This window comes from Roseovarius roseus, assembly GCF_043355935.2.
Lineage (GTDB): Bacteria > Pseudomonadota > Alphaproteobacteria > Rhodobacterales > Rhodobacteraceae > Roseovarius > Roseovarius roseus.
The window spans coordinates 1-57,386 of sequence record NZ_JBHFPE020000012.1; the positions used below are offsets into that span (position 1 = coordinate 1).

Below are 57,386 nucleotides of genomic sequence, written 5' to 3' on the forward strand. Positions count from 1 at the left end.
GGCGCGCGACTGGATGGAGGCGCGGGCCGAGGACCTTCTGCCCGTGGAATATTTCCACGTGGTCTTCACCCTCCCGGCCGAGATTGCGCGGATCGCCCATTGGAACAAGAAGGCGATCTACGGGCTGCTGTTCAGAGCGTCGGCCGAAACGGTGATGACCATCGCGGCCGATCCCAGGCGCATGGGCGCGCGGGTGGGCATGACCAGCGTGCTGCATACCTGGGGATCTGCTCTGACGCATCATCCCCACATCCACATGATCGTGCCCGGCGGCGGCCTGTCGCCCGACGGGACAAGGTGGGTCGGCTGCCGCCCTGGATTCTTCCTCCATGTGCGGGTGCTGTCGCGGTTGTTCAGGCGCCTGTTTCTGGAAGGACTGATGGAGCTGCACCGGACCGGGCAACTGGCCTTCTTCGGTGATCTCGCAGGGTTGGCCAGCGTGGACACCTTCACGACCTGGCTCACCCCGTTCCGCAAATCCGAGTGGGTGGTCTATGCCAAGCCACCCTTCGGAGGCCCCGAGGCCGTGCTGGCCTATCTGAGCCGATACACCCACAAGGTCGCGATCTCGAACACCCGCCTGATCAGCGCCGATGCCGATACCGTCGCCTTCCGCTGGAAGGATTACCGCATCAAGTTCGGCGACCGGCAGAAGGTCATGCGCCTGGCCACGCCGGAGTTCATTCGCCGGTTCTTGATCCACGTTCTACCTGACGGCTTTCATCGTATTCGGCATTACGGGCTGCTGGCCAACACGACCCGCAAGGGCAACATCAGAAAGATCCGCGCCTTGCTCTGCGTCCAGCAGCCTGAACAGGTCGCCGCGCCAGAGCCAGTGCCCGAGTTCATCCCGCTCACCCTGCGCGAGCCATGTCCCTGCTGCGGCGGTTCCATGCGTATCATCGAGATCTTCAGGCGAGGACAGAAACCAATGTCGCGTGCCCCACCGTGGGAGCAGGCCGCATGACGTATCGCATGTCATCCATTACGGACCACCACCGGCTACAGACCGTAGGCCCGGTCCAAACAGCGCGCTTTCGTTTACTTGCAAAGCGGCACAAGGCGGTAGTATCTCCAGAACGCACGGCCTCGTCGGGATCATCAGCTGGGTTTGAGACCGTATCCGGCGCCTGCCTCGCCATCAGCCGCACCCCGGATGCAGCCGCCGCCGCGCCCGTCCGCGCACTTTCCCCATAGCCTGATCCAAGGCCCCCGCGGCTTCCACCTTGGGAGGTTTTCCAACGCGGGTCGTGGTCGCGCCAGTGCGCAACGTGCCGCCGCGACCCGCATCAAAAAACCTTCACCAGAGGCGCCGATTGTCCACTCTCAGTCGTGCTGCGGTGCGGCCCGTCGAACTGGTCATTCGATGCGCACGCACATTCAGGGCGTCGACGAATGACTGCAAGGCGGACAGAGCGGACCCCCACGTTAAAAGCCCGAATGTCGGCTTTCAGGAAACCGTTTAACAAACGGTGATTTTTGGAACATTGAGAATTTACCTTTTGGGGCCGCAACGACATTTTTAGCACGGCAATAAAATTGCATCTTCAATCCGGAATTATCGCTCCTAAATGCTTTAACTTGTGTTCAGGTTCGACATGGATTGTAACCTTGGCACCATCCAAATGATCTTTCAAAGACTCCTCCATCCGGTCACAGATTTCATGAGCTTGAAAGACAGTCGTTTCACCGGGCACGACGAGATGGAAATCAATAAATATTGCCGCGCCTGCGTGCCGTGTCCGAAGATCGTGCGCTTGCATTGCGCCATCCAGTTGTGACGCGATAACATTACGGATCGCGTCGAGTGTCTGCGCTGAGACGGCCTCATCCATCAGACCGCTCAGGGACTCTTTGACGATTTTCGAACCTGACCAGAGGATGTTGATGGCCACGAGCGCTGCCAGTGCCGGATCCAGTATCCACCATCCTGTTGCAACAGCCAGAATAACGCCAGCGGCAACCCCGACAGAGGTAAGAACATCCGTAATCAGGTGTTTTCCATCGGCCACCAAGGCCGGTGATTTCTGTGCTCGTCCACGTGTGATCAGCACCCAAGCCCACAGCCCGTTTATGACTGTTGCCGTCATGTTCACAAGAAGCCCTTCTACTGGGGCATCAAGCATGACTGGCTGCATGAAGCCGTGGTAGGCTTCGCGAAAAATAAGCAGTGCGGCAACGATGATCATTACACCTTCGAGGACAGCACTGAAGAATTCTGCTTTGTGATGGCCGTAGGGGTGATTGGCATCAGCGGGTTTCGCCGCGATATGGATCGCGACGAGCGCGGCGAACGCTGTTGCGACATTGACCGTGCTTTCGAGTGCATCTGATAAAAGTGCGACCGAACCAGTTATCCAGTAGGCAAGGGCTTTCAATCCCAAGACAGCAAAGCCGACGAAAATACTGCCAATTGCAAGCTTGATAGTGGTCATGTTGGCCGTTCCTCCAGTCCTGATCACGGCAGTTAGACTGCGCGATACAATGGTGCAAGCCGCTGACTTTGCGAGTGAAAGTCATGTTCAAATTAATCTATATTTCTATAGCTGGGATGCTCCCAAAACTCCCGTTTCTGGCTGGGGCGTAAAACGCCTCATTTTCGGCTGCCACAAATCCCGTTCAAAACCTAACCAGTTTTCGAAGGTTCTTGGCTCTCTCTTGCAAGCAGACATCCATGCATCACGCAGCATCGGTAAAAATGGGCTCTAAGCCGACTTGCGGCGTTGCAGCACTCGACGTTGGGTCATCAACGCCCCTGACAGGTTGGTCCGATGACCGCTGTCAGCCCCAAAGCGGCCTATGAATGGTCTCCAGTCGGACGTGCCAGCACATGCCCGTTAGGTTGGAAAGCGGACGCTACAATGGCCTCATCTACCCATGACGCTCACAGGCGACAACGAGTATCGAACGCAACGCATTAATCAAGCCAGCTTCCCTAAAATGGCGAGTCGAAGTCATCGACTTCCAGATCTACCGACGTAGCCATTTTCAGAATTACGTCAGCTAAGTTCATCAGAAAGGTCTGGTCAATTTGATGTAATTCCCCAGTTTCCCTGTCCAAGCCGTTCCTATGAACGCAGTCGTGACGCATTTTTATGCTTTTCTGGATCAAATCCAGATCGGCACCTTTTGGCAGAATGTCGATGCCGAGACCAACGCGAAAAAGGCTGTTTGCCTTCTTGATGTCGTGGAAAGAAACAGCTCGAAGATACTCAAGCAGTCTTACTTTCGCAAAGTCGTCAATGCCCATGGCGTCAGAGAGCTTGAACTGCTTATTTCCAATTTCTAAACTCTTGGAAGACAGCAGCTTTTCTTGAGCTTTTGAGCTGTTCGCAACGGTGAGAATCAACGTGTCAGCAAGAAAGACCTCAAGAGCGGTTATACTCTGAGCCAAGAGCATTCGAGCCAGCATCTGCGACTGGGCATCTGACACGATGCTAGAAGTCAGGGATCCAACATCTTCCATTGTTTGATTGAATGCGCGGAATACCGGGCGAGAGAACTGCTCTTGCTCCTCAAGCCACTCGTAGTAGTCGTGATCGTAATCGTCATAATCACTGGACGTGCCCCGCATAGGGTCGGCTGTGATATGAATTTCGGGATGGTCATCAAGCTCTATTTTACAGCTATCCCAATCTGTATTGACCCATCCGTCAAACTGGTGACCGTTGAAGCACTCTAAGCTAATCGGCAACTGTTTGCCGTCACCGTCATCAAATACTACCGGCAGCTCGGTGGTTCCATCCACGTCTTCTTTGCAGTCTGGACAAAAAAAAGAAACGTCGCTCGGTTCCCAAAGCGTTTCTTCCATTTCCATCATGAGCGCTTTGGCTCTGCCCATGTTTCTTGCCCAAAATCAACTTTCATTGCCAATCAAGTTTAGAGGCTATCCTCTACGCTGGCCATGCTCAAACGCTCTGGGTCCGCTTTCATTAAGCTTCACCGCTGCGTTTAGCATATAGTTCAACGTCCGGTTTGGGCCGTCCTCGTCTCGAAGGGCGACCACAATTCGCAACTTTGCAAAGTTCACTATCTGCGCATTGCTGACCTTGATGCATAGCGCAGCATCGACGCAATGATCTTTGGAGGGTGAACGGCCGCTTATTCCTCGCACGCACGAGCCTTTCGCAATCGCAGCGAATGGCCGGAAGCCGCACCTCGTGCTGAATTTACCCGGCTTATCGATGACGGCCTGACCAGACATTGTTCTCCTGCGCAGCAAAGACCCGGTGGCAGCGGGTTTCCGCTGGATGCCGTTTGTAGCAACTCATCCGCAAACATGCCAGCGGATGCTTCACGGCGCTGATCGGTGGCGTGCCTCATCCGGCGCGCCAGTATCTGCTCTCAATGCGCGACGCCATGGGGTTGTCAGACAAATCGACGAACACGACGCGAAGTCTTGGTGCGCAGGTTTTCGGGCACCTGAGAAGCCAAAACGTTTGAACGATTGAGCCCGCCCTATTCGTTGGATTTCGTCTACGCCGCGCTGTCGCTGCGATAAGGATCTGAAGTCGTGGTTGCTGACGCGTTCGGCGCTGCAAATGATGCGGCGCATTGGAGAACCATGTCAAAAGATGATTTCGCAGCCCTGAAGGAAGGATCGCAAGGCATCGCTTCGGAGATGTTCGAAGCCGCTGTGCCTGTCGAGCACAGCATCCTGCTCGCGGTGAAAGAGCCCTCGTTTTCGGAGTTCAGCCCGATCTCGGTAAGCGATCTAGCAAACCAGGCCGAGCTCGAAAAGACGGCCGTAGAGGTGCTCTACGAGACCGTTGAGACCGGAGAGGTTAAGGACGACGCCTCCTGGATCCAGTAATCCGAAACCCTCTGAATCACGTCACAAGGCAGTCACCTCTAGACCATCGGTGGCTGCTGCATTTGCGGGATCGTTTTAATTGATAGTGCCGCGCTAAAGTTGTCTTCCCATCCAGCTTGGATGTCACTATCCGTCACTTCACATATCATGGATGACATAGATGGCTGACAGTGTTTCAAAAATCGGGATCGGACTTGTGCTTGTCGGGGCGTTTGCGTTCGTCGTTTATCTGCAAAAAGCGGAAGCGGCCAAAGTTGAGCATAAGGCAGAGCAATCTCGCATTGAAAGAGCAGCGCGAGCTGAAAGGGCAGAAGAAGAGCTCCATGCATACGTCTCCAATCTTCATCCTGGCGATCTGATCAACCTCGGCAACAATTGCATCGCTCAGATCACAGAGCAGATGAATGACCGTGACACCTTTTCCTGGGACTTCATCGATCTCAATCCGCGAAAATTCGAAGATCTGGAGACGGCGAATCTTATGGGTCTGCGGATGACCGCGTTCGGCTTTGAGATCACCGGAAAATCTTTGGTGAAGCCGCAACTCGCGACGATAGAAGCGGCTAAAGAGTATTTGTCGAATCCGGTCCGGTTCGAATTTGTCACAGTGTCAAAATTTGACAGCTACGGCGGCTTGAATGAGAGACTGGACCTCACCGTGTGTTATCTGACCGAACCCGGCGAGATGAGCCTTCGCGAAGCCGGAAGCTTTATACTCCAAAAATAGGGCGGTTGATCGGGACAGATTGCATGCCGAAACCAGCTTCGGATCTCGGTCGTATAGCTTCGATTGAGACTGTTCTAACAATTCCTAGACATCATACTTGCTCGCCCGACCTCATCCGGGCAGTCTCCCGGAAGTTGTGTAAGATTTTAGGAAGACGAAATGCGGAAATTGGTGACAATAGTCGGCCTGGTGCTGGTGGCGGGGCCGGCTGCGGCAGATACCTTTCAGGTTTTCGACTAAGTGGGCCTATGTCACGCCCTTGCGCATTAAGTCAGCGATATCGTTGGTGCTTTAATAGATATGTCCGGTTTCGACCGCGGCGCTCTCGTTCCGGAGCAAGGCGCGAGGTGGAATGAAATCACACATAAGGCGTAGATAACAACACACATCGCGTCAAGCTTGACGCTCGGCTACTCCCCAGATCGATCATACAGACCAAACACGTCGCGCCCAGTATCTGATTTTAATAGATAAAAATGGTGCTGTGAGAGAGGATTGAACTCTCGACCTCACCCTTACCAAGGGTGTGCTCAAGATGCTCGCAAGTGCTCGCCAGTCCTATAAAAAGTCAGTAAAGCAAGGGTATCGGTACTTGCATCTACGCGTCTTTGCTCGTAGTTTCTATAAATTGTGCGTGCCGGGTGCGTGCCGGGATAGTTGCTCTTAGGGGAAGTGGTGGCAAGTAAAGGTTCGAGTTCAGGAGGTTTGAGGTCTTCGACGGGTGCGGTAAACTTGACCGAAGCAAAAATTGCGCGTGCAGTCTCGCGAGATGTGCGTTGGTTATTGGCGGACGTGACCGTTCGGGGTTTGGTTGTGCGGATCGAACCTAGCAGCTCAAAAACCTATTTTGCCCGATCGAGGATTGGCCGAGGCCGCGACGCCCGCTGGGCTGAAATTAGGATTGGCGAGCCTGGTCAAATAAGTCTTGCAGATGCAAGAGATCGTGCCCGTAAATTGTTGACTGATATGAGAGCGGGCGTTGATCCTAGGACGCCGCAGCCAGGAGGCACTTCCGTTGACGAAGTCATTAGGCGGTACGACGAGCGATTGAAACAACGCGAAGTCGTAAAGCGGCGAGATGTTATTCGAAGCTTAACCAGCAACTTGACGTATTTAAAAAAATTACCGGTCGGTCAGCTGACACGGGCCAACTTGGTTTCTGTCATCGACAACATTGAGGCGGATGGACGGCCAGGTGCTGCGGATGACTTTCGAAAGCATGTTGTTGCAATGCTTAATTGGTCCGTGGGTGCGGGTCTTTTGCAAGCTAGTCCAATGTCGGGATACAGACGCGAGCGGTCAACGAGGGCTCAGCGCCTCGAGCGCGCAAAGTCAGTGTTCAAGAATGACGCCGAAATTGCCAGTTTTTGGGCGGCGTCATCGCAAGTGTCAAACCCGATGTTTGCTGCCTTTCTGAGGTTCCTCTTGTTGACGGGGCAGCGAAGAACGGAGACTTCGTGCCTGAGATGGTCAGATCTGCATCTTGACGTAGACCAAGGGAAGTGGGCCATTCCGGCCAATGTACGGAAGATGGGTGATGCGCATGAGGTGCCGCTTGGCAAGTTAAGCGTCGAGATCCTCAACCAGTTGCCGAAGCATAGTAGTGACCTGGTTTTCCCAGGCAGGGGCGGCGTGCACATGAGTGGCTGGAGTAAGCGGCTTGCTCCAGTTCGATCAGCCTTAGATATGCGAGACTTTGCGTTTCATGCTTTGAGACGGACGTACCGTACCGGGATGGGGGAGTTGGGTGTGCCGTTTGAGATTGCCGAACTTATGATTGGGCATGCCCGGCCCGACCTCGTGAGACGTTATGATCGAGGCACATTGTGGCGCCAGAGAGTTAGGGCTCAAGAGCAGTGGGAAGGCTATATCGAAGGATTGATTAGATGAACGACGATGCGGATCCCAGGATACAGAAACTTAGGGGTGACCTTACTGTTGTTCATGACAGAATGACCTCTCATCTAGAACAGAGGGGAAAGCAGCTTCGGGAAATACCAGATTGGGCGTTGGAGAGTTATCTGGAGGAGGCCAAGCATGCCCCAGTGGTGCGGAGAGAGAACGAAGCTCTCCAGAGCAAGCTTGCGACATACAGCAAGGGGCCGTTGAAAAGAAAACAAAGCTCAATCGAACACGTCAAAAATATCGCTGCCATCATGGCTGACATTCGAGATAACTCACCAGAGAGAAGCGAAGCTACGATACGTAAAATTGCAAACAAACAATACGGCAAGTTGATGGTGGAGCAGCAGCTTCCAAATGCGAACGTTCCATTTTACAGAGACGATGCATATTTGCGTAGGATGTTACGAGGGCTTTCTAAAAAAGCGGATTAACTTACAAAATATATTAAATACCAGAGAAGACTGCAATTCTCTGCGATGACTAGGGGTACAATAGCGCCCATTATCTCCTGACACCTACGTGTGAGGAGAAGACCATGCCAATCAAACAAACGACGGTACGCAGGCCTGAACATCTGTTCGATGACGTTCTCTATTCCACTAGGGAGGCTGCGGCATTCTTGGGGCGATCGCATCGCACCTTGGAGGCTTGGCGCCGTACCGGCATTGGGCCGCGCGTGACGCGTATTCACCAGAAGGCACTACCATACTATCTCGGGCGCCACCTGCGCGAAATTCTTGAAGGGGGCGATCACCGTGCCGTCTAGGTGTGAAGGGCAGCCTATCGGCGGTGCTTTTGCATGAAGATCTTGCGGAGATGACGCTGTCTGCAAATGCGACCGGATCGGTAATTGGACGCCTTGCGCTAAAAAAACCGGTGCCTTTTGGTTCATACCCAGCGTGCTGCTATTGCGCTCCCGGTCAAGTTCGTCGTTCGTAAATGTGCTGGCTACTGCCAAGTGCAGCGCGCATTGCGATTTGTTGTGCTGAGAGAGGTTCCCCAAATGTCTAACCGTACAAGTTCGACCTCTGGGGTAACATCTCAGGCTGAACAAAGTGATCCGATCCGAGCTGAACTCACGATCCTGGCCGCGAACAGCTTCGTGGGCAAAAGCTTTGCGCTCGGAGCCGACGGTCAGATCGAAAAAGTGGCGGCGGGCAACCATTCCGAGTGGGGTGCTGGCCGCCTAAATATCTCCACAGCAGAAGAGTTCGTCCGACTTTTGGAGCAGCTTTCTCCTGAAATGGCCTTAGTACTTGGCACCGCACCAGACTTGCCGGAATACTTTTCGTTGACGCGGAACGGGACTAGACGGACGCGAGAGACATTCCACCTCGCAAATGGGCCGGGTTGGCTTCTATTGGATTACGACACCGATCAGATGCCCCCAGGGGTGAAGCAACGCATCGATGAACTGGGTGGGCCGGTCGCCGCCATGGAATGCGTTTGGCCTGAACTCAAAGATGCTTGTCGTGTCTGGAAACCATCAAGCTCGGGTGGTGTGCACAAAACCGGAGATGAAGCCCCAGCCGATATTAACGGCTTCCATCTCTACGTCCTCGTTTCTGATCAGTCGAAGAGCAAGGAAATTTTGGAGACCCTGCAGCTTCGAGCATGGGCTGACGGCCTCGGCTGGATTAAAGCGTCCGCCTCTGGCGCTCTGTTAACGCGCTCGATTTTTGACACGACGGTTTGGGGGCCAGAGCGTCTTGTTTTTGCTGGCCCGCCAGAACTCGGCGAAGGCGTCTCAAGAACAGCGCCACCAATTGTCAGCCAAGAGGGTGACATCCTGAGCCCGCCGCAGCGGCCAGTTGGAACGGCAGGGGAAGAAGCAATCCGTGTCGCGAAAGAGGCAATCAGACCGACGGCAATCAAGAAGGAACGTGCCTGGATAAAAGATCAAGTAAGACGGGTGATGACCCAAAAGAATGTCTCCGCACGCGCGGCTTTCACGACCGTCAAGGCGATGATCAAACAGCACCTACTTGAGGACGACGCGGCGCTTCAGATGAACGACGGAAACGTAGTCCGGGTTGGCGATCTACTTGATCAAGGCCGGAAGGTCGACAAGCTATCCATCCCGTCGCCGTTGGACGGCCTGTCTTATGGGACGGGTAAAGCGACGCTGTTGTGGGGCGAGGGAAGAAATCCCGTCATCGTCGATCACGCCCATGGTTTGCGGCGCGTATTCCGGTTTGCGCGCTTTGCCGATGTCAACGATCGCTTTGAATATGGTGGCGGGTTGCCTTCTGCCAGTCCACTTCCGGATGCCTCGGTAAAAGGTATGACGGCACTCTTGAGCAAAAGCGAGCTGAACAATGCGGGCCCAAATGCGATGGCAGTCGCGAACAGGCTGTTTTTCTCCGTACCGGCGCAGCGGTCCATCGATGACTTGGTGACTTGGGTTAAAGATCGTCTTCCGCCTGATATCCTCCCAGACGGGTTCTATCAGGCACTAGAGAGCCGTCTTCGCTTCAGGCATACAAAGCGGAAAGAGAGTGTCCTCAGACCTTACACGCTGGGTGCGAATTTTTTTAAACTGCACCGTGTTCACTACGTCGACAGCCTCGTTGGAGCCGTTGCAGGCCTGCCCACGGGCGTTGTGGTGGTGCGGGCACCACTAGGGTTCGGCAAGACCCAGCATGTCGGCGCGTCACTCGTTTGCGCCGCCAAAAAGCGGGGCCTCTCAGTCATGGCCATGTGCCACCGAGTTTCTTTGACAGCAGAGTTGGCAAATCGCTTCGACCTGGCCAACTATTCGCAAATGCGGAACGAAGACATTGCGAGCTGTGGGGGCATCGCAGTGTGCCTGCCGTCCACAACCCGCGCAGATATTGTCGAGATGATGCCAAAGCCTGATGTCGTCTTTATTGATGAGGTGAGGCAGGTCCTGTCTTCTCTCGCAAACCCTGAGTATTGCCGCACGAAGGATGCCAATGCTGCGGGGGTCTATGAGCGGTTGAAGCAACTGATCACGGATGCGCGCACGGTGATCGTGGCTGATGCGCATGTGGATAGCCGGACGTTACAATTTCTCCAGGAATGTCGCCCGGGTGAACGCTTCCAGATCATAATCGCAGAACGCCAGCAGGTAAATCGCTCCGTTGAGTTCCGCTACGGCTCGTCTCAGGGTGTCCGAACCAGCGTCATCGGGGACATTGCGATTGAACTCACAGGAGGCGGAAGGGTCTGGCTCGCCTGCGAGAGCAAGAAGTTCGCCCACGCGATGGAGAGATATTTTACTGACTTAGGCTATCGGGCCATCGCCATTACGGCGGAGACAAAGAACAGGGATGCGCAGGCGGCTTTTCTGTTGGATGCAGAGCAATCCAGCTTGTCTTACGATATTGTCATTGCGTCGCCGGTGATTTCGAGTGGCCTTTCGATCGAGCATCGTGGCGCACCTCACTTTACCTTGGTGGCGTTTTTGGGGTCGGGAAATGCGATCACGCCGGGAGATGCCGTGCAGCAACTTGCGCGCGTCCGTTATGTCGACCGTTTCCTTGTGGGTGTAATGCACAATAACCTGTCGCGTGGCGTCATAGCCGAGCAAGTCATCAAAGGGCGATCCGAGGCTCTAACGCTCCAAGGGGATCGGATTGATCTGACGCCATACGATCGCCTTGTCGCCGAGTTGCAAGCCGATCAAGCAAATAGCCGCGCTGATTTCGCGGCAGGTTTGTATTGGCTTCTCGAGCGTGAAGGCTGGTCTGTGCGGCGGGGATCATCAGGCGATCACGAAGTGGACATAGGAGCAGCATTGGATGTTGAACGGAAAGCGCGTGAAGACAGGTTAATTGCTGCGCCATCGCTTCCCAGCGTGGTGATTATCGAGAAATTGCGTTCATTGCGCCAAACGCAATCGCCGACCACTAGGGAAACGCAGGCTGAGATTGACGATCTTGAAGTTCAATTGGAGGCGGCGCGCATCCGCGAAGCTTTGGGTGTCCAGAAATTGCTGCCAGAGGACATTGAGCTTTGGGACGAGGGTCAACTGGTGCCCAAGGTGGAGCGGTTCGCTGATTTTTGGGGTATTGGAGACTTGCAGCCGAACTTAGGCGTACAGTCGTTTGCAGAGCTATCTTTGCGCACTGCGCGGCGGAAGCTCTACTCAGAGTTACTTGCGGGGTATAATATCGCGAAACCAGACTGGCTGACGCCTCCAGCTGCCGATGCCATTCTGGATCGCGTGATGATCAATCCCGGGCTTTATGCCGCTTGCGGGATCGTTGGGATGAAGTACACAACAGGCTTCCTCGATAAGTCTGGTGAGGTTGTGCCTCTAAAACGACCTGCCTACGCAGTTCGGGAAGTGAAGATGATCCTAGAGCGGGCGGGTCTGGGTGCTCTTGGGAGACAGGCGCGAGTGTCACAGATGGGGCCACTTCTAGTTAATACTAAAGGGGCGAACTGTGACAGATCGCGGGTCTGGCTCTACACTACTCAAGGGCTGGTACTGATGCGCGATCTCGCTCGTGTCTGGCACGAAACGCAGATAGCACGATTGGATCCGACACGAGAAATGCCGGTCTCGTTGCGCCAGTTGAAGCGGAGCCTGAAGGCAGTTTTGCAGTGGTTGAGCGTCGCGGTTGAGCGGCGGACGGCCTACTGAGCCAAAGAAATTTTTCGGATGGCCGTCTCAAGCCGTTCGCCATAGCCAGTTGAGTGTTCGTTTGCATGCTGTTCTTGGGCGCGCACCTCTGACAAGCTTCGCGTCAATTCGACCAGGTCCTCCGGAGCAAATTCAACGGATTTTGGGCGAGGGTACAAATAGGGCAGGGTGCTCTTCCACGCATTGATGGCTTGGGAAATGTCCCCATCCATTTCGGCCTTTTCAGCGAGCCTAACCAATGCCTCGATCGGGCATTTGCCCGACGCAATCATCTTTTCTGCAAGCTCTTCGCTGCGACGCATGCGCGAACCCGCGGGGCGACCTGCTCCAGCTCGTTTGCCTCCGTGACCGCTTTTGTGACCTGCCATCTTGAATAACCGCCATTCTCTTTCAATGGGGTATCATGATACCACATTAACCGGTATTTATCCAAGGCTTTTGGGAGACGGAAGTCGAACTGCTCAATCCCGACGGTGACAGGATCTTATCCAAGCTTTTGACAGTAAACCAATCACCGCGGGGGGAGCTCGGCAATGGACTGGATGCCAACCGTTCGGCGGCTAACCCAGCTTGACCTCACGCTCGGGCTGCTGAATGGTAACCGCGATCATAAACCCTTTAATTGTTACCAGCGCTGCCTCCGTTTAGCCTGGCTGACATTTTGCCGACAAGGCTCTCCAGATGACCCTAGTAACACAATCAGAGATCAACAAGGCTGCATGGGGCGCGTGTGATACGTTCCGCGGGGTGGTCGATCCGTCGATCTACAAGGATTACGTCCTGACCATGTTATTTCTGAAATACGTCAGCGACGTCTGGAAGGACCACAAGGCCCGCTACTTGGCCGAGCATCCCGACGCGCCCGATCTGGTCGAGGCGATGATGCAGCAGGAGGCGTTCGTGCTGCCCGAGGGTTCCAGCTTCGATGCTCTTCACAAGCGCCGCCACGAAGCTGGAAATGGCGAGCGGATCGATAAGGCCCTGCATGCTTTTGAGGAAGCCAATGGCGACAAATTGCGCGATGTTTTCCAGGACATCAGCTTCAACTCCAACAAGCTGGGCGCCGAAGAGCAGAAGAACGACATCCTCCGCCACTTGATGGAGGATTTCGCCAAACCGCAAATGGACCTGCGCCCGTCGCGGGTGGGCCGGTTGGACATCATCGGCGGGGCCTACGAGTACTTGATCAGTCGCTTTGCTGCGACGGCAGGTAAGAAAGCGGGCGAGTTCTATACCCCCGCCGAGGTCTCGACCCTGATGGCGCGACTGGTCGACCCGCAGGAAGGCGATGACATCTGCGATCCGGCCTGCGGCTCGGCCTCTTTGTTGATGAAATGCGGGCGGCAGATACGCGACAGGACCGGGACCAAACGCTATGCGCTGTTCGGACAGGAGGCGATCGGCTCGACCTGGGCGTTGGCTAAGATGAACCTGTTTCTGCATGGTGAGGAAAACCATCAGGTTGAATGGGGTGACACAATCCGCAACCCGAAACTGCGGACCTCGGACGACATGTTGCGCCATTTCGACGTGGTCGTGGCCAACCCGCCGTTCTCTCTGGATAAATGGGGCACCGAAGCCGCTGAGGCAGACAAGTTTGGGCGGTTCCGCCGCGGTATCCCACCCCGGACAAAGGGGGATTATGCCTTTATTCTGCACATGATCGAAACGCTCAAGCCCAAGACTGGCCGCATGGCGGTGGTGGTGCCGCACGGGGTTCTGTTTCGCGGCTCTTCCGAGGGGAGGATCCGCCAGAAGCTGATCGAGGAAAACTTGCTGGATGCGGTGATCGGCCTGCCGGAAAAGCTGTTCTTTGGCACCGGCATCCCGGCGGCGATCCTGTTGTTCCGAAAATCCAAGCCAGACAAGACTGTGCTGTTCGTGGATGCCTCGCGGGAGTTCGTGTCCGGCACCAACCAGAACGCCCTGGATACCAGCCATATCGACAAAATCGCCGCCACGGTCGCGGCACGGGAGACGGTGGAGAAATACGCATACCGGGCGACGGTGGAGGAGATCGCCGAAAATGACTTCAACCTGAACATCCCTCGATACGTGGACACGTTTGAAGAGGAAGATGAGATCGACTTGATGGCCGTTCGGGAAGAACGCACCCGGCTAAAGGGTGACTTGGCCGAGTTAGAAACCCGCATGGTGGGATATCTGCGGGAGCTTGGCTATGGTGCCTGAAGGGTGGGCTGAGAAGCCACTGGAAAGCCTTACCAAGCAGAAGGTTACCTATGGAGTGGTCAAACCCGGAGACGAGCGCACGGGTGGCGTCCTCTTTGTGCGCGGCGGTGACTTTCCAAACGGAAAAATCCGTATCTCGGAGCTTCGCACGATCAACGGCGACGTATCCAAGGCTTACAAACGCACTCTCTTGCGTGGTGGCGAGATACTAGTGAGCCTAGTGGGATATCCTGGAGCGACTGCGATAGTTCCGAACGAGTTGGCAGGGGCGAACATAGCACGACAGGCTGCATTAGTTAGACCAAGCGAACGAGTTGACCGTGATTACCTCTTTCAGTTCCTGCGTTCCGATATCGGCCAGAAACGGATGCTGTCCCAGACCATTGGTTCAGCGCAGCAGGTCATTAATCTGAAAGATCTAAATGCGCTCCATGTTGTCTGTCCGCCACTCCCCGAACAAAAAAAGATCGCGGATATCCTCTCGACCTGGGACCGTGCCATCGAGACGAGCGAGGCGCTGCTGGCCACCGCCCGCACTCAGAAACGCGGCCTGATGCAATCCCTCCTCACCGGCAAGCGCCGCTTTCCCGAGTTCGAGGGGCAGGCGTGGCAAGAGATGCTGTTCGAAGAGTTATTCATCCGCGTTCGCCGCAAGAACACGGTCGGCAACGAAAAAACACTGACGATTTCCGGCCAAGACGGGCTGGTCTCACAGCTGGATTATTTCAACAAGCGCGTCGCGGCGGCTGACCTATCTGGTTACACGCTCTTGGTCGGTGGCGACTTCGCCTACAACAAAAGTTATTCGAGTGGCTATCCAATGGGTGCCATCAAGATGCTGCCCGATGGGCAGTCCGGCGTCGTGTCGAGCCTCTACCTGTGCTTTGCACTGGCTGATCAATACTCGCATTGCCGAGAGTTCTTCCGGCATTTCTTTGAATTTGGTTGTTTCAACCGCGAAATCTACAAGATCGCCCAAGAGGGCGCGCGAAATCACGGCCTGCTGAATGTCAGTGTGCATGATTTCTTCCGCGCCAAGATCACTGTTCCGGGGCGCGAAGAGCAGGAGCGTATCGCTGAGGCAATCGACGTTGCGGAACGAGAAGAGGCACATGATCGCGCGGTATTGGAAAAACTCCGCGCCGAGAAAAAAGCTCTGATGCAGCAACTGCTGACCGGTAAGCGTCGGGTGGAGGTGCATAAAGGTCGGTCGGTTCAGAATGCCTGACAACGAAGAGGTCGCCCCGACAATCAGCTATGCCGATGCACTTGGCAGTGAGGGTTTTCGTCATGGATATATTAAGTGCCGCTTGGTTCACTTGTCAGACCGTTCGTTCGTGATGCCGGATGTATTGATGGCAAGCGGTATGAAAAAGATGTTCTTCTCACCTCAATTCTTCACAGCCAATCGTATTGCTTGGTTCGGGGGAGATGGCGCTGCCGACCACTGCACTTTCGTGATGGAGTTGCTCGGGCAGGTAGAAATCAAGATTGCCTTCTTTCAAAATGGTCTTGTCAAAAGATGCGACGACCGATCCTTCATTTATAAATGCGCCTTCCGAGTCACAAATGACAAACCGTTTCCAGAACCGCAGGGTATCTGGCGGCGGCGCAGCGACCGATTTGAACTTGCTTTGTATCACCATACTAATGCGACTGGCGAGGCAGGCATACATGCTTCTGGGGAAATTTGGAGTTCGTCCTGGAATATCCAAGGCACTCAAAAACTAAAGAATATCGCCTACGGATACTTCACTAGCCTTCCGAAGATAGAGAACATCCTGCACCTAATGGAGGTCGCGATGTCCGAGACGGGCGTCACTCATTTCTTGCCGACGAATGCGCCGATGGACGCCATGTTTGCGCACCCTCTGAAGGTCTACAGACAGCAGACGAGGGATCGTGATCGACGCCTGCGCTTTTGGGTGGACACTGAAACGATTTCGCCTAGCCACCTTTGGCTACACAGGCCAATGAGTGAACCCGCGTATTATGAGGTTGTCCTGCCCAAAGTTTTCCGAGTGGGTGTCGAGCCGGCTCAGACCCTTCCCTTCAAAGGAACTGCGCTGACAATCAAGCCAGAAGACTGCAAGAATTTTCCCTACGCGATTGTTGGTGATGCTGACACTCAAGAGGGCCTGACGGCACCATACCACGAGGAAGAGACGCTGCATCTGGCCAAAGTAGATTACATTCCCGAGGAACTGGAGATTTTGGGGCGCTGGTATCAAAAGCAGAACACATATCTGTTTCCAGACATGGAAGTCGAGTTGGCGGAATTGATAAAAGACAGGACATAGTATGGGTCCCAACGCCCCTGACACCCGCGAAGAAGCCGCTGCCAAACTACCCGCCCTGCATGTGATGATGGCGATGGGCTGGGACTATCTGGCCCCGGCGCAGGCGCTGGCCATGCGTGGCTCTGAACGTGCCGTGTTGTTGACGGATGTTCTGCGGGGCCGGCTGACCAAGCATCGCTTCGACTTCAAGGGGCAGCGCTACCCACTGTCGTCTGAGGCTATCGCCGCGGTGATCCGCGAGTTGGGCAGGACCGGATTGAGCGAAGGGCTGATCCCGGCCAACAAGGCGATCTATCAGCACCTGACCTTGGGCATCACCGTGACCGAATTTGTGGACGGGCAGAAGGCGTCTGTTACCGTTCCGCTGATCGACTGGGCCGAAACGGCCAAGAATGTCTTTCACGTCACCGAGGAACTCTCGGTCGAGCGGCCCGCCGGGTTGGGGCGCTATCGCCCCGACATCGTGGGCTATGTGAATGGCATCCCGCTGACTGTGATCGAGGCGAAGCGCCCAGTTTCCTCGACCAAGGACAAGGCGATGGTTGATGAAGGGATCAGCCAGCACCTTCGCAACCAGATGGGCGACGGCATTCAAAATCTCTATGCTTATTCCCAGCTGCTACTGTCGATCTCCGGGGCCGAGGGGCGCTATGGAACGACCGGCACACCGAAAAAATTCTATTCGATCTGGCGTGAGGAAGACCTGAGCGACGGCGCGATGACCGCCATCCGCAACACGCACCTCACAAAGGCGCAGAAGGCTGCCCTATTCGCCGACAGACCCGCTTCGGCACGTAAGGGTTATGAGGCAATGCACGCCGCTCCTATGCTGCTGACCGAACAGGATAGGCTGATCATCGGGCTGCTGCGCCCGGATCGCCTGCTAGATATGGCGCGGCGCTTCACATTCTTTGATAAAAAGATCGGCAAGATGGTCGCGCGCTATCAGCAGGTGCAGGGCACCAAGGCCATCGTTGAGCAGGTGCGAAAGACAAAGCCTGATGGCAGTCGCGAAGGCGGGGTGATCTGGCACACAACTGGTTCAGGCAAGTCCAACCTGATGGTCCTACTGACCAAGGCGCTGCTGCTGGAGCAGATGCTGACCGACTGTCGGGTGATTATCGTAACGGACCGGGTTGATCTGGAAAAGCAATTGGCCGGCACTTTCCTGACTGGCGGGGCCTTCGGCTCGGATGTGGCGACCAAGAAAGACGGCGAAAAGGCCAAGGTGCAGTCGGGCCGTGATCTGGCCAAACGGATCGGCCAAGGCAATGAGCGGATTATCTTTACCCTGCTGCAAAAGTTCACCTCGGCGACCAAGCTACCTGAATGCCACAATCCGTCCGACAAGCTGATCGTTCTGGTGGATGAGGGCCATCGCAGCCAAGGCGGCGAAAACCATGAACGGATGCGCATGGCGTTGCCCAACGCCGCGTTCATCGCGTTTACTGGCACGCCATTGCTTAAAGAAGATAAGACCCGCAACAGGTTCGGACCGATCCTGCACGCCTATACGATGCAGAGGGCCGTAGAAGACGGGGCTGTGACCCCGCTGATCTATGAAGAGCGCAGGCCTGTGGTTGACGTCAACGACAAGGCAATCGACGCCTGGTTCGATAAAATCACGGTGGGCCTCTCGAATAAGCAGAAATTCGACTTGAAACAGAAGTTCGCCACGCGCGGTCGAGTTTACGGCGCGGGCAATCGGATCGATCTGATCGCCTGGGACATTGCCACCCATTTCACAGAGAACTTCGGCAAGCTCGACCTAGGCTTGAAGGCACAACTGGCCACGGACAGTAAGCTGTCGGCGATCCGCTACAAGCAGGCGCTCGATGCGACGGGCATGGTGACGAGCGCGGTGGTGATCTCTGCTCCCGATACGCGCGAAGGCCACACGGAAGCTGATGAGACCAAACTACCTGAGGTGCAAGCTTGGTGGAAAGCTAATGTTGACGGTGATCCAGCAGCTTATGAGGCCGAGATTATTGAGGATTTCAGCACAGAGGGGCCTCCTGACATCTTGATTGTGGTTGATAAGCTGCTGACCGGGTTTGACGAGCCTCGAAACGCCGTCCTCTACATCGATAAGCATCTAAAAGGCCATAACCTGCTCCAGGCCATCGCCCGGGTGAACCGCCTGCATGAGGCCAAGAAGCACGGTTTTCTCATTGATTACCGGGGCATTTTGGCCGAGTTGGATACCTCGATCCAAGACTATCAGGACCTCGCCGCACAGACGCAGGCTGGGTATGACATCGACGATCTGAAAGGCACGATCACCAACGTTTCGACTGAATACAAACGCCTTCCTGCACTGCATGATGCAGTCTGGGCCATATTCAGCGGCGTGAAGAACAAAGCGGACTTCGAACAGTTCCGTCAGGTGCTAGTTCCGAGCTACTCGGAGAGCGATGATGGCGGCACCGTCGACAATCGGCAGAAGATCCGTGAAGACTTCTACGACGCCCTCACAGCGTTCGGCATGTGCCTGAAACTGGCTCTGTCGTCACGGGCATTCTTCGAGGATGGGGCTTTTGACGAAAAGACCATCCAAGCCTACAAGCGCGATCTGAAATTTTTCACTGAGCTGCGCGTGCAGGCCAAACGCGATGCGCATGAGACCGTGGACTTCTCCGAGTACGAGGATCAAATCCGCAAGCTCATCGACAAGCAGGTGATTAGTCAAGAGATCGTCGATCCTGAAGGCGTGATCCTCGTCGGCACGATGGGCGGTAACGACGACCCCGACGAGTGGTCAGAGGAGAAGACACGCACCGAGGCGGATGTCATCAAGACCCGTATACGCAAGACCATTGAGCAGAGCCTGAACGATGACCCGCACGCACAGCGCGTGTTCTCTGAGATGCTGAAAGAAGCCATAGCCAATGCTGCGGCGATGTTCGAACACCCAAATAAGCAGTATGTACTGTTTAAGGATCTAGAGGATCTTGTCGCAAAGCGTGAGACGCCCGGCGTCCCGGATCGGTTCACGGATCGCCCCCGGGCACAGGCATACTTTGGCGCCTTTCTCGATCAATTAGGTGCGAAAGCGGAAGAGCAGTCTGAGGACGCCCTGGTGGCCGAAGCGATTCATATCGACGACACCGTCAACAATGCAGTGCATACCCACTCCATTAACCCCGGCAACATTGAGGCCGAGATCAGCAAGGCCCTACTACCGCGCTATTTCAAGTTCTTTGGTGGGTTGGACGACGCTAAAGCGATGATCGACCGGGTGATTGGTATCGTGCGGGCAGGTAAGGCGAGAGGCGCCTGATGCCATACTCCCATCTCTTGACATATGGCGATCAGAAAATTCCCTATAGCGTTAAGGTTGACGGTCAGCGCACGTCTCGGATCGCAATCCACGTTGAGCCGGACGGAGAGGTACTTGTCGACGCGCCCCCGGAGTTTGATGAAGCCGCAATTCGTGCCGCGGTGCAAAAACGAGCCCGCTGGATAATCGGTCATGTAGCGGAAGCCAGAGCCAGATTTGCACATGTCCGAACCCGCGAATATGTGTCAGGGGAGCAAATCCTATACCTTGGGCGCCGCTATGTCCTGAAAGTCCTGCCAACCGACAGCCGACCTAAGCGGGTTCGATTGAAAGGCAATCGTTTGGAGGTCGAAACCAGATCATCCGACCCCAACATCGTGTGTGGCAAGGTGCGCGGTTGGTATAAGGTGAAAGCACGAGACTACTTTGTCCGCAAGATCGACGAGGCTTCTGCACGCTTACCATGGGTCAACAAAGCGCCAGCGCTCCGGCTTCTGGAGATGAACACGCAATGGGGCAGCTGCTCACCCGGTGGTCAGATCATTTTGAACCCGCACTTGATCAAGGCTCCGCGTGCCTGCATCGAGTACGTCATCCTGCACGAAATGGCCCACCTCAAGCATCACGACCATGGACCTGCGTTTTGGCGACTGCTAGAAGAAAGCCTGCCGCAGTGGCGCGTCGCGAAGAAAACACTGGACGATATGGCTGAGCTTTTGCTGGTGGAGTAAACTCCGCGTTCCAGCCTGCATTTTACGGTATATGATTCAGCCGCAGTCCCAATCCGTCGGGATCTATTGAGGATCGCTTCGGTGCAGTTTTTCTTATGTGGTTGCCGCCCGGCATGCAACAAGTATCTCTGACTGTTTAGAAGGGTGATCGAGTGCGGTCTTCTGTCCAGCTTCAATGTGCTGCGTTTTTAGAAGCCGCGGGCCGGTATTGTGATCAGCGGATTGGGTCCAAATCCCGGACACGAGCTTTGCGTCTCTATGAAACCTGATTGTTTTTCCAATCCAAATCTGTTCGATCATTTTGCCCATTCAAGTCATCGTCTTCTCCACTGCATCAAGATCGGGTGTTAAGATCGGCCAAGGGCGCCCTGAGCCAAGATCTGGGTGGCGAGGCTCCGACTCTGGAGCACCGTACTCGTCCCGGAGTTTGTCTATGAGGTCTAGACAGCGGGCGGCGGGATCATCCCTATCGCCGCTTTTGGTTATCGCCAGGAGCTTTCGGCGTAGGTCGGTCGCCTCGAGGGGCGCAATATTGTACGCATTCTCCCAGTTTTCGGCAGGAACGTGCTCAGAGACGACACTTTCGACGACCCGCCAATCTACGTATAAGCGTCCAGTTCCGTTTTCAAAATCGATCAGCATTAGTAAGCCATGAGTACCAGGGTCTTCGGCGAGTGCGCCAGCTAGCATGCCAAGCGGCTTCGTGATCGGCCCATCCTTCAAGAGGTCGTGGACATAGGCGCGGACCTCGGAAAACTCCGATATCAAGCCACCCAATTCGCGTTTCCAATGCCACCCGTCGTATGACCTGCCATTGAGCGCGCCGCTGACAGTCAGGTCAATAAGGTGGCGCGCGGCGGATAGAGTGCCGAACCTCAACGCGGTTTCGCGCCACGCATGGTTTTGATAGAGACGTGGATCGTCTTCGGCGAGAGCGAAAGTCACGTCTTCTGCTTTGTCGGAGGACGAATTACTGAGTTCGCGGATCATCTCTTCGAGCATTCGCGGATGGCGCTGAGCGTCCGGCATGCCGCGCACGATGGCGGGCAAATCGGTGACAGGGGTAGCGAACGGCAAAAGGCGCAACCAATCGCGTAGTTGATACGCGTCACTCTGTGTCAGGATCCAAGTCTCCTTCTCGGCCGCCTCGAACGTCTCAGCTATGCCATCGGCAACGAGCTTGATGTCGATGTCCTCGCCAGAGAGAAGCAGCGACAACAACAAGGCCGCGCGCGCCTGCCTCGGCGCGAGAGAAATGAGCTTCTGGATCATCGCGTCACGCTGGCCGTGAGGGAGCCGCGCACCAACTATGCCGAGCGTAACGGCTAGCTTCACGTGCGCATCCGACGAACCATCGACAATCAAGGTCTCGATTGCGTCGAAGATAGCCTCCGCCTCGTTCGATGTCGCGGCGGGATCGGTGGCGCGGGCCTCCCGACGCGCTTCCACGCGCGAGAAGTCGACGCCGATCAGGAACTTTTTGTCTTCTTTGGGTTCGTTTGCCTCAAACCACTGGGCAGCCAGCACACGCGCCGCGAGCTCGCCAAAATGCTCATCCGTTAGGTATTGACGCATCAGTGCAGCGGTCTCCGGCGCTTTGATTGCCAAGAACGCCCGTTGGTACTCATGCATGTGAGGATGCTGCGCTTCGTGCACAGCGTCGCGATTCTTCCAGCCGCTCGCGGAAGCTTTTTCGCGGAAAGCCCGATAGCGATGTAAATTGTCGTCAAGCATTCTCTTCAAGAGTGGAAGATGCGCGACGGACGGTGCGCGGCTCATCATCGTTGCAAGGGTAGCTACGCACCAGCGCTTCTCATCCCTAGCGGCGAGCATGCGCTCGGCCCATTTGTGAGCGAGCACACCGATTGCCGCTAAGCCTTCATCGCTAAAGGGTCGCGCCCGTTCTTCGTCACAGTTGGACTCGCGGGAAAACAGCTCGGCCAGGCGGACAATTTTCTCATTATCGGCATCTGCCGCCCGTGCCTGAACAGCGGCCACCAAACTTGCGCCCGGCGTGTGGCCGATACGGTCTCGCAGACCGTGATAGCGATCACCCGCAGCCTGATCGTATTTCCCGCAGGCGTCGCGCACGACTTTCCCAGCGGCTAGATAGGCGTCGATCAGCCTGCCAACAGCGATTGGTCCCAGCACTGAGGCCGCAGCGTCAGCGAGGTCGTCGTGGCGGTTCGTCTCTTCGAGGGCAATTCCAAGCAGCTTGTCGTCCTCAAGGGAGAACCCGGCGGCCGCAAGAATATTGTCCGCGTCGTAGAAGAGATCTCGGTGCTCGCGCACGCGCCGCAGCAACCCCTTAGCGAGAGCCTGCGGATAGCGCCTTCGCACTTCGTACAAAAGGTGGAGTTCGCCATCACGCTTCCGGTCGATCTCCATTTCAGCAACAATCTCAGCGACCTCGGCGTCGCGATCATCTCCCCCCGGCGCGTGAACGAGCGTACGCAGGCGCTGAAAGTGCGAAATGCCAGAAGCTTCGCGCCGCTCACGCGCACGCTGGAGTTCCCGCTGGACGGCATCGACTGCAATATCGTCGAGGTGACCCTTTTCGGCGAGGATGTCGTAGGTCGCGTCGCCGGCGTTAGCGAGCAAGTCGGCGACGTGGCGATCCGCTCGTCGAAATGAGAGCGCATCGACCACTGTCGCCTTCACGTACGGATCGCGGTCAGTTTTTGCGATTGCGGTCGCAAGATCGAGGCCGTCGATTCCGCCATGCGATGCAATTTCATGCAGTACATTTTTGCGGATTTCCGGTGGCAGGGCTGCGATGCGCGCCGGCGCGTCGTTCCCAAGCACGGAAGGGCGAAATTGCTTCGCCGCCCGGAGCGCGTGCAGGTGCACCTGATCGTCCGCGTGAGTGACAAGCGCCCAAACAAGATCGCTGAATTCCGGCCTGCCGGATGCGATCATAAAACGCACTGCACGATCGACCTTGCCTGGGGCGTGCCACTGCTCGGCAAGATTCCGCAATAAGGTGCCGACCGGGGCCCAGACATCGTCGGTTGCACGGAAGATCATCTCACCCGCGAGCATCGGATCCACTTCAAAGGCCGCGAGAATAGCGGCGCTGCATGCGGTTTTTTGGGCGGCTTCGCCGCGCGCAGTTCGTTCGACGGCGAATAGGACCGGTTCCTCCCACGGTCGCTTGTTGAAAACGTCGGCCTTCAATCTGTCGCGCACCGCCTGATCACTGACCGCCTGCAACATTAGCCGTTCGACATGACGCGAGGCATACCATTCTTGAAATTGCTGGTGTTGGAAAGAATAGCCAGGGGTCTCGCCCGCGCGCGTCAAAACATGGTTGCTGACAAGCACGTCGAGCACCAAGTCAGGCTGAGTGGTGATGGTGATTTGTCCGTCGTTCACTAGAGCCCGCGCGGTCTCAGCGATCGATCTGCGCGCGTTGCTGTCCATGATCGCTGTGTTGGCGGTTGTCGTGGCTAACACGGAGAGATCATCCAAATAGTCATGCTGGAAGCCGTGGACCACGGCATGAAGCGCTGCCGCACGGCGGGCTTCCTGCTCGTGTGCGGCAACGAAGCGCCGTAGCACCTCTTCCTTTGTTGTCGGAAAAGGCGCGTTCTCTGGTAGCGAGAGAAGTGCCGTGAGATAGAGAGGGATGGTGACAAGATCGCGGACACCCGCTGTCCGCCACGCCTGATCGACGAGCTGTGCGCCGGCCTCGCCCCGCATGCCGCGCGCGATCTCCATTTGCTGCTCGTCGTCAAGCGGCAGTAAGTCGACCCGCGTCCCGCCAAACGGAATGTCGAGGGCCTGCTTGCGAGTGGAAATGACAAGACCAAGTTCCGGCAATTCAGTCTTGAGAGCAGTGATTTGTACGCGCGCGCGTTCGCGTGCGGCAGCATCCAGTTCATTCCAGCCGTCAAGAAGCAGCACTACGCCAGGCTTTGTCGCGACGGTGCGGAAATCTTGCTCTGAAATCCCGTTGAAAGCGGGGCGTTTGAGGAGTGATGCAAGCAGCGCTTCGCCTTCGGTGGCCCAATCTCCCAGCGGCACGATGAGTGGCGTGCCGTTGCCGATTTCCAACAGACCGTCGGCGACCTGAAAGAGGGTTGTCGTCTTTCCCATTCCGGGTGCCGCGACAAGGATAAGATCATCCAGTGAGGTCACAGCGTTGGCAAGTGCGCGCGTGCTCAGCGCCTCGTCCACGTGCTTCACCTTTAACGTCATCGTGAGCGCAACATTTGTTCCCGGCCATTTGGGCGTTCGACGGAATACGGCCAAGTCGGCTGAGGCCGCTGTTCGCAGACGTAGTCCCAACTCATCCGGAGTTAGGGCTTGCATGCCGGGCCCGTACGTCACGTTGTGCATCACGCTGCGCCACGAATCCTCGTTCGTTTGTTTCTTCCACCTGTGCAATTCCTCGACGGTGAACTTCGAATCCTTGGTGTCGACGGCACGCCCGTGAACATCGCAGAGCCAGATGCCGTTCTCGGCGGCCCGACGCTCTTCGGAGGTCATTTGCGGGTCATAACGGGGCCCACCCGGTGCAGCTGCGCAGATGTGCGAGGCTTGGCCGATATTGATTTCACCGTTGCCTTCGGATGTGGAGGCGTGGGTCAAACGCCGACAAGCTGGGTTGGAGCAATGCCCACGGGCTTGCCGCTCAATTGCCCGCTTTGTCGCAGGCGTAAAGTCGTCTCTGTTTTTATTCTTGGTCATCGACAAGTTGCTCGGGTGAGGATGCTTGGACACGCTCGGACGGTTGCCCTTTGGGTGGGTTACTGTCGATCCCCAATTTGGGCGACGCTACGGAGGCATCGAGCCTGCGTTTCTTCTCTGCTTTCGTTGCCAAAGTTACCACCAAGAATTAGAGGTCGATGCATACAGTTTTTATCGCAAGCATCGTTTCTCCTGCATGTGGCTATATTTAACACTGCGAAAGCAGCAAATGACAGGTTTGATGGGCCGCACCGCAGCGGTGATGTGCTTCAGCCAACAGCAGCTTTGGACCGAGGCTGTGTGGAAACGCGTCCGTATTCTCTGGGTGCCGGAGCGATGTTCCCGGCGAGCCGGAATAGCGCGAGTTCGTTCTGTTTGTTGGCGATATTGGTGCTAATTACGGAAATATGTTCCTACCAATGCACAAAATTTGAGTTTCCACACAGCCTCGGCCGGAAGCTGTCATGCCGCTTGTCGAGGTCATGCTTTCACTGTTTATGAGAAAGAGCAAAGAACACGGGTTTGGTGCGTGCTGGGTGCGTGCCAGATCCGCCAGGCGGCGTCATCAATTTTCATAACATATTGATTTAATGGTGCTGTGAGAGAGGATTGAACTCTCGACCTCACCCTTACCAAGGGTGTGCTCTGCCACTGAGCTACCACAGCAATCGGGCGCTGATTAGACGCTAATCGCGAGCCTTGCAACCCTAATCTGGACCCGCCGCGGCACGTCATGTAAAGACGGCGCATGAACGGCAGCGATACCCCGAAGAAACCCCGTAGCGAGGCTGAGATCCGGGAGGATCGGCTCAAGCAGGCGCTCAAGGCCAACCTGGCCCGGCGCAAGGCGCAGGCGCGGGGACGCAAGGCCGGGGCGGCAGGCAGTGATACAGGCAATGACAACGGCCCCGCCATGGGCGGCGAGCAGGAAGGCTAGAGGCAATATGGACAGCATCATAGTGACGGGAAATGGCCCGCTGAGCGGCACGATTCCCATCGCCGGGGCCAAGAATGCGTGTCTCACGCTGATGCCCGCGACGCTGCTGAGCGACGAGCCGCTGACGCTGACCAATGCGCCGCGCCTCAGCGACATCCGCACCATGTCGCAGCTGCTCGGCTCGCTCGGGGCCGAGGTCTCGACGCTGCAGGGCGGACAGGTGATTGCCATGTCCTCCCATGCGCTGACCAGCCAGCGGGCGGAATATGACATCGTGCGCAAGATGCGCGCGTCGATTCTGGTGCTGGGGCCGCTTCTGGCACGGTTCGGCCATGCCGAGGTGTCGCTGCCTGGCGGCTGCGCGATTGGTGCGCGGCCCGTCGATCTGCATCTGAAGGCGCTCGAGGCGATGGGCGCTGAGCTGGAACTGAGCGAGGGCTATGTTCTGGCTAAGGCCCCCGGCGGGCTGAAGGGCGGCACCTATGAATTCCCCATCGTCTCGGTCGGGGCGACGGAAAACGCGCTGATGGCGGCGACGCTGGCAAAGGGGACCACGGTGCTCAAGAACGCCGCGCGCGAGCCCGAGATCGTGGACCTCGCCACCTGCCTACGCCGAATGGGCGCGCAGATCGAGGGCGACGGCACCGATACCATAACCATTCAGGGGGTCGAGCGTCTGCACGGCGCGACACACCCGGTCGTCACCGACCGGATCGAGCTGGGGACGTACATGCTGGCCCCCGCGATCTGCGGCGGCGAGGTGACCTGCCTTGGCGGGCGCCGCGACTTGCTGGAAGCTTTCTGCGACAAGCTGGAGGCTGCCGGCATGACCGTGACGGAAACCGACAAGGGCCTGACCGTGGCGCGCGGCAATGGCGATATCCGCGCCGTCGATGTGGCGACCGAGCCGTTCCCTGGCTTCCCGACCGATCTGCAGGCACAGTTCATGGCGCTGATGTGTATCGCCAAGGGCAAATCGGTGCTGGAGGAAAACATCTTCGAGAACCGCTTCATGCACGCGCCCGAGCTGATCCGCATGGGCGCGAAGATCGACGTGCATGGCGGCACGGCGACGGTCGAGGGTGTGGACCGGCTGAAGGGCGCGCCCGTGATGGCGACCGACCTGCGCGCGTCGGTGTCGCTCATCCTGGCTGGTCTCGCCGCCGAGGGCGAGACGATCGTGAACCGGGTCTATCACCTTGACCGCGGTTATGAGCATGTCGAGGACAAGCTGCGCGCCGTGGGCGCAAAAATCGAGCGGGTATCGGGCCAATGAGCGAAGACGCCAAATTCGAAGACGCACGCGAGGCGGCGCTGAACCTTGGGGCGCTGGACCTCGATGACCTGCAGGTCATCTCGGGGCTGGTGCAGGATGCGGTTTTTCCCATCACCGAGATGAAATGGCAAAAGGGCACGCGCCGCTTTGCCCTGCTGATCAACCGGTTTCGCTGGGAGGATAAGGGCGCGGCGCGCCACGCACCCGAGCGGGTGCAATCGGTGCTGGTCATCGACAATGTGCTGGGCGTCGCCAGCCAGGGGATCGACCGGAGCGATCCTGACGTGATCCTGTCGTTGCTGACTGTCACCTTCGAGCCGGGGGAGGATGCGGCGGGCCATGTCCTTCTGACGCTGGCGGGCGATGGCGCGATCCGGCTCGAGGTCGAAGCGCTGGACGTCACCTTGAAGGATGTGACGCGGCCCTATGTTGCCCCCTCGGGCAAGAGGCCGCACCACCCCGACTAAGCCCGCCAGGACAGCCTTCGCACAGGATCAGACATGCCCCGTTTCCTCGATCAGACCAGCCCCGATTTCGAGGCAGAGTTCACCGCGCTTCTGAATGCCAAGCGTGAGGACAGCCCTGATGTGGACGACACCGTGGCCGCCATCATCGCCGATGTGCGCGGGCGCGGTGACGCGGCGGTGATTGAGCTGACCGAGCGGTTCGACCGCATCGCGCTGACGCCCGAAACGATGCGCCTGAGCGCCGATGAGGTGGCCAAAGCGGCGGGGCAGGTGGACCGCGACGTGCGCCAGGCGCTGGAGCTGGCCGCGGACCGCATCCGCGCCTACCACCAGCGCCAGATGCCCGCGGATGACAGCTGGACCGACGAAGCGGGCGCGACGCTGGGCTGGCGCTGGACGCCGGTGGATGCGGCGGGTCTCTATGTGCCGGGCGGCATCGCGACCTATCCCAGCTCGGTCCTGATGAATGCGATCCCGGCCAAGGTGGCGGGCGTTTCCCGCCTTGCCATGGTCGTGCCCACCCCCGGCGGCGCCCTCAACCCTGCCGTCCTGGCCGCTGCGCAGATTGCGGGCGTCGACGAGATCTACCGCATTGGCGGCGCGCAAGCCGTTGCCGCGCTGGCCTATGGCACCGAGACAATCGCCCCGGTGGACAAGATCACCGGACCCGGCAACGCCTATGTCGCCGCTGCCAAGCGGCGCGTGTTCGGCAAGGTGGGGATCGACATGATCGCCGGGCCGTCCGAGATCCTTGTCATTGCTGACGGCAACAATGATCCCGACTGGATCGCGCTCGATATGCTCAGCCAGGCCGAGCATGATGAAAGCGCGCAGTCGATCCTGATCACGACCGATGCCGCGTTCGGGCACGAGGTGGCTGCTGCCATCGACGCCCGCCTGCAAACGCTGGAGCGGCGCGCGATTGCTGGGGTCAGCTGGCGCGATTTCGGCGCGATCATCACGGTGCCCGACCTCGATGTCGCGGCTCGGCTATCCAACCGCATCGCACCTGAGCATCTGGAGCTGTGCGTGGCGGATGTGGATGGCTTGAGCGCGCAGATCACCCATGCGGGCGCCATCTTTCTTGGTCAGTGGACCCCCGAGGCCATCGGAGATTACGTCGGCGGGCCCAACCACGTGCTGCCCACCGCCCGCTCGGCGCGGTTTTCCTCCGGCCTTGGCGTGCTTGATTTCCTCAAGCGCACGACGCTGGCGCGCATGACCCCCGGCGCGCTGCGCGCCGTCGGCCCGGCGGCGGAAACGCTGGCGCGGTCTGAAAGCCTCGAGGCGCACGGCCTGTCGGTGCGCGCGCGCCTCGACAAGCTGAACGAGTAGGGCGCCGGCCCTCCTATTGCCCCTTGCCCGCCTGCGCGCTACTGCTGGGGCAACAGTCACGTGCGAAAGACCGCCCATGAGCCGCATCAGCCATATCGAACTCGATGACGCCAACCTGCCCGCGCCCACGCCCGAGATCGAGCAGGAGCGCAAGGTCGCCATGTTCGACCTGATGGAGGACAACACGTTTCGCCTGCCCGAGCGTGAGGGGCGCGAGGTGCCTGGTGGTCCCTACCGCGTCGGGCTGTCGATCCGCGACAAGCGCCTTGTCTTTACCATCACGACCGAGGCCGACGCCCCGGCGGCCGAGTTTCACCTGTCGCTCAGCCCGTTCCGGCAGGTGGTCAAGGATTACTACGCCATCTGCGAAAGCTATTTCGACGCCGTGAAGAACATGCCCCCCAGCCAGATCGAGACGATCGACATGGCCCGGCGCGGCATCCACAACGAGGGCGCGCGCATCCTCGAAGAGCGGCTGGAGGGCAAGGCCGATATCGACGCCGACACGGCCCGCCGCCTCTTTACCCTGATCTGCGTTCTGCATTTCGGCGGATAGCGCATGGTGGAAGAGCTTCCTCAGTCGGTGCTTTTCTGCTGCGATTACAACGCGGTGCGCTCGCCCATGGCTGAAGGCATCATGAAGAAGCTCTACGGCACCGGCACCTATGTGCAATCGGCCGGCGTCAAGAGCGAGCAGGACATCGACGGTTTTTCCATTGCGGTCTGCGACGAGATCGGGGTGGAGCTGTCGCGCCACCGCGCCCGCAGTTTCGACGAGATGGCCGAATGGGGCGATGACCTCGGCTCGTTCGATCTGGTCATCGCGCTCAGCCCGGCCAGCCAGCGCCGGGCGCTGGATCTGACACGGGTCCATCATCTCGATGTGCTCTATTGGCCTATCATGGACCCGACCGGCCTGGGTGAGACGCGCGAGGCCAAGCTGGCCGCCTACCGGCAAACGCGGGATCAGATCCTGCGGCATATGACTGAACGCTGGGGTGACCCCAGGGGAGAAGAGACATGATCGAGACCATCAAGCACTATTTCGACTCGTTCAATATCGGCGATATCGAGGGCATGTTGTCGTGCATCTCGGATGATGTGGCGCATCACGTGAACGAGGGTGGCACGCGCCGGGGCAAGGACATGTTCCGCGACTTTTGCGAGCATATGGAAGAGTGCTACCGCGAAGAGCTGACGGATATGACCCTGTTCCAGACCGACGATGGCAAACGCGCGGCGGCTGAATATGTGGTCAACGGCACGTATCTGAAAACCGATGATGGCCTGCCTGAGGCCGATGGACAGACCTACCGGCTGCCCGCCGGCTCGTTTTTTACGCTGGAGAACGGGCTGATCACGCGCATCACGACCTATTACAACCTCTCTGACTGGCGCAACCAGATCTCGTGAGCGGCGGCGCCGGATTCCATGCCGGGATCGAGGTGCGACCCCTGACCGGCGCCGCGCTGGAAGCGGCGCTGGATGATGTGGCGCGTCTGCGGATTTCAGTTTTTCGCGCTTATCCCTATCTTTATGACGGCGACGCCGCGTATGAGCGGCGCTACCTGCAGACCTATCGCGACAGCCCCGGCGCCATTCTGGTCGGCGCATTTGATGGCCCGCGCCTGATCGGCGCCGCGACTGGCACGCCGATGGAGGATCACGCCGAAGATTTTGCCGCCGCGCTGGCAGGGCAGGGGGCCTCCGGCCAGGATCCGAACCTTGGCCGGATATTCTACTGTGCCGAGTCGGTCCTGCTGCCTGCCTATCGCGGGCATGGCATAGGCCACGCCTTCTTTGATGCGCGGGAGGCGCATGCGCGCGCGCTCGGCCGGGATCTGTCCGTTTTTTGCAGCGTGCTGCGCCCCGACAGGCACCCGAAGCGGCCCGAGGGGTATCGCCCGCTGGACGCATTCTGGCGCGGGCGCGGCTATGCGCCACTGCCCGGTGCCATCGCGCGATTTGCGTGGAAGGAAGTGGGCGCTGACGCCGAGACGGATCACGATCTTCAGCTTTGGATGCGCCGCCTCTGACGGCGATGCAAAAATGCCCCGGCCCCTGGAAAAGTCGCCACTCGCCATCGAAATAGCGCCGTCCAGTCTGGCCAGTGCCGCAATCGTCCCGCTATCTGAGGGCGCCCCAGAGGGCCTCACGACAGGAATTCAAGATGCGTCTTACCGCCGCGACCGGCCTATCCCTTGCCCTTCTGTTCGGCCTTGCCGCCCCGGCCGCGTCTGAAGGGCGCGTGAAGCTGGGCTATGGGCGCCTTGTCACAAACGACTACATCGGCGACGGGCATGACCGCTGGCGCTCGGGATCGGTTGCGTCCAGCCGCGTTTGGGGGCCCGAGTGGGACGGCGCCGTGCCGGACGGGTTTGGCCAACTGTTGGAACTGCGGCTCAACGCACAGATCATCGCGCCCGAGGACCTGAACACGCCTGCGCCCGGCGATCGGCCCTATGCGGGATCACTCTCGCTTGGCCTACATACGCATTACACTGCGCTTGGCAGCGAAGTGACGCTGGGCGGCGATCTGGTGTTTGTCGGGCCGCAGACGGGGCTCGACGGGTTTCAGGACTTCATCCATGACACATTGGGAGGGCAGGGCTTGGGTGGCACCGTGCGCCGCACCCAGATTGGCGACGATATCCGCCCGACCGCCGTGATGGAGGTGGGCCGCAACATGGATTTCGGCGCGGTGTCGCTGCGCCCCTTCGCCGAGGCGCGCGCCGGGGATGAGACGCTGATCCGCGTCGGCGCGGACCTGACCATCGGCTCGGCACTGGATGGCGGACTTTTGGTACGTGATCCTGTCTCGGGGCAGCGCTACCGCACGGTGCAGAACGGCCTGCCGGGCTATGCTTTCGTCTTGGGCGCCGATACGGCCCATGTCGAGGACAGTGTCTATCTGCCCTCCAACCGCGGCTACCGCCTGAGCGATGCGCGCAGCCGTGTGCGCGCCGGCGTGCATTACAGCGCCCCCGCAGGCCATCGCGTGTTCTATGGCCTGACCTGGCTCGACCGCGAATTCAAGGGCCAGGACGAAGGCCAGATTGTGGGATCTCTGCGACTACACGTGGAATTCTGACAGCTTTTCCTTGACGCGGCTTCCCAGTTTGGTCCTCGTTTGTTAATTTCCCGTTAATAATAAAAAGACTGAGGCAGGATATACGGGTATGGGAACGGGCTTTCGGGGCACGTTCGTCATTTCCTGGTCGCAAACGACAGTCGACGGGTTTCAGCCCGAGGCGGTCGAGCAGATTGCAGTCGGCGCGACATGGCGTTGGCACGGGTCACCCGTGCGCGTCGATGGGCCGCCTGAACTGTTGCGGCTGGAAAATGCGGACGGACATGGGATCAATCGGAAAAGCGCGGCACGCATGGTGCGCCGCATCGTCGGTGCGGCCGTCAGCGGCACGCGCGATCTGAGCGCGGTCGAGGTGGATGACACGCTGCCTGACAGCAGCTTTGTCGTGACCAACGGCGCGCAAAGCTACACGGTCAGCGTGATCGAGCTGGGCATCGGGGTGCCGCCGCTCTTGATGTTCATCGACGCTTTGCCGCCGCAGGACACTGACATGTGGGTCGTGCATCACACGCTGGAGGGCGCGCAAACGGCCTCGACGGGGCCGGCGACGGGGGGCGTTATATGCTTTACCCCCGGCACGCGCATCGACACGCCCGACGGCCCGCGACTTGTCGAGGAACTGCGCGAGGGTGACCGCGTGCAGACCAAGGACAATGGCGCGCAAGCGATCGAATGGATCGGCAGTCGCCACATGACCGGCGCGCGCCTCTTTGCGATGCCGCGGCTGAGGCCCATCCGCATTCGCGCTGGCGCTCTGGGCGGCACTCGTCCTGACGAGGATCTGCTGGTCTCGCCCGAGCACCGCATGCTGATCGAGGGCGACACCGCGCGCGCCCTCTTCAACACGCCCGAAGTGCTGATCTCGGCCAAGGACCTGGTCAATTCCGGCTCGATCAGTGTCGATCTGGCGCTACGCGAGGTGACCTATATTCACCTCCTGCTGCCCAGCCACCAGATCCTCTGGGCCAACGGGGTTGAGACCGAGAGTTTCCACCCGGCCAGTGCCGCGCTCTCGACACTGGGCGAGGCAGACCGGCTGCGCCTGCTGGCGCGCTATCCGTCGCTGGAGTGCGAGCCGCACACCTATGGCGGCTTCGCGCGCCGCAGCCTGAGCACGCCCGAGGCCGCGATCCTTGCGCATGAGGCGGCTTAAACGAAAAATTGAAGTAATTTTCCGGCCTCCGGCGGGGATATTTTCAGCAAGACGAATGGGAGGGGCGTCTTGCGGGGCGCCCCTTCGCATTGTGTGAGGTCCGGGTTTTTTTTGGTACAAATACCCGTGTCGCACCGCAGATAGGGGCGCGTCAGCGGATCGGGTCCAGAAGGGCGTCTTTCAGCGTGCAATCGCGGACCACATCCTGGCCGCAGGGCACTGGATCGAGGCTGAGCGAGAGGCAGAGGCGGGCCTCCTGAATGCGGCCCTCCTTGCAGGTGATAGTCAGCATGTCGGGCTCAAGCGCCGGATTTTCCTTGAGGAAAGCCTCCTCGACGACGCGCGCGGGCAAGGTGACGGGACGGGTCAGTTTCTCGAAGAGGTCGGGCCGGGTGATGCGGCCCCATGCTTCGCGGGTGAGGGCGAAGTAGGCGGGGGCGCTGAGGCCTGTGCAGCGGCCGTGTTTCTTCCATTGGTACCAGGCGAGGCCGCCATTGCCCATGATGTCGCTCATCGCCTCGGTCATCTGGCGCGATGGCGGGCGCTGGGCCGTCGGGCAGAAGGATGGCCAGCCGCGATGGTATTGCGGCCAGAGGCCATGCAGCGTCCAGCCCGCGCCCGCCGAGCTGTCGCATTCGGGTGCGCCGCGCGCGTCGCCGGTCAGCGCGCACCAGGTTGGTGTCCAGCTGAGCGAGAGCACGTAATAGTCGAAGGTGCCCGCTTTTTCGCCATCGGCATGGGCCACCGTGCTGGCAACGGAGCAGCCGAGCAGCAGGATCAGGAGGGCACGCATATTTCGGTCTTTCCAAATGGCAGCAGGGCGACTATACGGGGCCCCAAGTTTCCCGACAATGGCGACCCGCTTCGGACCGACCCGGAGCCTCCTGGAGACAGGAGACGAGGAAGGCATGTGTACGGGACGGATACGCTGTAGGAGATTAGACATGGCGAAACCACTGATGGCCAAGGCCACCGCCGTCTGGCTGGTGGACAATACCACGCTCAGCTTCAAGCAGATCGCGGATTTCACCCAGATGCACGAGCTGGAAGTGCAGGGCATCGCCGATGGCGATGTGGCCGCCGGCGTCAAGGGCTTTGACCCCGTTGCCAACAACCAGCTGACGCAGGACGAGATTGACGCGGCCGAGAAGGACCCGCTGCACAAGCTGACGCTGAAATACAACGCCTCTGCCGAGGGCGAGGAAAAGCGTCGCGGCCCGCGTTACACCCCGCTCAGCAAGCGTCAGGACCGTCCCGCCTCGATCCTGTGGCTGGTCAAGTTCCACCCCGAGCTGGCCGACAGCCAGATATCAAAGCTGGTGGGCACGACCAAGCCGACCATTCAGGCGATCCGTGAGCGCACCCATTGGAACATCGCGAACATCCAGCCGATCGATCCCGTCGCGCTGGGCCTCTGCAAGCAGTCCGAGCTGGACGCCGCCGTGCAGAAGGCCGCCGCAAAGAAGGCCCGCGAGGGCGAGGCAATGAGCGACGATGATCGCCGCAAGCTCCTCAGCACCGAGCAGAGCCTTGGCAATGAGGACGAGCAGAAGATGCCGACCGCGATCGAGGGGCTTGAGACCTTTACGCTGGGCGAGGCTGATCCTGAGGTTACCGAAAAGCAGTATGATGCCGACAGCCTTTTCAACCTGCCCGAAGGGACCGAGGACGAAGAGGATGACAAGGATGACAAGGATGAGGGCGGGCGCCGTTAGGTTGCGGCACCACTCAAAAGCTATTTCGATCCCGGCCGCGATACCGCGCGCCGGGATTTTTTTCGCCCGAGTGTCAAAAATCTCTTGTGCGATTTCGAAACTGGTTTAAATGCGATTTCAAGACGCCAACGCACGCGCCTCTGGCCGGTCAGTCCACATACTGACTGACCCGCGTTTATGTAGCGACGGTAACGTCTCTGACTGCTGACCCAACCCGGACCGTTCCGGGGGATCCTTTTGGAGATGACCATGACCGCTATGATCCCCGGCGCCCTGCGCGCCGCACCTTCCGCCATTCCCGCTGCTGATTTTGCCGACCCCGTCGCCGCGTTCATCGCGACGCGTCAGTTCGACCGCCCCACGCTGGTTGTCAGCCGCGACCGTGTGACCGCCCAGTACGACGCGCTGGTCGCCGGCCTTGGCGATGCGCGCATTCACTACGCGGTCAAGGCCAACCCGGCGCCCGAGATCATTCGCGCGCTGGTGCAGAAGGGCGCGCGTTTCGACGCCGCCAGCCGGGGCGAGATCGAGCTGTGCCTGGAGCAGGGTGCGTCGGGTAGCGACATCTCCTTCGGCAACACGATCAAGAAGCCTGCCGACATCGCCTTTGCCCATGCGCATGGCGTGACCCTCTTTGCCGCCGATAGCGAGGCCGAGATCGACAAGCTGGCGGCGCATGCGCCCGGCGCCCGCGTCTATCTGCGCGTCATTGTCGAGAATTCCGAGGCCGACTGGCCGCTCAGCCGCAAGTTCGGTTGCGCGCGTTCGGCTCTGTTGCCGCTGATGGGCTATGCCCGGGACGCGGGTGTCGATGTGGCGGGCCTGTCCTTTCATGTGGGCAGCCAGACGCGCCGCCCGGAGTTCTGGAACCCCGTGCTGGACCAGATCGCCGAGCTGTGGATGGCGGGCCGCGAGGCTGGCCATGACCTGCGCGTTCTGAACCTTGGCGGCGGCTTCCCGGCGACCTATGAAGACGAAGTCATGGGCGCGCAGAGCTATGCCGCTGCCGTCATGGCCGCCGTGACCGAGCGGTTCGGCGCCGTGCCTTACATCATGGCCGAGCCGGGCCGCGGCCTCGTCGCCGAGGCGGGGCATATCGTGGCCGAGGTGCTGCTGGTCTCGCGCAAGTCCGCCGATGATCTGCACCGCTGGGTTTACCTTGATATCGGCATGTTCTCGGGGCTGGCCGAGACGATGGGCGAGGCGATCCGCTATCGCATTCAGACGCCGCATGACGGTGGCGAGGCGGGCGCGTGCATCCTGGCCGGTCCGTCCTGCGACAGCGCCGATATCCTCTATGAGCAGCGTCCTGTGAACCTGCCTCTGGCACTGGCTTGCGGCGACCGGATCGTGATCCGCAACTGCGGCGCCTATACCAGCAGCTATAGCTCGGTCGGTTTCAACGGCTTTCCGCCGCTGGACGTCGTCGTGATCTGACACCAATCGCCGCTGCCGGGTTGCCCCCGGTGGCGGCACTGGCTTACGCTTTGGCAGCTTATCACTGCCGGAGCCTGTCCCATGCGCCCTCTCAATATCGCCTGCCTGCAACTGCGTCCCATGCCCAGCATGGAGGCCGCGCTGGACGAGGCTCTGCCCCTGGCCCGCGAGGCGGTGGAGGGCGGCGCGCAGATGCTTTTCCTGCCTGAATATTGCGGCGGTCTTCGTTCGGACGGTGCCGCGGTCGCGCCGCCTTCGGCGCCCGAAGATGCGCATGCCTTTCTGGCAGCGATGCAGGATTTCGCCCGCGAGAGCGGCGTCTGGGTGCATCTGGGATCGGTGGCCGTGGACGGGCCGGACGGGCGGATCATCAATCGCGGTTTCATGCTGACCCCCGAGGGTTCAATCGCGGGGCGCTATGACAAGATTCATCTCTTCGACATTCAACTGTCGGAAGGCGAGGTTTACCGCGAAAGCGACCGGGTCGATCCCGGCGATCGCGCGGTGATCCATGACACGCCCCTGGTGCGTGTGGGCCATACGATCTGCTACGATCTGCGCTTTGCGCATCTCTATCGCGGCCTCGCGCAGGGCGGGGCCGAGATACTTGCCTGCCCCGCCGCCTTCACCGCCAAGACAGGCGCGGCGCATTGGCATGTGCTGAACCGCGCGCGGGCCATCGAGACGACGCGCTTTGTCGTCTCGGCGGCGATGACCGGGCCGGTGCCGGGCGGGGGCGCGACCTATGGGCACTCGCTGATCGTGGATCCTTGGGGCGAGGTTCTGGCCGATGGCGGCGAGGGGCCGGGCGTGGTGCCCGCGCGCATTGATTTGGATATGATCGCCCAGACCGAGGGGCGCATCCCGAGCCTGATGAACGACGCGGATTTCGCGCGGGCCTAAGAAAATTCAACGAATTTTCTTGCGCCTTCGGCGAGAGTATTTTTGCCAAGATGAAGGGGAGGCGTGACAGGAGCCGGTCGATGGCGCGAAGGCCCAATATGAAAGCGATGCCGTCGCTCAGTCACAATAGGCTTTGATGTACGCTTCCAGCAACCTCTGCAATTCCGGATCGACAGGTTTCGAGATGATCAAGTCTGCGGAGATGTGTGTTTCCTGATCATAGCTATCGCCATTGCAGTGGTGGATGATGTGGGTTTGGCGAACGACCGAAGGCTTGCCTAACAGTTTATCCAGCGGACTGCGACGGGCCGGCCAAAGCCCAAGATGGGTTTCGCCTCTTACGGCAGAAATCCTCACGGCTCCAACTGTTGCGAGATCTATTTGCAAAAGTTTCTTGGAAGCTCTCGTTTTTTGCTGGGCTTCTGTATTCTGTGACGAACAGTTTTTCGTGTAGTTGCGGGCAATTCTTAGCTCGCAGCCGTTTAGCGAAGATCGAGTGGTGGCGCGGGTGGAATCCTGGTCAAACTTGGCTGTGATCTTTTCGATAAGGTCTGTCTGCGCACCCGAGTCATCTGCGCTGGCGTGCTGAGCACAAAGCAGCACACAAAAAACGCAAAGAGACCTCCATCCCGAGCCGTTCCAGACGCGCTTTGCCATACCGTTCTTGATCAAACGTTTACCCCTTCGGATAGCCGATGGTCTTCAGTGCGTCCGAGATCTCGTCAAGAATGGCGGGGTCGTCAATGGTTGCGGGGGGCTTGAACGTTTCGCCATCGGCGAGGCTGGCCATGGTGCGGCGCAGGATCTTGCCCGAGCGGGTCTTGGGCAGGCGGTCGACGATCACGGCCAGCTTGAAGGCGGCGACGGGGCCGATCTTGTCCCGCACCAGGGCGACGCATTCGCGGGTGATCTCCTCGGCCGGGCGATCAACGCCCTTGGTCAGGCAGATGAAACCGATGGGCACCTGGCCCTTGAGATCGTCCTTGGCGCCGAGGACCGCACATTCGGCGACGTCCGGGTGGCTGGCCAGCACTTCTTCCATCAGGCCGGTACTGAGGCGGTGGCCCGCGACGTTGATGACGTCATCGGTGCGGGCCATGATGTAGAGGTATCCATCCTCGTCGATCATGCCGGCATCGCCAGTCTCGTAATAGCCCGGAAAGGTGGTGAGATAGGATTTGCGGAATCTCTCCTCGGCATTCCAGAGGCCGGGCAGGGTGCCAGGGGGCAGCGGCAGCTTGATCGCGATGGCGCCCAACTCGCCCACCGCTTTGGGGGCGCCGTCTTCGCCGAGGATCTGGATATCGTAGCCCGGCATCGCCACGGTGGGCGAGCCGATCTTGACCGGCAACGCCTCGATGCCAACCGGGTTGGCGGCGATCGAGCAGCCGGTTTCAGTCTGCCACCAATGGTCGTAGACGGGTTTGCCCAACTTCTCCTGCGCCCAGAGGATCGTGTCGGGGTCCGCGCGCTCGCCCGCGAGGTAGAGCGCCTGCAGGTTCGACAGATCGTATTTCTTCAACAACTCGCCCTTCGGGTCCTCGCGCTTGACCGCGCGGATGGCCGTGGGGGCGGTGAAGAAGGTTCGCACGTTATGTTCCTGGATCACCCGCCAGAAGGTGCCGGCATCGGGGTTGCCCACTGGCTTGCCCTCGAAGACGATGGTGGTGTTGCCGTGGATCAGCGGCGCGTAGCAGATGTAACTGTGGCCCACGACCCAGCCGACATCAGATGCGGCCCAGAACACATCGCCCGGATCGACATTGTAGATATTTTTCATCGTCCAGTTCAGCGCCACCAGATGGCCCGCCGTGGCACGGATCACGCCCTTGGGCGCGCCCGTGGTGCCGGAGGTGTAGAGGATATAGGCCGGGTGATTTCCCTCGACCGGCACGCATTCGGCAGGCTCGACGCCGTATTGAAAAGCATACCAGCTGACGTCGCGGCCCTCGATCAGCTTGGCAACTTCCTGTTCGCGCTGAAAGATGACGCAGAAATCGGGCTTATGGGTAGCCTGATCGATCGCGCCGTCGAGGAGGGGTTTGTAATGCACGGTGCGGTTCGGCTCGATCCCGCAGGAGGCGGCGATGATGGCCTTGGGTGTGCAATCGTCGATACGCACCGCCAGTTCGTTGGCGGAGAAGCCGCCGAAGACCACCGAATGGATCGCACCGATGCGCGCGCAGGCCAGCATCGCCTCGATCGCCTCGGGAACCATGGGCATGTAGATGATGACGCGGTCGCCCTTTTCGATGCCCTTGGCGCGCAAGGCTCCTGCCAGGCTTGAGACGCGGGACTGCAACTCGTCGTAGGTGATACGATGCTTGGTGCCGGTGACGGGGCTGTCATGGATGATGGCCGCCTGCGCGCCGCGCCCGGCCTCGACATGGCGGTCGACGGCATTGTAGCAGGTGTTTACCTTGGCATCGGCATACCACTCATACATGTCGTTGCCACGATCAAAGAGCGCCTTGGTCGGGGCCTCGTCCCAGTCGATAGCCTCGGCCTGCTTCAGCCAATATGCCTCGGGGTCGGATTTCCAACTCTGATAGATTTCAGCGTAGCCCATCTGTGCTCTCCCATGCAGCTTTTGACATGTTTAAGGCGCGGGCAGGGGGAGGGGCAAGGCATCAGCAGGTCAAGGGGTGCGCAATAATGCAAAAAAACGGCGGCGTCGGGCCAATCGTTCCTTACGTTTGGGGCGGCTGGCATGATTTTTTCAGTCACCGGCCAAATATGGCCGATCATAGGCGCACCTTGGCCGATGCTGGCAGGTGGGCCGGCTTGGGTGCTCAAATTCAGCTTGAGAATCCGCGTGGCTGTGAGATCCTTCGGATCAGGCCCGGCATGGTGCCAGGCCGCGAAAGCGAGGTCTGCCAGAATGGCAAACGCACCCAAACCCCAGCCCAAGGAAGCCGGCGCAAAACCCGGTGGCAAGAAGAAGTAAGGTCCGCGGGACCATGCAAGACTGCGCCGCCCCGGTCACACGGGACGGCGACTACCTCTTAGCCGTAATGCGCGACCGGCGTGCCGGCGATGGCGGCCATGTTCAGAAGCCCCCGCGCTGTGATCGACGGCGAGACGATATGCGCCCGGTTGCCCATGCCCATCAGGATCGGGCCGACCTCCAGTCCGCCGCCCTTCATCTTGAGAATGTTGCGCACGCCCGAGGCCGCGTCGGCATTGGAGAAGATCAGCACATTGGCCGCGCCCTCCATCCGGTTGTCGGGCAAAAGGCGCGCGCGCAGTTCCTCGTCGAGGGCGGTGTCGATGTTCATCTCGCCTTCGTAGCAGAAATCGCGCGGCTTGGCGTCCAGGAGGGCGATGGCGCTGCGCAGCCGCTTGCCGGAATCCTCGCCCTGATTGCCGAATTGCGATTGCGAGCAAAAGGCGATCTTGGGCTCGATGCCAAAGCGGCGCACATGGCGCGCGGCGCCGATGGCCGTCTCGGCCAGATCCTCGGGCGTGGGGAAGACGCGCACATGGGTATCCGCGATGAAGAGGGGGCCATCCTCGAGGATCATCATGCTGAGCGCGCCATGCGGGTGATGCTCCTTGTCGCTCAGGACTTGCGTCACGTAGTTCAGGTGCCAGCGATATTCGCCGAATGTGCCGCAGATCAGGCTGTCGGCCTCATCGCGATGCACCATGACCGCGCCAATGGCGGTGGTGTTGGTCCGCATCACCGCCTTGGCCAGATCGGGGCTGACACCGCGCCGCTTCATGATTTCATGATAGCTGGTCCAATAGTCACGATAGCGCGGATCGTCCTCGGGGTTCACCAGCCGGAAATCGCGGCCGGGCCGGATGTTCAGGCCCATCCGCTCGCACCGCGCCTCGATCACGCCGGGCCGGCCGATCAGGATCGGCAATTCGCTGGTTTCCTCGAGGATCGCCTGGGATGCACGCAGCACGCGCTCGTCCTCGCCCTCGGCAAAGACAATGCGGCGCGCATCCTTTTTGGACGCCTCGAAGACCGGACGCATCAGCAGCGCGGATTTGAACACCGAGGCATCGAGCTTGGCCTTGTAGGCGGCCAGATCCTCCATCGGGCGGGTGGCCACGCCGCTTTCCATCGCGGCGCGCGCGACGGCGGTCGACACGATGCCCGAAAGGCGCGGATCGAAAGGCTTGGGGATGAGATATTCCGCGCCGAAGGTCATCGGCTCACCCTGGTAGGCCGCCGCTGCCTCGGCAGAGGTGGTGGCGCGGGCCAGTTCGGCGATACCGTCGACGCAGGCGATCTGCATCGCGTCGTTGATCTGCGTCGCGCCCACGTCCAACGCACCGCGAAAGATGAACGGAAAGCACAGCACGTTATTGACCTGATTTGGAAAATCGCTGCGTCCGGTAGCGATGATGGCGTCCGGCGCGGCCTCGCGGGCCATCTCGGGCATGATCTCGGGCGTCGGGTTTGCGAGCGCGAAGATGATCGGACGCTTGGCCATCCGCTTGATCTGCTCAGGCTTCAGAACGCCGGGGCCAGAGAGGCCGAGAAAGAGGTCGGCCCCTTCGATCACGTCGTCCAGTGTGCGCAGATCGGTCTTTTGCGCGAACTCGGACTTTTGCGGGTTCATATCCTCGGTTCGGCCCTCGTAGACGAGGCCGTTGATGTCGCAGAGCCAGATATTCTCGCGCTTCACGCCCAGCTTGACCAGCATGTTGAGGCAGGCGATGCCCGCCGCGCCGCCGCCTGTCGAGACGATCTTGATATCCTCCCAGCGCTTGTTGGCGACGTAGAGCGCATTGGTCGCCGCCGCGCCCACGACGATGGCGGTGCCGTGCTGGTCGTCGTGAAACACGGGAATGTCCATGCGCTCGCGGCAGATCCGCTCGACGATGAAGCAATCGGGCGCCTTGATATCCTCAAGATTGATCGCGCCGAAGGTCGGGGCCAGCGCGCAGACGATTTCGGCCAGCTTCTCGGGATCGGATTCGTTCACTTCCAGATCGAAGCAGTCGATATCGGCGAATTTCTTGAAGAGGACCGCCTTGCCTTCCATCACCGGCTTGGACGCCAGCGCGCCGATATTGCCCAGCCCCAGAACGGCGGTGCCATTAGTGACGACCGCCACGAGGTTGCCGCGGCTGGTATAGCGGCTGGCATTTGCCGGGTCTTCCTTGATCTCGAGGCAGGCCTCGGCGACGCCGGGTGAATAGGCGCGGGCCAGGTCGCGGCCGTTGGCCAGGGGCTTTGTCGCGCGGATCTCGAGTTTGCCGGGTTTTGGGAACTCGTGGTAATGAAGGGCCGCCTGTCTTAGCGTGTCGTTGGGATCGCTCATCCTGCTGCTCCTCGTTGAGTGGGTAGTTTAGCGTTAAACTACTTTTTATTCCGGCTGCAATCTGGTGCAAGAGTGCATCTTTGCCGCCTGCCGCGCAACTCGCAACATCGGGGTTCCCTGCCGCTGGGTCCGCAATCAAGTGGATTGCCCTCGCGAGCGGCATCTGAAACATAGACCGCACCCAACCGCCGGAGGATTCCATGCAGCAGCATCTGACAGTCGTCAAACACCCGCTCGTCCAGCACAAGCTGACCCTGATGCGCGAGAAGGCCACGTCGACCGCCGTCTTCCGCCAGCTTTTGCGCGAAATCTCGCAGCTTCTGGCCTATGAGGTGACTCATGAGTTGCCGATGACCACGCGCGAGATCGAAACGCCGATGCAGGAGATGGACGCGCCGGTTCTGGCCGGGCGCAAGCTGGCGCTGATCTCGATCCTGCGGGCCGGGAACGGCCTTCTGGACGGAATGCTGGAATTGATCCCGTCGGCGCGTGTCGGTTTCGTCGGACTCTACCGCGACGAGGAAACGCTGAAGCCGGTGCAATACTATTTCAAGGTGCCGGACCAGCTGGGCAAGCGGCTGGTGATCGTGGTCGATCCGATGCTGGCCACGGGCAACTCCTCGGCCGCGGCTGTCGATCTGCTGAAACAGGCAGGGGCGACGGATATCCGCTTTCTGTGCCTTCTGGCCGCGCCCGAGGGCGTCGCCCGGATGAAGGAGGCGCATCCCGATGTGCCCATCGTCACCGCCTCGCTGGACGAGCGGCTGGACGAAAAGGGCTATATCCTGCCCGGCCTCGGCGATGCCGGAGACCGGATGTTCGGTACGAAATAAGGCGCGGCCCCCACTGCTTGCCTGTTTACTCGGCGCATGAATTGCGGCAACAATATGGCACATCTTGTGGGGGCACTATGAAGATTACACGCGTGATAGCGATTGCGGTCATGACGGCGACCTGCGGTCTGAGTATCGCGCAGGCCAAAAGTCTGCGCGATGCGAGCGAACCTGCCGAGTTTCCGCCCAGTTCCTATACGGGCCGCCAGTATGTCGATAGCGAGGGCTGCGTTTTCGTGCGCGCCGGGATCGACGGGAACGTGACATGGGTACCGCGCGTGACGCGCAGCCGCCAGGTCATGTGCAACCAGCAACCGTCTCTGGCAGCAGCCCCCGCGCCCGAACCTGCGGCCACGCCCGCCCCGGTGCGCCAGGCACCTCAGCCCGCACCGAAGAAGGTTCTGCGTTCGGCGCAGGTGCCCGCTGCCACCAGCATGCAAAAGCCCGCCGCGCAGCCCGCCCGGGTCGCCCCCGCCGCCGCGCAACCTGTGCCCGCCAAGCCTGCACCCGCGCCTGCGCCCAAGCCCGTGCGCCGCACGGTTCGCGCCTCCGAGGGGTGCGCCGGGGCCAGCGCCGTTTCCGCGCGCTATATGCGCACCGCTTCGGGCTATGCTGTGCGCTGCGGCCCGCAAACCGAAGATCATGTGACCCGCGTGCCGGGCACCAAGGCCGTCCGCACCGCGCCGCGTGCGATTGCCGCGCCCAGCTACACGGCGCCGTCCTATGTACCGGCGCCGCGCCCGACGGCCGTGCCCGCTTATGAGGCCGCGCCCGCTACGTCCAAGCGCGCCGGGACGAAGCGCGTCGTGCGCGTTGACCCGGTCACGACGCGCGTCGCGCCCCGCCATGTGGTCCGCCAGCAGGTGCGCTCCGCTCAGGGCATCACGACGCCGAAGGGATACAAGCCTGTCTGGACCGATGGCCGCCTCAATCCGCACCGTGCGCATCAGACCTTTGCCGGCAAGGCGCAGATGGAAATGATGTGGACCAAGACCCTGCCGCGCCGCCTGATCCTGACCGAGACGGGGTATGACGTCTCGCGCGAGTATCCCGGCCTGATCTATCCCTATACCAGCTACGAACAGCAACGCGCGGCGATGAGCGCGCCTGCCAAGCCCGCTGTCACGGTCTCGAGCAAGTCGCGCCAGCCAGAGGCGAAGGTGCAGGCCGCCAAGGCGCGCGCCACCGCAGCTGCCGGCGCGAACAGCTATGTTCAGGCAGGTGTCTATACCACCCGCGCGCAGGCACAGCGGGCGGCGCAGCGGCTGGCAGGGGCTGGCCTGCCTGCGCGGCTGGGCAGCATGACGCGCGGCGGCACGCAGTACAGCCTGCTGCTGAGCGGGCCCTACGCCAGCGCGGAAGCCGCGCAAGGCGCACTGGCCCGTGCGCGGGGCGCAGGCTTTGGGAACGCACGGCTACGCTGAGCGCAGCGATCAAATGAGGCAGTGATGCGCCGGGTCCGAAAGGGTCCGGCGTTTTGCTTGGGGCATTGGAAGGGGGCGGGATCAGCCGCCGCAGATGCCCTGAAGGCGCAGCCAGTCGCTGTCGCTGAGAACGGGCGGCGGGGCCTCGGTGGCGAAGGGGTCGGCCTCGATTAGCGCCAGCGTGCTTTCACCCGAGATGTCGCGCGCATAGGCATAGGGCGCGGCGCGCACCGACCATGCCTGGAATCCTTCCAGCAGCGCGGCATCCGAGATCGGCTGCGAGGGCGCATCGGCCAGAAGATATTCGGCATAGCTGCGCAGCGCAGCCTCGCCCGGATCTCCGGTGGTCAACAGGCGGAAGGCCGCGCCGATCCCGGCATGGTCCAAGAGGCGGCCCAGCGGATCATGCGCACGGGCGCGCAGTCGCTCGGCCACGATATAGCCCGCAACGACATCGGGTTCTTCGTAATCCTCGACCAGCGAGCGGTGGATCAGGATCGTGCCGCCTGGCAGCGTCGCCGTGCTGTCGACACCGCCGCGCACCACGCGTAGCGCACCGGCGCCGCGGGTGGACGGCAGCCGCTGGGCCAGCTTGGCCAGCGATTGCACGCCGCCGGGTGCCCTGCAGGGCGGGCCCGTCACGGTCTGCATCTCGCGCTCGAGTGCGGCGCCGATCTGGGCGCGCTTCACCGGCGGCACGACGCGCAGCGCATGATCGCGCACCGCGCCCGGCAGCCAAAAGAGCGCAAGGCCGCCGATCACCACCGCCGAGGCCAGCAGGACGCCATGACGCAGCCGTCCCGGATGGGGCCTCTGGCGGGCGATCCCTGCGCGCAGTTTCTCGATCGCGTCGATCATCTGGGATTCCGAGGCACCCAGTTCGAGCGTTTCGCCAGTGTCGCCATCGGGGTGATAGATCGCGGGCAGCTCACCGGGATTGGCACGGCTGACCGCCGGGATTGACCAATGGGTCAGCACCCGGTCGCGCATATCGGTGATGACGAGGGTCGCATCGCCCACCGAGACCACGACTTCGCAGCGCTGATCATCGGGCGCGGCGCGCCACAGGCCCGACGCCTCGAGCCGTTCATATTCGCGAAGTGCCGTCATGCCTGCCCATGCCCCTTTTTGCGCGGAGATTAGCATGGGCGCGCAGGCGGCGGCAACGCTTGGCGCACTAGGGTGAGGTCTGCCCTGGTTGCGCGGGAGGGAGCCTCCGGCGGGGATATTTTCAGCAAGAAGAACGGGCGGGGGCGAGGGGCTGGCGGGCCGGGGCGCGATGCGCTAGCGATGGGCAAGTTTGGATGAGGTCACGCCATGCAACAGCCGCCAGTCAGAATTGTTATAAACGGGTTTGGCCGGATCGGCCGCGCGGTCCTGCGGATCGTCCTGGCCGGGCGCGAAGATGTGGAGTTGGTCTCGATCAACGAGATCGAACCGCTGGAGACCTGTGCGTATCTTTTCGAGTATGACAGCGTCTATGGCACTTGGCCGGGCGCGGTGGGCACGCAGGCGGGCGCGCTGATCGTCGATGGGCGGCGGGTGCCGTTCTCATCGGTGCCGGACCTGCGCGAGCTGGATCTGAGCGGTGTGGACCTTGTGCTGGAATGCACCGGTATGGCCGGGAAGCGCGCCATGGCCGAGCGAGGCATCGCAGCGGGCGCGCGCGCCGTTCTTGTCTCGGGGCCGTCGGCGGAGGCGGATGTGACGCTGGTTGTGGGTGCGAATGAGGGCGATCTGGCGGATCAGGCCATCATCTCGAACGCGTCTTGCACCACGAATGCGCTTGCGCCGCTGGCGCGGCTGCTGGATGAGGCGTTTGGCATCCTGTCGGGCCAGATGACGACGGTGCATTGCTATACCGGCAGCCAGCCCACGGTCGATAAGCCGCGCGGCAACCTGGAGCGGAGCCGGGCGGCCGCGCTGTCGATGGTGCCGACGACGACCAGTGCGCATGGGCAGATGGCGCGGGTCCTGCCGCATCTGGCGGGCCGGATCGAGGCGCGCGCGATCCGTGTGCCGACGGCGAGCGTGTCCTGCATCGACCTGTCGGTGACGTTGCGCGAGGCGGTATCGGTCGATGCGGTGAACGCCGTGTTGAAAGCCGCGTCGGAGAGCGGGCCTTATGCGGATGTGTTCGGCTGGACCGAGCGTCCGCTCGTCTCGTCCGACCTGCGGGCGCGGCCCGAGTCGATCATCATGTGCGGACGCGAGACATCCGTGGCCGGGGGCGGGCTGACCCGTGTCTTTGGCTGGTATGACAATGAATGGGGGTTCAGCTGCCGAATGCTGGACATGGCGGCCCGGATTGGCGCGCGCCGCTAGGGCGCATCAGAACCAGGGTTTGAACCTGGCCTCGAAATCGGCCTGCACCTGAGCGTTGTCATATTCCGTCTGCACCCAGTCCTCGAAACCGATTCCTGTCTCGGCGTGGCGCGCCTCGAAAAGGTCGAGGATGTAATCCAGAACGCCCGTGCGAGAGCGTCTGACATGCAGGAACCGCAGGCCCAGCATGGCCCGCGCCTCGGCCACGGGGCGCCCTTCGATGACCATCAGGTAGATGGCCGAGGCAAACCCGGCGCGGTCGGCGCCCGATTTGCAATGCATCACGAAGGGCCGCTCGATCGTGCGGAAGGCATGAAGAAGCGCCGCGATGTCGCTGGGGGGCGCCGCGTAGCGCGCATGCAGGGTGACATCGACCAGCGTCAGGCCGAGGGCGGCGCAGCTTTCCTTCTCGGTCAGGTAATGCGCCGCCCCGGCGGCGCCGCGCAGGTTGAGGATGGACTTGATCCCGCGCGCCTTCATCGCGGCAAAGCGTTTATGCGTGGGGTGGTTCGAGCGCCAGACGCCCTTTGCCACCTCGAATTCGTTGGTCCAGATGCCGCGCAGGATCGCGTGGTCGAACCAGAGGTTGTAGATATGCGCGCGGCGCCGGTTCTCGGGGGTCGAGAGATCCATGTTGTAGGATTGGCGCAGGTCACGCTCCCACGTGGCCAAGCGTTTGAATAAAGACATGCGGGCCTCGGGGCTGCGGCAGGAAAGGACGGTCTAATCGCGCGCGCCGCGCATGGCAAGCGCGGGGGTGCATTGACGCCGCCCGCGATGGGGGTAGATTGCCCGCAGACACACAGGAGTGAGGCCGAAATGAGCGGAACGGGGAATAACGGCGCATTGGCCGGCGGGCGATCCTATCTGGCAATTCCCGGACCTTCGGTCGTGCCGGACCAGGTGCTGAGCGCGATGCACCGCGCGTCGCCCAATATTTACGCGGGTTCGCTGATCGACATGGTCGACGCGATCATCCCTGATCTGAAACGCGTGGCGCGCACCGAGGCGCATGTGGCGATCTACATGTCCAACGGTCATGGCGCATGGGAGGCGGCGTTCGCCAACACCCTGGCCCCCGGCGACAAGATTTTGGCGCTGATCACCGGCCGCTTCGGCCATGGCTGGGCCGAGATGGCGCGCGCCATGGGGATCGAGGTGGAGGTGCTGGATTTCGGACGCGCCTCGCCCATCGATGCGGCCCGCGTCGAAGAAGCGCTGCGCGCCGATAGCTCGCACAAGATCAAGGCGGTGCTGGCCACGCATGTCGACACGTCTTCCTCTGCGCTCAGCGATATGCCGGGCCTGCGCGCGGCGATGGATGCGGCCGGACATCCGGCCCTCCTGATGGCGGATTGCATCGCCTCCTTTGCTTGCGACCGGATCGAGATGGACGCCTGGGGCGTCGACATCATCGTCACCGGTAGCCAGAAGGGGCTGATGATGCCGCCGGGGCTGGGGTTTGTCTTTTTCAGTGAAAAGGCGGCAGAGGTGCGGCGCAGCCTTGCACGGGTCAGCCCCTATTGGGACTGGACGCTGCGCAGCGCGCCGCGCGAATTCTACCAGTATTTCTTTGGCACTGCGCCGACGCATCACCTTTATGGTCTGCGCACCGCTCTGGACATGATCCTTGCCGAGGGGCTGGAGGCGGTCTGGGCGCGGCATGACCGGCTGGCGCGTGCCGTCTGGGCCGCGTGCGATGCCTGGGCGGAAAAGGGTGCGCTGCGCATCAACATCGCCGATCCGGCCCATCGCAGCCGCGCCGTGACGGCGCTGTCGGTGCCCGCACCGGGGGCGAGCGATCTGCGCGCCTGGCTTGAGCAGCACACGGGCGTGACGCTGGGCGTCGGGCTTGGCATGGCGGAGCCTTCGGATCCGGCGTGGCACGGGTTTTTCCGCATCGGGCATATGGGCCATGTCAACGCGCATATGGTGCTGGGCGTTCTGGGCAGCATCGAGGCGGGTCTGACGGCGCTGGATATCCCTCATGGGCGCGGCGCGGTGGGCGCCGCAGCGCAGATCATCGCGGAAGGCTAGAGCAGCTTCAGCCGCGGGCGTCCTTGAGCGCGCCCGGCAGGGCCCCGGCCAATAGGGCCAGATCCTCGGGGCGGCCACAGCTGATGCGGATGCAGCGGTCCAGCGGCTGGGCAAAGGGCATCCGCACGAAGATGCCGCGCGCAATCAGGCCAGCCAGCACGGCGCGGGCGAAATCGCCGTCGCTGCCGCAATCGACGCTGACGAAATTGGTGGCCGAGGGCAGGGCGCTCAGACCGTTTTGCTCGGCGATGCGGGTGATCTCATCGCGCGCCTGCGCCATTTGCTGCTGTACATGGGCCAGCCAGCCTTCATCCAGCAGTGCGGCCAGCGCCCCGGCCTGCGCGGCACTGTTGACGCCGAAATGATTGCGGATCTTGTCGAACTCCGCGATCAGCGGCGCGGCCCCCAGCGCATATCCAATCCGCGCGCCTGCCATGCCATAGGCCTTGGAAAAGGTGCGCATGCGGATGACGCGCGGATCGTCGATGGCGATCGACGCTGCCGTCCCTTCGGGCGCGAATTCGATATAGGCCTCGTCGAGGACCAAGAGGCACCCCTCGGGCAGATCATCCAGCGCGGCGGCGACGCTGGCCCCGTCCCACCAGGTGCCCATCGGGTTGTCGGGATTGGCGAAATAGACCAGCTTGGCGTCCGTGTCGGCGGCGCGAGCGATCAGGGCGGGCAGATCCTCGCGATCCTCGCGGTAGGGCACCTTGTGCAGCGTGCCGCCAAAGCCGGTGACGTGGTAGTTGAAGGTAGGATAGGCCCCGTCCGAGGTGACCACCGCATCGTCCGGCGCCACCATCAGGCGGACGAGGCAGCCCAGAAGCCCGTCGATACCCTCACCGATCAGGATATTCTCCATCTGGACGCCAATGCGCGCCGCCAAGGCCTGACGCAAATCGAAGCTGGCCGAGTCGCCGTATTTCCATATCTCCGACGCCGCCTTGCCCATGGCCTCGATCGCGCGCGGCGAGGGGCCAAAGACATTCTCGTTCGCGCCAAGACGCGCGGCGAATTTGAAATTGCCCTGACGCTCCTGCACCTCGGGACCGACAAAGGGCACGGAGGCAGGAAGCGAGCGGATCAGCGGTGTGGTGCGTGGATCAGACATGGCAGCAGATAACGGCATGGCGCAGGAACGTGCAAGGCCGTCAGAGCTCGACTTCGACCATTGCCGAAGCCAGCAGCGGCACGTCGCGCGCATTCAGCCCGGCGATATTGATGCGGCTGTCGCGGGTCATGTAGACACCATGCGCCTCGCGCATCTTCGTCACCTGCGCCGGACCCGCTCCGATCATCGAGAACATGCCCCGATGCCGTGCGATGAAATCGAACCGGTCCGAATTCGTGCGCTCCCGCAGCTCTTGCACCAGTGCGGCGCGCAGCCCTTGAATCTGCCCGCGCATCTCGTCCAGTTCGGCCTCCCACTCGGCGCGGAGGGCCGCATCGCCCAGTACCATTGTCACCAGCCGCGCGCCATGATCGGGCGGAAAGGAATAGGTCTGCCGGTTGAGATGCGTCAGCGCGCCTTGGGCGCGGGTCTGATGGCATGCGTCCTGCATCACCGCCATCAGCACTCCCACCCGTTCGCGGTAGACGCCGAAATTCTTGGAGCAGGAGACGGCAATCAGGACCTCGGGACAAGCGGCGCAGATGGCGCGCGTCGCGGCGGCATCCGCCTCGATCCCCTCGCCAAAGCCAAGATAGGCCAGATCGATCATCGGCACGGCGCCCGCGGCGGTGATGGCGCCGATCAACGCCTGCCAGCCGTCGGCATCGGGATCGGCGCCTGTCGGATTGTGGCAGCAGCCATGCAGCAAGACCACATCACCCTCGCGCAGCTGCGCCAGATCCTGCAGCATCCCCTCCAGATCGACATCGTGCATGCCCGCGTCGAAATAGCGGAAGGGCACCGTCTCCATGCCCAGATACGCCAGGATGCTCAGGTGATTGCCCCATGTCGGATCGGTATGGAACACGCGCGCCTCGGGCTGCGCCATGCGCACCAAATCAAATCCGAGCCGCACCGCGCCCGTCCCGCCGGGCGTCGCGATTGCCGCCACATGCGCGGCAGGCAGATCGCCCAGCACCAACGTCCGCATCGCATCCAGAAATGCTGGATCGCCTGCCAGCGACGTGTAGGTCTTGGTCCTCTCGGCCTCCCACAGCTGCCGCCCGGCCTGCCGAACCGCGCGCATGACCGGAGTGTTGCCCGAGGCATCGCGGTAGACGCCGACACCCAGATCGACCTTCTGCGCCCGCGGGTCCGCGCGCAGCTGCTCCGCCAAGTGCAAGATGCTGTCCGGCGCCTGCTGCGGCAGGGATTCCAGCATGATCAGGCGTCGCCCGTGGCCACCGGCACCGTGGGGAACGCGCCCCATTCGGCCCATGACCCGTCATAAAGAGCGCCGCCCTCATGCCCGATCCGCACCAGCGCGAGGTTGATGACCGCCGCCGTGATGCCGGACCCGCAGGTGGTGATCACCGGCTTGCCCAGATCTGCCCCGGCGGCGTCCAGCACCGCGCGCAGCTCGTGCGGCGATTTCATTGTGCTGTCCTCGTTCAGAAGGTCGGTATAGGGCACATTGCGCGATCCGGGGATATGGCCTGCGCGCAGGCCCGGACGCGGCTCGGGGGCCTCGCCGCGAAACCGTGGGGCGGCGCGCGCGTCCAGAATGGTGTGATCGCCCAGCTTTGAGGCGGCCGAGACCTGCGTGACGTCCTTCACCATGTGGTTTTGCCGGCGCACCGTCATGTGGCGGTCGCGCACGATGGGGGGCATATCCTCGACCGGGCGGCCCTCGGCCTGCCATTTGGGAAACCCGCCGTCCAGCACCGCGACATCGGACTTGCCCATCAGGCGGAACAGCCACCAGACGCGCGCCGCCGAGAAAAGGCCATGCGTGTCATAGACCACCACTTGGTGCCCGTCGCCGACACCCATATCGCGCAGGCGCGACATGAATTTCTCGGCCGTCGGCGCCATATGCGGCAATTCCGAGCGGTGATCGCTGATCTCCTCGATGTCGAAAAACCGCGCGCCGGGAATATGCGCCGCGTCATATTCGGCCTTCGCATCGCGCCCGGTGCCCGGCAGGAATGTCGTCGCATCGAGAATGCGCAGATCCGGGTCCTTCATATGCGCGGCCAGCCAATCGGTCGAAACCAGGTTTTTCGGATCGTCCCCAGACATGATAGCTCCCTCGTTTTGCTGTCCGTCTTGAGTATAACTCAGCCGCAGCAGAGGCAAGAGCGCCTCAGCGCGCCGCGCGCCCCAGCGCAAGGATCGCCAGTGCCGACAGCGCCGCGCCGCTCGCGCCGCCCGCCACCACATGCCAGAGCACCAGCGGCCCGGCCTTCTCGCCGGGCCCGATCTGCGCCAGCACCCACCAAGCGGCCCCGCCGCCCAGGATACCCAGCAGGGTGGCCAGCCACAGCCCGCGCCGCGCGCGCCGCAGCGCGCCGCGCGCCATCACGCCGCCGACCGCGCCCGACATCATCGCGGCCAGCATCTCCATCAGCGGTGATCCTTCAGCAGGCGCTGCTTCTGGCGAGCCCAGTCGCGCTTGGCCTCGGTGGCGCGTTTGTCGACATTCTTCTTGCCCTTCGCGATGCCGATCTTGAGTTTGGCCAGCCCGCGATGGTTGAAGTAAAGGACCAGCGGCACCAGCGTCATGCCCTTGCGCTGTGTGTCGGACCAAAGCCGCGCCAATTCGCGTTTGGAAACCAGCAGCTTGCGCCGCCGCTTCTCCTCATGGCCAAAGGTCTTGGCCTGCGCATAGGGCGCGACATAGCTGTTGACCAGCCATAGCTCATGCTCGTCCACGGTCGCATAGCTCTCGGCGATATTCGCGCCCCCTTGGCGCAGCGATTTGACCTCCGAACCCTCCAAGATGATACCGCATTCGATATCGTCCTCGATCGCATAGTCATAGCGCGCGCGCCGGTTTTCGGCGATCACCTTGTAATTCTTTTTCTCGTCAGTCTTTGCCATGCAGGCGATCTAATCACGCCCCGCGCCCAAGTCCAGCCAAAGGCAGCGCGGCCCCCATTTCTTCTTGCTGGAGATATCCTCGCCGAAGGCATCAAATCTCTTTTGGCGGTGGCCGTTGACTCTGCGCAAAACCCGGATATAAGCGCGGCTTCATTGGTGTTGGTGGCCCCCGCAAGGGGATGCCTGTCGGGAGCAATCCAAAGGACAACGCCCTTCGACATTGCAAAGAAGGAGATCAGCCGTGACCAAACGCACGTCTGCCAAGTACAAGATCGACCGCCGCATGGGCGAAAACATCTGGGGCCGCCCCAAATCGCCTGTCAACCGCCGCGAATACGGCCCCGGCCAGCACGGCCAGCGCCGCAAGGCGAAGATTTCCGACTTCGGCCTGCAGCTGCGCGCCAAGCAGAAGCTCAAGGGCTACTATGGCGATCTGACCGAAAAGCAGTTCAAGCGCGTCTATGTCGAGGCCGCCCGCGTCAAGGGTGACACCGGCGAGAACCTGATCGGGCTGCTCGAGCGCCGCCTCGACGCCGTCGTCTACCGCGCCAAGTTCGTCCCCACGATGTTCGCCGCACGCCAGTTCGTGAACCACGGCCATGTCAAGGTGAACGGCCAGCGCGTCAACATCCCCTCCTACCGCGTGAAAGAGGGTGACGTGATCGAGGTCCGCGACCGCTCCAAGCAGATGGCCGTTCTTCTCGAGGCCACCCAGCTGGCCGAGCGCGATGTGCCCGATTACATCGACGCCGATCACTCGAAAATGACCGCGACATTCGTGCGCACACCGGGCCTGACGGACGTTCCCTACCCGGTGATGATGGAGCCGAACCTCGTCATCGAATTCTACGCGCAGAACTAAGCGCCGCGCGCTTCATTCTGCACAGATGCAACATGTGAGGGCCGCACCGGGAAACCGGGGCGGCCTTTGCTCATTGGTGCTGGTCAAGCCGTTCGGGCATGGCTAGAACGGGCGTCGTTGGAGGGGGCCGCATGAGCAATATCACACCGCAGCCGGGTATTCTGGACATCACGCTCTATCAGGGCGGGGCCGCGCATGTTCCGGGCGTCGTCAATGTGGTCAAGCTCAGCTCGAACGAGAATCCGTTCGGCCCCAGCGAGGCCGCCAAGGAGGCGTTTCGCAAGGCCTCCTATCACCTGCACCGCTATCCGTCCTCGGATCACGCCGCGCTCCGCGAGGCGATTGCCGAGGTGCATGGCCTCGACCCCGAGCGCATCATCTGCGGCAATGGCTCGGATGAGATCATCGCCTTCCTCTGCCAGGCCTATGCCGGCCCCGGCGATGAGGTGATCCATACCGAGCACGGCTTTGGCATGTACCGGATCAGCGCGCTCGCCAATGGCGCGACGCCGGTCGAGGTGCCCGAGCGAGAGCGCGTCACGGATGTTGACGCGATCCTTGCCGCCTGCACCCCCGCGACCAAGCTGGTCTTTATCGCGAACCCCAACAATCCCACGGGCACGATGGTCGGCGAGGGTGAGGTTGCCCGGCTGGCCGCGGGCCTGCCCGATCATGTCCTGTTGGTGCTCGACGGGGCCTATGCCGAATACGTCGACGGTTATGATGGCGGCGCGGCACTGGTCGAGGCGCGCTCGAACGTCGTGATGACCCGCACCTTTTCCAAGCTCTATGGGCTGGGCGGTCTGCGCGTTGGTTGGGGCTATGGCCCCGAGCATGTGATCAACGTGCTCTCGCGTGTGCGCGGCCCGTTCAACCTCTCGTCCGCTGCGCTGGCCGCAGCCGAGGCGGCGATCCGCGACGCCGAATGGGCCGAGAAATGCCGGGAAGGCAATACCCGCTGGCGCGCCTGGCTGGCCGAGGTGCTGGCCGAACATGGCGTGCCGTCGGATACGTCGCTGGCCAATTTCATCCTTGCCCGCTTTGCCAATCAGGCCGAGGCCGAGGCCTGTGACGAGCATCTGAAATCCGAGGGCCTGATCGTGCGCCGCGTGGCGGGTTACAACCTGCCAAACTGCCTGCGCATCACCGTGGGCGATGAGGCCAGCTGCCGCCGCGTGGCCCATGCCGTGGGGCAATTCATGGCAACGGCCCGATGAGCCAGATCTACGGCCGCATCGCGCTGATCGGTTTGGGGCTGATCGCCGGATCCATGTCGCTGGCGATCCGCCGCGCCGGGCTGGCCGGCGAGGTCGTGGGCTATGCCCGCTCCGAGCAGACGCGCAAGATCGCGCGCGAGATCGGGCTGTGCGACCGGATCGAGGATAGCGCGCTTGCCGCCGTGGAAAGCGCCGATCTGGTGGTGCTTTGCGTGCCCGTGGGTGCCATGGGCGATGTCGCCGCCGAGATTGCGCCGGGGCTGAAGCCGGGCACGACGGTCAGCGATGTCGGCTCGGTCAAGCGCGCGGTGATCGAGGCGGTCGCCCCGCATCTGCCTGAGGGCGTGCATTTCGTGCCCGCGCACCCGCTGGCGGGGACCGAGCATTCAGGCCCGCGCTCGGGTTTTGCCGAGCTTTTCGACAATCGCTGGTGCCTCATTGTGCCGCAGGAAGGCTCGGACCGCGCGGCTGTCGAACGGCTCGAGGCGCTCTGGCAGGGGATGGGGGCGCTGACGGATGAGATGGAGGCTGACCATCACGATCTGGTTCTGGCCGTGACCAGCCATGCGCCGCACCTCATCGCCTACACGATGGTCGGCGTGGCCGATGATCTGGGCCGCGTCACCGACAGCGAGGTTATCAAGTATTCCGCCGCTGGCTTTCGTGACTTCACCCGGATTGCCGCAAGCGATCCGACCATGTGGCGAGATGTCTTTCTGAACAACCGCGAGGCGACGCTGGAGATCCTTGGCCGGTTCACCGAGGAGCTTTTTGCGCTGCAGCGGGCGATCCGCACCGGCGATGGCGACCATTTGCACGAGTATTTCACCCGCACCCGCGCCATTCGGCGGGGCATCATCGAGGCGGGGCAGGATACCGACGCGCCCGATTTCGGACGGGCCCGCGGCGGATGAGGCGGGCCGCGATCTTGGCCGCCCTGATCGCCGCCACCAGCACCGCTTTTGCCGGTGCGCCCACCACGTCCCTGCGCCCCGTCGCACGCCCCGATGCACCGCTCGCCACCGCGGCCCAGCCGCCCGCCAGTGACGGTCAACCTGCGTCCGTGACGGCCGAGACAGGCAGTCCCGCTGGCCGGGATCTGGCCAATACTGGCCCATCAAGCTCGGCGCCCAATGAGGTCACGCAAGAGCGCGGCGCCGTTTTGTCGTCGCTGCGTCCGCTGCTGCGTCCCCTCGCCATCGGACGCGCTGCGCAACAGCGCAAGGAGGCGCGCGCGCGCGGCATGGTCTGCGGTGATCCGTCCATTCAGGGCGAGGAGGTGGGCCGCCTACCGGGCCGCATCTCGGGCTGCGGCATCGACGATGCCGTCAAGGTGCGCAGCATCGAGGGCGTCGCGCTTAGTCAACATGCGCTGATGGATTGCCAGACGGCGGTCGCGATCAAGACCTGGATCGCAAGCGGCATGAAGCCAGCTGTCGGTGATTACGGCGGCGGCGTCAGGCAGTTGCGCGTTGCGGCGCATTATGCTTGCCGCGCGCGCAACAATCAGCGCGGCGCGAAAATCTCGGAGCATGGTAAAGGCCACGCCATCGACATTGCCGGCTTTCAGCTGCGCGACGGGCGCACGATCACAGTGCTGACCGATTGGGACAAGGGGCAGAAGGGCGAGATCCTCAGCCGGATGCACCGCTCGGCCTGCGGGCCGTTCGGCACGGTCCTTGGCCCCGAGGCGGATCGCTTTCACCGCGATCACTTCCACTTTGACACCGCGCGCTACCGGGTGGGCAGCTACTGCCGCTAGGCGCTATTGCAGGCGAAGGACCGGCGCGGGGGCGATCGGCAGTGGCCCCAGCCAGACGCGCCCCTCGCCAAGGCGAAGCGGAA

The 57,386-nt window shown here is 61.0% G+C and carries 48 protein-coding genes and 1 tRNA gene (1 of these 49 running past the window's edge); 32 read left to right on the top strand and 17 right to left on the bottom strand.

Annotated elements, in window-relative coordinates; genetic code table 11:
* The coding region (locus ACEWPL_RS15115) for an IS91 family transposase (RefSeq protein ID WP_420744354.1) at nucleotides 1-967 on the top strand (967 nt) is incomplete at its 5' end.
* A 580-nt stretch (nucleotides 968-1,547) separates the two neighbouring features.
* Here ACEWPL_RS15115 and ACEWPL_RS15120 read toward each other — a convergent pair.
* Together ACEWPL_RS15120 and ACEWPL_RS15125 are read right to left on the bottom strand one after the other, a co-directional pair.
* Complete coding sequence (locus tag ACEWPL_RS15120; RefSeq protein ID WP_393930507.1) at nucleotides 1,548-2,435, bottom strand: cation diffusion facilitator family transporter; 888 nt, start codon at nucleotides 2,433-2,435, stop codon at nucleotides 1,548-1,550.
* Nucleotides 2,436-2,935: 500 nt separating this feature from the next.
* Nucleotides 2,936-3,841, bottom strand: coding sequence for a hypothetical protein (locus ACEWPL_RS15125; RefSeq protein ID WP_393930505.1), 906 nt, complete (start codon nucleotides 3,839-3,841; stop codon nucleotides 2,936-2,938).
* Nucleotides 3,842-4,513: 672 nt separating this feature from the next.
* Between ACEWPL_RS15125 and ACEWPL_RS15130 the strand changes: the two genes are divergently transcribed.
* The 5 genes from ACEWPL_RS15130 (at nucleotide 4,514) to ACEWPL_RS15150 (ending at nucleotide 12,057) form a co-directional block, all read left to right on the top strand.
* The gene (locus tag ACEWPL_RS15130; RefSeq protein WP_393930503.1) at nucleotides 4,514-4,813 is read left to right on the top strand and encodes a hypothetical protein; all 300 of its coding nucleotides are present in this window, start codon (nucleotides 4,514-4,516) and stop codon (nucleotides 4,811-4,813) included.
* 160 nt (nucleotides 4,814-4,973) lie between these two features.
* The gene (locus tag ACEWPL_RS15135) at nucleotides 4,974-5,540 is read left to right on the top strand and encodes a hypothetical protein (RefSeq protein ID WP_393930501.1); all 567 of its coding nucleotides are present in this window, start codon (nucleotides 4,974-4,976) and stop codon (nucleotides 5,538-5,540) included.
* Nucleotides 5,541-6,272: 732 nt separating this feature from the next.
* Complete coding sequence (locus ACEWPL_RS15140; protein WP_393930499.1) at nucleotides 6,273-7,430, top strand: tyrosine-type recombinase/integrase; 1,158 nt, start codon at nucleotides 6,273-6,275, stop codon at nucleotides 7,428-7,430.
* On the top strand, nucleotides 7,427-7,876 hold the full coding sequence (locus ACEWPL_RS15145) for a hypothetical protein (RefSeq protein ID WP_393930497.1): 450 nt from the start codon (nucleotides 7,427-7,429) through the stop codon (nucleotides 7,874-7,876). The genes ACEWPL_RS15140 and ACEWPL_RS15145 overlap by 4 nt, the downstream gene beginning before the upstream one ends.
* 572 nt (nucleotides 7,877-8,448) lie before the next feature.
* Nucleotides 8,449-12,057: a plasmid replication protein, CyRepA1 family gene (locus tag ACEWPL_RS15150; RefSeq protein WP_393930495.1), complete on the top strand. Its 3,609-nt coding sequence runs from the start codon at nucleotides 8,449-8,451 to the stop codon at nucleotides 12,055-12,057.
* Here ACEWPL_RS15150 and ACEWPL_RS15155 read toward each other — a convergent pair.
* Nucleotides 12,051-12,359, bottom strand: a complete 309-nt coding sequence (locus ACEWPL_RS15155; protein ID WP_393930493.1) for a hypothetical protein — start codon at nucleotides 12,357-12,359, stop codon at nucleotides 12,051-12,053. The genes ACEWPL_RS15150 and ACEWPL_RS15155 overlap by 7 nt on opposite strands.
* Before the next feature lie 379 nt (nucleotides 12,360-12,738).
* Between ACEWPL_RS15155 and ACEWPL_RS15160 the strand changes: the two genes are divergently transcribed.
* Genes ACEWPL_RS15160 through ACEWPL_RS15180 form a run of 5 tightly spaced genes read left to right on the top strand, consistent with a single transcriptional unit; the run spans nucleotide 12,739 to nucleotide 20,558 of the window.
* Complete coding sequence (locus ACEWPL_RS15160; protein WP_393930491.1) at nucleotides 12,739-14,247, top strand: type I restriction-modification system subunit M; 1,509 nt, start codon at nucleotides 12,739-12,741, stop codon at nucleotides 14,245-14,247.
* Nucleotides 14,237-15,475, top strand: a complete 1,239-nt coding sequence (locus tag ACEWPL_RS15165; RefSeq protein ID WP_393930489.1) for a restriction endonuclease subunit S — start codon at nucleotides 14,237-14,239, stop codon at nucleotides 15,473-15,475. Before ACEWPL_RS15160 ends, ACEWPL_RS15165 begins: the two co-directional genes overlap by 11 nt.
* Entirely contained in the window at nucleotides 15,468-16,547 is a 1,080-nt protein-coding gene (locus ACEWPL_RS15170; RefSeq protein ID WP_393930487.1) for a hypothetical protein, read from the top strand. Before ACEWPL_RS15165 ends, ACEWPL_RS15170 begins: the two co-directional genes overlap by 8 nt.
* Before the next feature lies 1 nt (nucleotide 16,548).
* On the top strand, nucleotides 16,549-19,827 hold the full coding sequence (locus tag ACEWPL_RS15175) for a type I restriction endonuclease subunit R (protein WP_393930485.1): 3,279 nt from the start codon (nucleotides 16,549-16,551) through the stop codon (nucleotides 19,825-19,827).
* Nucleotides 19,827-20,558 carry a M48 family metallopeptidase gene (locus tag ACEWPL_RS15180; RefSeq protein WP_393930482.1) on the top strand — a complete coding sequence of 244 codons (732 nt, stop codon included), beginning with the start codon at nucleotides 19,827-19,829 and terminating at the stop codon, nucleotides 20,556-20,558. The genes ACEWPL_RS15175 and ACEWPL_RS15180 overlap by 1 nt, the downstream gene beginning before the upstream one ends.
* Nucleotides 20,559-20,867: 309 nt before the next feature.
* Here ACEWPL_RS15180 and ACEWPL_RS15185 read toward each other — a convergent pair whose 3' ends face one another.
* The gene (locus ACEWPL_RS15185; protein ID WP_393930480.1) at nucleotides 20,868-25,250 is read right to left on the bottom strand and encodes an NACHT domain-containing protein; all 4,383 of its coding nucleotides are present in this window, start codon (nucleotides 25,248-25,250) and stop codon (nucleotides 20,868-20,870) included.
* 591 nt (nucleotides 25,251-25,841) lie between these two features.
* A tRNA-Thr gene (locus ACEWPL_RS15190) sits at nucleotides 25,842-25,916 on the bottom strand.
* Between the two features lie 82 nt (nucleotides 25,917-25,998).
* On the opposite strand from ACEWPL_RS15190, the gene ACEWPL_RS15195 reads away from it, so the two are divergent.
* The 10 genes from ACEWPL_RS15195 to ACEWPL_RS15240 all read left to right on the top strand — a co-directional run bounded on the left by ACEWPL_RS15195 (nucleotide 25,999) and on the right by ACEWPL_RS15240 (nucleotide 33,509).
* The gene (locus ACEWPL_RS15195; protein WP_393930478.1) at nucleotides 25,999-26,187 is read left to right on the top strand and encodes a hypothetical protein; all 189 of its coding nucleotides are present in this window, start codon (nucleotides 25,999-26,001) and stop codon (nucleotides 26,185-26,187) included.
* A 7-nt stretch (nucleotides 26,188-26,194) separates the two neighbouring features.
* Nucleotides 26,195-27,463: a UDP-N-acetylglucosamine 1-carboxyvinyltransferase gene (gene murA, locus ACEWPL_RS15200; RefSeq protein WP_393930476.1), complete on the top strand. Its 1,269-nt coding sequence runs from the start codon at nucleotides 26,195-26,197 to the stop codon at nucleotides 27,461-27,463.
* Nucleotides 27,460-27,930: a DUF2948 family protein gene (locus tag ACEWPL_RS15205; RefSeq protein WP_393930474.1), complete on the top strand. Its 471-nt coding sequence runs from the start codon at nucleotides 27,460-27,462 to the stop codon at nucleotides 27,928-27,930. The genes murA and ACEWPL_RS15205 overlap by 4 nt, the downstream gene beginning before the upstream one ends.
* A gap of 33 nt (nucleotides 27,931-27,963) precedes the next feature.
* The gene (gene hisD, locus ACEWPL_RS15210; RefSeq protein WP_393930472.1) at nucleotides 27,964-29,265 is read left to right on the top strand and encodes a histidinol dehydrogenase; all 1,302 of its coding nucleotides are present in this window, start codon (nucleotides 27,964-27,966) and stop codon (nucleotides 29,263-29,265) included.
* Between the two features lie 76 nt (nucleotides 29,266-29,341).
* A complete protein-coding gene (locus ACEWPL_RS15215) occupies nucleotides 29,342-29,821 on the top strand; it encodes a UPF0262 family protein (RefSeq protein ID WP_393930470.1) in 480 nt (159 codons plus the stop codon).
* 3 nt (nucleotides 29,822-29,824) lie between these two features.
* Nucleotides 29,825-30,289 (top strand): arsenate-mycothiol transferase ArsC, encoded by a 465-nt coding sequence (locus ACEWPL_RS15220; protein ID WP_393930468.1) that lies wholly within the window; start codon nucleotides 29,825-29,827, stop codon nucleotides 30,287-30,289.
* Nucleotides 30,286-30,678 carry a ketosteroid isomerase-related protein gene (locus ACEWPL_RS15225; RefSeq protein ID WP_393930466.1) on the top strand — a complete coding sequence of 131 codons (393 nt, stop codon included), beginning with the start codon at nucleotides 30,286-30,288 and terminating at the stop codon, nucleotides 30,676-30,678. Before ACEWPL_RS15220 ends, ACEWPL_RS15225 begins: the two co-directional genes overlap by 4 nt.
* A 26-nt stretch (nucleotides 30,679-30,704) precedes the next feature.
* Nucleotides 30,705-31,301, top strand: a complete 597-nt coding sequence (locus ACEWPL_RS15230) for a GNAT family N-acetyltransferase (protein ID WP_393930517.1) — start codon at nucleotides 30,705-30,707, stop codon at nucleotides 31,299-31,301.
* Between the two features lie 134 nt (nucleotides 31,302-31,435).
* The gene (locus ACEWPL_RS15235; RefSeq protein WP_393930464.1) at nucleotides 31,436-32,356 is read left to right on the top strand and encodes a lipid A-modifier LpxR family protein; all 921 of its coding nucleotides are present in this window, start codon (nucleotides 31,436-31,438) and stop codon (nucleotides 32,354-32,356) included.
* 88 nt (nucleotides 32,357-32,444) lie between these two features.
* Entirely contained in the window at nucleotides 32,445-33,509 is a 1,065-nt protein-coding gene (locus tag ACEWPL_RS15240) for a Hint domain-containing protein (RefSeq protein WP_393930462.1), read from the top strand.
* A 151-nt stretch (nucleotides 33,510-33,660) separates the two neighbouring features.
* Here the strand turns inward: ACEWPL_RS15240 and ACEWPL_RS15245 are convergent, their stop codons facing one another.
* Complete coding sequence (locus tag ACEWPL_RS15245) at nucleotides 33,661-34,302, bottom strand: ribonuclease T2 family protein (RefSeq protein ID WP_393930460.1); 642 nt, start codon at nucleotides 34,300-34,302, stop codon at nucleotides 33,661-33,663.
* Nucleotides 34,303-34,453: 151 nt separating this feature from the next.
* Between ACEWPL_RS15245 and ACEWPL_RS15250 the strand changes: the two genes are divergently transcribed.
* The 3 genes from ACEWPL_RS15250 (at nucleotide 34,454) to ACEWPL_RS15260 (ending at nucleotide 37,564) form a co-directional block, all read left to right on the top strand.
* A complete protein-coding gene (locus tag ACEWPL_RS15250) occupies nucleotides 34,454-35,224 on the top strand; it encodes a DUF1013 domain-containing protein (protein WP_393930458.1) in 771 nt (256 codons plus the stop codon).
* A 243-nt stretch (nucleotides 35,225-35,467) separates the two neighbouring features.
* Nucleotides 35,468-36,661 (top strand): type III PLP-dependent enzyme, encoded by a 1,194-nt coding sequence (locus ACEWPL_RS15255; protein ID WP_393930456.1) that lies wholly within the window; start codon nucleotides 35,468-35,470, stop codon nucleotides 36,659-36,661.
* An 81-nt stretch (nucleotides 36,662-36,742) separates the two neighbouring features.
* Nucleotides 36,743-37,564 (top strand): carbon-nitrogen hydrolase family protein, encoded by an 822-nt coding sequence (locus ACEWPL_RS15260; protein ID WP_393930454.1) that lies wholly within the window; start codon nucleotides 36,743-36,745, stop codon nucleotides 37,562-37,564.
* Nucleotides 37,565-37,681: 117 nt separating this feature from the next.
* Here ACEWPL_RS15260 and ACEWPL_RS15265 read toward each other — a convergent pair whose 3' ends face one another.
* From ACEWPL_RS15265 to ACEWPL_RS15275, 3 genes are all read right to left on the bottom strand, one after another.
* Nucleotides 37,682-38,236: a hypothetical protein gene (locus ACEWPL_RS15265; protein WP_393930452.1), complete on the bottom strand. Its 555-nt coding sequence runs from the start codon at nucleotides 38,234-38,236 to the stop codon at nucleotides 37,682-37,684.
* Nucleotides 38,237-38,240: 4 nt separating this feature from the next.
* Nucleotides 38,241-40,133 (bottom strand): AMP-binding protein, encoded by a 1,893-nt coding sequence (locus tag ACEWPL_RS15270; protein WP_393930450.1) that lies wholly within the window; start codon nucleotides 40,131-40,133, stop codon nucleotides 38,241-38,243.
* Between the two features lie 436 nt (nucleotides 40,134-40,569).
* Entirely contained in the window at nucleotides 40,570-42,846 is a 2,277-nt protein-coding gene (locus ACEWPL_RS15275; protein WP_393930448.1) for an NADP-dependent malic enzyme, read from the bottom strand.
* Nucleotides 42,847-43,046: 200 nt separating this feature from the next.
* Between ACEWPL_RS15275 and upp the strand changes: the two genes are divergently transcribed.
* Both upp and ACEWPL_RS15285 read left to right on the top strand, forming a co-directional pair.
* Nucleotides 43,047-43,679, top strand: a complete 633-nt coding sequence (gene upp / locus ACEWPL_RS15280) for a uracil phosphoribosyltransferase (protein ID WP_393930446.1) — start codon at nucleotides 43,047-43,049, stop codon at nucleotides 43,677-43,679.
* Between the two features lie 77 nt (nucleotides 43,680-43,756).
* On the top strand, nucleotides 43,757-45,103 hold the full coding sequence (locus tag ACEWPL_RS15285) for an SPOR domain-containing protein (RefSeq protein ID WP_393930444.1): 1,347 nt from the start codon (nucleotides 43,757-43,759) through the stop codon (nucleotides 45,101-45,103).
* An 81-nt stretch (nucleotides 45,104-45,184) separates the two neighbouring features.
* Here ACEWPL_RS15285 and ACEWPL_RS15290 read toward each other — a convergent pair whose 3' ends face one another.
* Complete coding sequence (locus ACEWPL_RS15290) at nucleotides 45,185-46,213, bottom strand: M48 family metalloprotease (RefSeq protein ID WP_393930442.1); 1,029 nt, start codon at nucleotides 46,211-46,213, stop codon at nucleotides 45,185-45,187.
* A 207-nt stretch (nucleotides 46,214-46,420) separates the two neighbouring features.
* On the opposite strand from ACEWPL_RS15290, the gene ACEWPL_RS15295 reads away from it, so the two are divergent.
* The gene (locus ACEWPL_RS15295) at nucleotides 46,421-47,428 is read left to right on the top strand and encodes a type I glyceraldehyde-3-phosphate dehydrogenase (RefSeq protein WP_393930440.1); all 1,008 of its coding nucleotides are present in this window, start codon (nucleotides 46,421-46,423) and stop codon (nucleotides 47,426-47,428) included.
* A gap of 6 nt (nucleotides 47,429-47,434) precedes the next feature.
* On the opposite strand, the gene ACEWPL_RS15300 is transcribed toward ACEWPL_RS15295, so the two are convergent.
* Nucleotides 47,435-48,118: a tyrosine-protein phosphatase gene (locus ACEWPL_RS15300; protein ID WP_393930438.1), complete on the bottom strand. Its 684-nt coding sequence runs from the start codon at nucleotides 48,116-48,118 to the stop codon at nucleotides 47,435-47,437.
* A 129-nt stretch (nucleotides 48,119-48,247) separates the two neighbouring features.
* On the opposite strand from ACEWPL_RS15300, the gene ACEWPL_RS15305 reads away from it, so the two are divergent.
* Nucleotides 48,248-49,465, top strand: coding sequence for a pyridoxal-phosphate-dependent aminotransferase family protein (locus ACEWPL_RS15305; protein WP_393930436.1), 1,218 nt, complete (start codon nucleotides 48,248-48,250; stop codon nucleotides 49,463-49,465).
* Nucleotides 49,466-49,472: 7 nt separating this feature from the next.
* Here the strand turns inward: ACEWPL_RS15305 and ACEWPL_RS15310 are convergent, their stop codons facing one another.
* From ACEWPL_RS15310 to smpB, 5 genes are all read right to left on the bottom strand, one after another.
* Nucleotides 49,473-50,579, bottom strand: a complete 1,107-nt coding sequence (locus ACEWPL_RS15310) for a pyridoxal phosphate-dependent aminotransferase (protein WP_393930434.1) — start codon at nucleotides 50,577-50,579, stop codon at nucleotides 49,473-49,475.
* Between the two features lie 40 nt (nucleotides 50,580-50,619).
* On the bottom strand, nucleotides 50,620-51,801 hold the full coding sequence (locus tag ACEWPL_RS15315; RefSeq protein WP_393930432.1) for an amino acid aminotransferase: 1,182 nt from the start codon (nucleotides 51,799-51,801) through the stop codon (nucleotides 50,620-50,622).
* Nucleotides 51,802-51,803: 2 nt separating this feature from the next.
* The gene (gene sseA, locus ACEWPL_RS15320) at nucleotides 51,804-52,661 is read right to left on the bottom strand and encodes a 3-mercaptopyruvate sulfurtransferase (protein WP_393930430.1); all 858 of its coding nucleotides are present in this window, start codon (nucleotides 52,659-52,661) and stop codon (nucleotides 51,804-51,806) included.
* A gap of 64 nt (nucleotides 52,662-52,725) precedes the next feature.
* Nucleotides 52,726-52,986 (bottom strand): hypothetical protein, encoded by a 261-nt coding sequence (locus tag ACEWPL_RS15325; RefSeq protein WP_393930428.1) that lies wholly within the window; start codon nucleotides 52,984-52,986, stop codon nucleotides 52,726-52,728.
* Nucleotides 52,986-53,462: an SsrA-binding protein SmpB gene (gene smpB / locus ACEWPL_RS15330; protein WP_393930426.1), complete on the bottom strand. Its 477-nt coding sequence runs from the start codon at nucleotides 53,460-53,462 to the stop codon at nucleotides 52,986-52,988. The genes ACEWPL_RS15325 and smpB overlap by 1 nt, the downstream gene beginning before the upstream one ends.
* Nucleotides 53,463-53,703: 241 nt before the next feature.
* On the opposite strand from smpB, the gene rpsD reads away from it, so the two are divergent.
* From rpsD to ACEWPL_RS15350, 4 genes are all read left to right on the top strand, one after another.
* Complete coding sequence (gene rpsD / locus ACEWPL_RS15335; protein WP_393930424.1) at nucleotides 53,704-54,324, top strand: 30S ribosomal protein S4; 621 nt, start codon at nucleotides 53,704-53,706, stop codon at nucleotides 54,322-54,324.
* A 131-nt stretch (nucleotides 54,325-54,455) separates the two neighbouring features.
* Complete coding sequence (gene hisC, locus ACEWPL_RS15340) at nucleotides 54,456-55,541, top strand: histidinol-phosphate transaminase (protein ID WP_393930422.1); 1,086 nt, start codon at nucleotides 54,456-54,458, stop codon at nucleotides 55,539-55,541.
* Nucleotides 55,538-56,455 (top strand): prephenate/arogenate dehydrogenase family protein, encoded by a 918-nt coding sequence (locus tag ACEWPL_RS15345; RefSeq protein WP_393930420.1) that lies wholly within the window; start codon nucleotides 55,538-55,540, stop codon nucleotides 56,453-56,455. Before hisC ends, ACEWPL_RS15345 begins: the two co-directional genes overlap by 4 nt.
* Before the next feature lie 14 nt (nucleotides 56,456-56,469).
* Entirely contained in the window at nucleotides 56,470-57,303 is an 834-nt protein-coding gene (locus ACEWPL_RS15350; protein ID WP_393930418.1) for an extensin-like domain-containing protein, read from the top strand.
* Between the two features lie 3 nt (nucleotides 57,304-57,306).
* Here the strand turns inward: ACEWPL_RS15350 and ACEWPL_RS15355 are convergent, their stop codons facing one another.
* A protein-coding gene (locus tag ACEWPL_RS15355) for a DUF2125 domain-containing protein (protein WP_393930416.1) crosses the window boundary here: on the bottom strand, nucleotides 57,307-57,386 show its end. Its footprint extends 928 nt past the window's final position; the window shows 80 of its 1,008 coding nt (coding positions 929-1,008); its start codon lies off the right edge, out of view — the gene reads right to left on this strand; the stop codon is at nucleotides 57,307-57,309.

Excerpts from the sequence above, each read along its gene's own strand:
- upp (WP_393930446.1), top strand. The coding sequence starts at position 43,047 with ATGCAGCAGCATCTGACAGTCGTCAAACACCCGCTCGTCCAGCACAAG.
- ACEWPL_RS15270 (WP_393930450.1), bottom strand. The coding sequence starts at position 40,133 with ATGGGCTACGCTGAAATCTATCAGAGTTGGAAATCCGACCCCGAGGCA.
- ACEWPL_RS15120 (WP_393930507.1), bottom strand. The coding sequence starts at position 2,435 with ATGACCACTATCAAGCTTGCAATTGGCAGTATTTTCGTCGGCTTTGCT.
- ACEWPL_RS15180 (WP_393930482.1), top strand. The coding sequence starts at position 19,827 with ATGCCATACTCCCATCTCTTGACATATGGCGATCAGAAAATTCCCTAT.
- ACEWPL_RS15215 (WP_393930470.1), top strand. The coding sequence starts at position 29,342 with ATGAGCCGCATCAGCCATATCGAACTCGATGACGCCAACCTGCCCGCG.
- murA (WP_393930476.1), top strand. The coding sequence starts at position 26,195 with ATGGACAGCATCATAGTGACGGGAAATGGCCCGCTGAGCGGCACGATT.
- ACEWPL_RS15155 (WP_393930493.1), bottom strand. The coding sequence starts at position 12,359 with ATGCGTCGCAGCGAAGAGCTTGCAGAAAAGATGATTGCGTCGGGCAAA.
- ACEWPL_RS15160 (WP_393930491.1), top strand. The coding sequence starts at position 12,739 with ATGACCCTAGTAACACAATCAGAGATCAACAAGGCTGCATGGGGCGCG.
- ACEWPL_RS15125 (WP_393930505.1), bottom strand. The coding sequence starts at position 3,841 with ATGGGCAGAGCCAAAGCGCTCATGATGGAAATGGAAGAAACGCTTTGG.
- hisC (WP_393930422.1), top strand. The coding sequence starts at position 54,456 with ATGAGCAATATCACACCGCAGCCGGGTATTCTGGACATCACGCTCTAT.
- ACEWPL_RS15305 (WP_393930436.1), top strand. The coding sequence starts at position 48,248 with ATGAGCGGAACGGGGAATAACGGCGCATTGGCCGGCGGGCGATCCTAT.
- ACEWPL_RS15240 (WP_393930462.1), top strand. The coding sequence starts at position 32,445 with ATGGGAACGGGCTTTCGGGGCACGTTCGTCATTTCCTGGTCGCAAACG.
- smpB (WP_393930426.1), bottom strand. The coding sequence starts at position 53,462 with ATGGCAAAGACTGACGAGAAAAAGAATTACAAGGTGATCGCCGAAAAC.
- ACEWPL_RS15260 (WP_393930454.1), top strand. The coding sequence starts at position 36,743 with ATGCGCCCTCTCAATATCGCCTGCCTGCAACTGCGTCCCATGCCCAGC.
- ACEWPL_RS15195 (WP_393930478.1), top strand. The coding sequence starts at position 25,999 with ATGAACGGCAGCGATACCCCGAAGAAACCCCGTAGCGAGGCTGAGATC.
- ACEWPL_RS15255 (WP_393930456.1), top strand. The coding sequence starts at position 35,468 with ATGACCATGACCGCTATGATCCCCGGCGCCCTGCGCGCCGCACCTTCC.
- ACEWPL_RS15220 (WP_393930468.1), top strand. The coding sequence starts at position 29,825 with ATGGTGGAAGAGCTTCCTCAGTCGGTGCTTTTCTGCTGCGATTACAAC.
- ACEWPL_RS15345 (WP_393930420.1), top strand. The coding sequence starts at position 55,538 with ATGAGCCAGATCTACGGCCGCATCGCGCTGATCGGTTTGGGGCTGATC.
- ACEWPL_RS15285 (WP_393930444.1), top strand. The coding sequence starts at position 43,757 with ATGAAGATTACACGCGTGATAGCGATTGCGGTCATGACGGCGACCTGC.
- ACEWPL_RS15150 (WP_393930495.1), top strand. The coding sequence starts at position 8,449 with ATGTCTAACCGTACAAGTTCGACCTCTGGGGTAACATCTCAGGCTGAA.
- ACEWPL_RS15245 (WP_393930460.1), bottom strand. The coding sequence starts at position 34,302 with ATGCGTGCCCTCCTGATCCTGCTGCTCGGCTGCTCCGTTGCCAGCACG.
- ACEWPL_RS15315 (WP_393930432.1), bottom strand. The coding sequence starts at position 51,801 with ATGCTGGAATCCCTGCCGCAGCAGGCGCCGGACAGCATCTTGCACTTG.
- ACEWPL_RS15205 (WP_393930474.1), top strand. The coding sequence starts at position 27,460 with ATGAGCGAAGACGCCAAATTCGAAGACGCACGCGAGGCGGCGCTGAAC.
- ACEWPL_RS15275 (WP_393930448.1), bottom strand. The coding sequence starts at position 42,846 with ATGAGCGATCCCAACGACACGCTAAGACAGGCGGCCCTTCATTACCAC.
- ACEWPL_RS15145 (WP_393930497.1), top strand. The coding sequence starts at position 7,427 with ATGAACGACGATGCGGATCCCAGGATACAGAAACTTAGGGGTGACCTT.
- ACEWPL_RS15290 (WP_393930442.1), bottom strand. The coding sequence starts at position 46,213 with ATGACGGCACTTCGCGAATATGAACGGCTCGAGGCGTCGGGCCTGTGG.
- ACEWPL_RS15300 (WP_393930438.1), bottom strand. The coding sequence starts at position 48,118 with ATGTCTTTATTCAAACGCTTGGCCACGTGGGAGCGTGACCTGCGCCAA.
- ACEWPL_RS15235 (WP_393930464.1), top strand. The coding sequence starts at position 31,436 with ATGCGTCTTACCGCCGCGACCGGCCTATCCCTTGCCCTTCTGTTCGGC.
- ACEWPL_RS15185 (WP_393930480.1), bottom strand. The coding sequence starts at position 25,250 with ATGACCAAGAATAAAAACAGAGACGACTTTACGCCTGCGACAAAGCGG.
- ACEWPL_RS15170 (WP_393930487.1), top strand. The coding sequence starts at position 15,468 with ATGCCTGACAACGAAGAGGTCGCCCCGACAATCAGCTATGCCGATGCA.
- sseA (WP_393930430.1), bottom strand. The coding sequence starts at position 52,661 with ATGTCTGGGGACGATCCGAAAAACCTGGTTTCGACCGATTGGCTGGCC.
- ACEWPL_RS15225 (WP_393930466.1), top strand. The coding sequence starts at position 30,286 with ATGATCGAGACCATCAAGCACTATTTCGACTCGTTCAATATCGGCGAT.
- ACEWPL_RS15310 (WP_393930434.1), bottom strand. The coding sequence starts at position 50,579 with ATGTCTGATCCACGCACCACACCGCTGATCCGCTCGCTTCCTGCCTCC.
- ACEWPL_RS15135 (WP_393930501.1), top strand. The coding sequence starts at position 4,974 with ATGGCTGACAGTGTTTCAAAAATCGGGATCGGACTTGTGCTTGTCGGG.
- hisD (WP_393930472.1), top strand. The coding sequence starts at position 27,964 with ATGCCCCGTTTCCTCGATCAGACCAGCCCCGATTTCGAGGCAGAGTTC.
- ACEWPL_RS15325 (WP_393930428.1), bottom strand. The coding sequence starts at position 52,986 with ATGGAGATGCTGGCCGCGATGATGTCGGGCGCGGTCGGCGGCGTGATG.
- ACEWPL_RS15295 (WP_393930440.1), top strand. The coding sequence starts at position 46,421 with ATGCAACAGCCGCCAGTCAGAATTGTTATAAACGGGTTTGGCCGGATC.
- ACEWPL_RS15250 (WP_393930458.1), top strand. The coding sequence starts at position 34,454 with ATGGCGAAACCACTGATGGCCAAGGCCACCGCCGTCTGGCTGGTGGAC.
- ACEWPL_RS15175 (WP_393930485.1), top strand. The coding sequence starts at position 16,549 with ATGGGTCCCAACGCCCCTGACACCCGCGAAGAAGCCGCTGCCAAACTA.
- ACEWPL_RS15165 (WP_393930489.1), top strand. The coding sequence starts at position 14,237 with ATGGTGCCTGAAGGGTGGGCTGAGAAGCCACTGGAAAGCCTTACCAAG.